Below are 55,889 nucleotides of genomic sequence, written 5' to 3'. Positions count from 1 at the left end.
TAGGAAATTATAAAATTTTGCAGCTGTGGATAAACTAACTAAGTTATTTAGCCACGTCCGGCTCCAGCGCCCAGCAACTAGGCGACTTCACGAAATCGCCTTACGATAAGTCATCATCGGTTCGTTCTAAATAGGAAGGCCGACTAAAGACGGGCTTGCCGCCCAACGCCGGCATACTCCTGTTGCAGGAGCATGATTCCTAAAACTTTAGTTGATTCGTTCCACTCGCTACGTTGCTAACCGGGCGCTTGCGCCTTTGTTCTGACCAATCTCGTTCCATCCTACATTTTTTTAATTTCTCTCCAAAAGCATTTGCTTGTTCTTCCATGTCCATTCACCTCTCTTACTTTTAGTGTAAGGGATGAAGTGATAATAAGGAAGGAACTTATGGTTGAAAACTGTTAACTTATAGTTTACAGATGGAAAGAGCACTACTTTAAGCTACAGAGGTAAGTGAAAAGTGATTTTTATATCATGGTCGTTTTCACTTGCGTTCATGTTCGTATGCATGTTTGATATGAAGTTCTATAATGAAATAGCATGTTAGGCTGCCTATCATCACATTTTTTACTAATAATTCATTTCCTTCGTAGTGACTAATCCGTTATAATTTAGGAGAACAAGTTTTGCAGGAGGTTAACATGTTGGAATGTTGTTGTAAATCTGGAAAGACAAGAAAGTTATTATTAGAGGTGGATATGGCAGACCCTATTTGGTGTAAGGGTTGTCGCTGTAATTTAGATATGGAGGATTTACCTCTCTCTAAGGAGTTAAAAAACGAATTAGAAACATGGGCTTCCAATTATGGAACGTGGATAAATTGGGAAAAAGATACATTACTACCGCATGCTGAAAAACAAGTAATGATGTATAATAAAACAGGATATCGCTTATTGCGTAAACTACAATCTGAGCTACCTTCTCATTATTCCATTCAATTTATCCCTTCGACGGTAGAAGAATATGAAACCCTATAAAAGTTTGCAAAGGGGATTGTTTTCATGGAAACATTATTCATGATTTTCGTATTATTAGCGCTTGTCTATTATATTTTTCGGATTATCCAAGTGACTGTGAAATTAAAACAAGAGCATGTTTTTCCATTAACGAAAGAAGAAAGAAGAACGATTCGGAAGCATCCGCGAAAAATAACTGCTCCACCAACTGTTGAAGGACAGAAATTAGGTTTATTAGCTAATCTGGCGTTCATGTTTTTTATCGCTTCCATGTTTAGCATTGTTTATATTACAGATGTATTCTCCTGGCATCAATATTTGTTTATGTTATTTTTTTTAATGTATGCTTATTTCATGTTGCCATTAAATTTGGTTGCGGTGAAACAGGATGGCATATTAATTGGTACACGTTTTCTTTCATGGAAGCATATTCATTCTATAAAAGCCGTAGCAATAGATAAAAATCACAAGTTTTATGGCCATTCTTCAGATGCTAATATAGGTTTCGTGGTGAAAATAAAATATACATTTGGTTTTACTTCCTTTGTCGTTACATCGGAAAAAACGTTGAAACAATTATTAAAACTTTGCCAAGAGCACGTTACAGTAGAAGATGAGATGCACACATCTGTAAGTGAATCTAAAATAAAGTGACCCGCTGCTTATACCTTTACTTTTCAGCACGATATGTAAGGGTATATCTACTATGTATTGTGCTATACTACTGGATTTATCTATGATGCATCATTCAAGACTTGGAGGAATTGTATGAACATAGCTATCTCCATAGTTGGAGCTATATTTATACTGTCTTTTCTGCTTTTTTCTGTTTGGATATTTATTGCTGAGAGAAAAGATGTAAGTTCCGAAAAAAAGAATGTTTTTATCATTTCTTTCGTTTCATTTTGTTTAGCGCTCATTGTAACGCTCGTCTTTGGAGCTGGTATATTTATATTACTTGGCTCGATTAAAATGACAAATACATTTTTTAATTTGGATTTAACTATAAAGCAAGTTGGGTTTATATTTATCGGGTATCTTCTCTTTCTATTTACGATTGACAATGTAATAGAATTAGTAGTTAAAGCGATCGTTGGGAAAAATTTAGCTAATCCCTTACTTCTTCTACTTATTCGTATTTTCACTTTGCATATAATTGGTCTTTTTATTGGCATTCATCAAACGAGTAGCTTCCTGATTGCTACTGTAGTCGCTCTGTTTATTTTCTTGATAGAAATTTATGTTATTTTATGTGAACAGAATAAGAACGAAGCTATCTAATACTCTATGCAAATAGCCATGTAGGAAAGTGTTTTTCCTTACATGGCCTATAAGTGAAAAGTTAGCTCCCGACGGAAACAGTTTCTGGTAATGTGCTACCGCCATCAATAACAATTTGTGTACCTGTGATGTAGCTGGATTCATCAGAAGCTAAGAACGCTGCAAGTTCACCGACTTCTTCAATTTTACCAAGACGTCCTAAAGGAACCCCGCTTGCTATTCCGTCAATGACTTCTTGCGGATTATCTGGATTCGTTTCTTTTGCCATTTGTTCTGCCATAGGAGTTAACACATAGCCTGGTAAGATAGCATTCACAGTAATATTATCAGGAGCTACTTCTCTAGCTAATGATTTTGTGAAACCAAGAATGGCTGCCTTCGTTGTTGCGTATGCGGTTTCGCCAGGATCAGCTACCATCGTTCCTGTTACAGAGGAAAGATTGACAATTCTACCTTGCTTAGCTTTTTTCATATGCGGCAAAACAGCTTTTGTTACATTCCAAACGCCGTTAATATTAATGTTGAAATGAAAATCTCTTGTTTCATCGTCCATATCTTCAAAATTTGCTAATCGAACAACGCCTGCATTGTTAATGAGAGCATCTATACGCTCATATTTTTCTATAACTTTATCAATTCCGGCTTTTACATCTTCGTTATTTGTAACATCCACTTCTAAAGCCATCGTTTCAAAGCCACGTTCTGTTAATTCTTTCGCAGTATCATGCACTTGCTTGGAGACATCTAACAAAATAGTAGTAGCGCCATGTTTGGCTAGAACTTCAGCAATACCCTTTCCATTCCCCATTGCTGCACCTGTAACAATTGCTATTTTACCTTCCATTTTCTTCAAAATAATTACCTCCTCATTAGGATGATGCGTTAATACCTTTAGTATAGCAAATATTAGGATGGGCATATGGGCTTAATTCTTAAATATTTGTTAACGTTTCCTTATTATTCATATGGAATGAGAAGATGTTATGATGAACAATTAGAATCAATGAAGGGGTTCACATATCTTTCACATGCTTAATAGTAATTGTTATCGTATAATAGTATTGGGGCATTAGATTTAATTTATGCGTTTGAACTTTGGAGGAGACCTTAATTTGGGTGCGTGAACGTGCATTTCAATCTGTAAGGATGCATGAAAACCCTATACAAAGACTTGTAAGCCTACAATGATCAATATATAGGGAAATGCGTCGTTTTTTCCTATGAAACGTCATGTTCTATGTTTAAGAGAGCCAACATGGTTTGAAATTAGTAAACAGGTAACATATATTATTTGTACTATAGGAGAATTTTTTTTAGGCTTTATAATGAAGCAAAACGACAGCCATTGTCATAATGGCTTGGCGATAGCCAAGTTTTTCTAAAGGGGAAGAGAGTTATCATGATTTTGGAAAATAAGCAGGAAAGACCAAGGCGAAATTGGGCAAACATTTTGTCAAAAACGATTAAAACGGGGATTATTCGCTCAAATCTGATCCCGATGTTTGCTGGTTTTACTTTGGCTTTATATACGTATCAAATTAGTTTTATGGAAAAGTTGCCGGATGTTATTTTTGCTTTGCTTGGTGCAGCCTTAGTTATTGGAGCTGCGGGTGCTTTTAACAATTTATATGATCGAGATATTGATGCAATTATGGAAAGAACCAAGCGAAGACCTACTGTAACAGGGGAAATAAAACCAGCTATTGTACTGTTGCTGAGCGTAATTATGGCGATCAGCGGGATTGCATTATTAGCGTTAACAACGTGGTTAGCTGCACTATTAGCTTTCTTGGGGCTGTTTTTTTATGTCTTTCCATATACGATGTGGAGCAAACGAAAAACGGTATATAATACAGAAATAGGCAGTATTTCCGGTGGGATGCCTCCACTCATTGGATGGGCAGCTGTCTATCCAGATATTACCCATCCCGCCATCATCGGTTTATTTATTGTAATGATTATTTGGCAAATGCCGCATTTTTATGCAATAGCCATTCGAAATCATAAACAATATAAAGCTGCAAAAATTCCTATGCTTCCTGTTGTAAAGGGTGTGCAACGCACCTACATTCAAACGAACGTTTATTTAATTATTATGATTGTAATTAGTTTCTTATTTGGTACATTAAGTATCGGGCTAATGTTAGTAGCACTTTTGTTAAGTGTAGGTTGGTTGACACTTAGTGTGTATCGCTATAACAAAGTGGATTCAGAGAAGTGGGCAACTTCCATGTTTCTGTACTCCTTAATCCATATGACAGTGCTTTTTTCTACCATTATTATTTATTCATTAATGGGAATTGTGTTTGAGCTCTATTAAATGTTTGAGATTCGATGAAGGAAAAAGGGCGGTTCATATCTATTATAAATGATGTGGTTTCTAGTATAAAAGCAATGATGCATAAAGACATGATTAAAAATCGACTGATTTTAAAAGGTTAGTTGTTTATACCTCTGTTGTACAGTTACGTGTTAGTAAGCAGATGACAAGTCACTGTATCACTATTTCCAAGCGAGTATGATCTTCAGCTTGGATTTTTTGTACGATCGGAAACAATTGAATGATAAAGTCCACGATGTCATATGAAATTTTATCGAAGGATTGGAAATAAAAGCTTAATTACAGGTAATAATGGGAATATGTACTATACTATGGCAAAATATAAATAAAGACATTGCACGACACTTTTAGTATAGATAGCTGCTTTCCCCAAAGAAGGCAGATGAAAAAGGAAAGGTGTAGAAATGGATAATTTGGCTGTATCGATCATTATTCTTCTGGTTTTAATTATTGCAAATGGTATCTTTGCAATGACAGAAATTGGAATTGTTACATCAAGGAAAATAAGATTAGAACAAAAAGTAAAGGAGGGAAATAGCAAAGCTAAAACAGCCCTTTATTTGGCCGAAAACTCTAGTGAGCTTCTATCTACCATTCAGATAGGGATTACATTGATTGGAATTATATCTGGTGCCTTTGGTGGTGCTGCCATTGCGGATGATGTGAGTGTTTATTTGAGCGAAATTCCTTTTTTAGCACCTTGGAGCAGGGAGATTAGTATGGTACTTGTCGTTACATTGACAACTTTTTTAACGCTCGTTATCGGTGAACTAACACCAAAGCAAATTGGCTTAACAAATCCGGAGAAAGTAGCACTTGCTGTGGCAAAACCGATGTATTTCTTTTCAAAAGTTGCCAAACCGTTAATCTGGATACTAGATCAGTCCACAAAACTCGCCCTCAAGACACTCGGAATTAAAACAACCAATGAACCAGACGTAACAGAAGAAGAAATTCAACAAATGATTGAGCAAGGTGTTCATAGTGGTAGTATTGAGGAAATTGAGCACGAGATGGTCGATCAAATTTTTTATATGGGCGATCAGCGTCTGAGTGATATATTAACACCGCGAACGCAATTAACTTGGATAGATATAGAAAGTAGTTTTGAAGAAAATATGGAAATCATTAGTCAAAGTGAGTTTTCACGCTTTCCTGTTGGAAAAGGGAGCTTAGACCACTTTTTAGGTATTATACATACGAAAAAAGTGTTTTCAAAATTACAATCAGCAGAAGCATTCTCGATTGATGACTGTATTGAAAAAGCGTTGATTCTACCGGAACATGTAAAAGTCTTTAAGGCTTTGGAAACGTTAAAAGAATCAGGATATCATCAGGCTGTTGTTGTAGATGAGTATGGAGGTGTCGAAGGTTTTGTAACGTTAAATGATATTATGCAAGTTATTGTTGGTGAAATACAGACAGAAGGAGGTAGGGAAAGGGCTACAATCATGCAGCGTGATAATGATTCATGGCTTGCAGACGGTCAAGTTCCATTTGATACATTTTTGCGTTATTTCGATTTAGAAGATGAAATTGATGATGATGTTATGAAAGATACATCCTTCCAAACACTAGGTGGTTTTATCACGAGCGAAATAGGTAATACTCCAATAGAAGGGAATAGTGTTTTTATAGCTAATTTGAAATTAGAAGTAGTCGATATGGATAGCGTACTTGTCGATAAACTCTTAATTACTCGACTAGAAGAAACAGAAGTAAAAGAAGAAGATAACGTATAATACATTTTTGACAATATAACTGCAAAACTGAACAAGCAAGGAGAATTTGGAGATGGAATATTACCAAAGGCAAACAGAAGATGTTCTAAAAGCAGTAGCGTCCACGGAACAAGGTTTATCTCAACAAGAAGCGAATGCACGCCTGAAACGGGACGGATATAATGAAATAGAAGATAAAGAGAAAGTTCCTACGTGGAAATTATTTTTAGAAACCTTTAAAGATCCAATGGTTATTGTATTATTAGCAGCAGCTGGTGTGCAAATGTTACTGGGAGAATGGGTGGAGTCACTCATTATTTTCCTTGTATTATTAATTAATTCTGTCATTAGTGTTGTGCAAACACGTAAGGCGGAAAGTTCCTTAGAAGCGCTCCGAGATATGTCTGCGCCTGAAGCAAAAGTCATACGAGATGGTACGAAGCAGACGATTGCTGCTAAAGAACTCGTCCAGGGAGATATTGTTTATTTAGAAGCGGGGGATTACGTTCCTGCTGATGGCCGGGTGTTGGAAAGTGGCTCTTTGAAAGTAAATGAAGGAATGCTCACAGGTGAGTCAGAGGCTGTTGATAAATCGACCGAAGCAATTGAAGAAGAAGCTGCACTTGGTGATCGTAGTAACATGGTGTTTAGCAGTTCTTTAGTTGTATATGGTCGGGGTTCTTTTGTCGTAACTGGTACGGGGACGAAAACCGAGGTTGGTAAAATTGCCGATATGCTTTCTACGGCAGAGCAAAAAGAAACGCCACTACAACAGAAATTAAATGGCTTTAGCAAGAAGTTAGGTATTGGTATATTAATTCTTTGTATTGTTATTTTTGCTGTCCAAGCTGCGCGTATTTGGTTTGGTGATAGTGATGTAGATACAACAACTGCATTATTAAATGCTTTAATGTTTTCCGTAGCGATTGCTGTGGCTGCGATTCCAGAAGCACTCCAATCGATTGTTACCATTGTCTTGTCAGTTGGAACAAATAAAATGGCAAAACAGCATGCGATCATTCGTAAACTTCCTGCTGTTGAAACATTAGGCTCCACCAGTATTATTTGCACGGACAAAACAGGGACATTGACGCAAAATAAAATGACGGTTACCGATCATTATTTACCTTTTAATAAGCATGAACGTTTGCCTGAAGATCCAAATGATTGGTACGAAGCAGAACGTTTACTAGTTTATATTGCTGCGCTATGTAATGATTCGTATATTAATCAGGACAAGCAGGAGGTTGGTGATCCAACTGAAATAGCTTTAATTAACTTTGCAAATCAACATGCACACAATTACGAAGCGCTACGAGAAAGGTTTCCACGAACAGCAGAGTTACCATTTGATTCAGATCGAAAATTGATGTCAACTGTAAACACAATTGATGGGGCAAATCTGCTCTTGGCAAAGGGCGGCCCTGATGTCATGTTTCAGCGGGCTGGCTATGTGTTCGTAAATGGCGAAGAACAGCCAATGACAGATGATTTACGCGCACGATTTGAAGGGGCAAATGAAGAGTTTTCTAATCAGGCGTTACGTGTGCTAGCCTATGGGTATAAACGTTTACCTGATACAAAAACCGAAGTCACTCATGATGATGAGTATGATTTTGTGCTTGTCGGTTTAACGGCAATGATGGACCCACCTCGAGAAGCTGTATATAGTTCCATTGAAGAATCCAAAGCTGCAGGTATTCGAACAATAATGATTACTGGTGACCATAAAACTACAGCACAAGCAATTGGACGAGATATCGGTTTAATGGGTGACGATGATATAGCCATTACGGGTAAAGAGCTCGATAACATGTCGGATGACGAGCTAGAAGAAAAAATTGAGCATATTTCTGTATATGCTCGCGTGTCGCCAGAGAATAAGATTAGAATTGTACGTGCATGGCAGCGGAAAGGTGCTGTTACTGCAATGACAGGTGACGGTGTCAATGATGCGCCAGCTTTAAAACAAGCCGATATTGGCGTAGCTATGGGAAGTGGTACGGATGTTTCAAAAGATGCTGCGGCAATGATTTTAACGGATGATAATTTCGTATCCATTGTTAATGCTGTGCAGGTGGGAAGAACGGTGTTTGATAACATTAAAAAGGCAATTGGTTATTTATTTGCTGGTAATTTAGGAGCGATTATTGCCATTTTGTATGCCGTCATTTTTAACTTACCAAACCCATTTACAGCTTTACAATTGTTATTTATCAATTTAGTAAACGACTCCTTGCCAGCAATCGCTTTAGGTGTGGAAAAGTCAGAACCAAATGTAATGAAACGTAAGCCACGACCGACAGATGAAGGTATATTTGCTGGAGGAACATTGCAAACTGTAATAACGAGAGGAATATTGATTGCTGTCGCAGTTGTTATTTCCTTCTATATAGGATTAGATCATTCGAATGAAATGGGCGTTGCTATGGCGTTTACTACATTAATCATTTCTCGTACGTTGCAAACTTTTCCAGCTCGTTCCAATACGGAGACGTCAATAAAAATGGGCTTTTTCTCCAATAAATATGTAATTGGCGCTGTATTGTTAGGTTTTGTTTTGTATGGAATAACAGTGCTTCCTTTTGCAAGAGATGTATTTAACATCCCTGATGCATTTGGCTTTAGTGATTGGGCCATCGCTACAGGGTTAGCAGCCGCTACAGTAATTGGTATGGAAATAGCGAAAAAAGTGTTTAGAAGAGCTTAGGATTTCGGTGGAAACAGCTATGTTGCTAGCCTGATCACTGTAAAGATAGATAAAAAACAGCTGATGTATGAAAAAATATGTCGGCTGTTTTTTATATGATGCTCATAGTATAATGAATCCATAGTTTTCATAAACAAGCTAAGTAAAAGCTTGCGTGCAATAATAAGAATTTAGCGTTTGGGTTTATAAACTATATTATTGGATAGACAAGAAAAAGGGGGATACCATTGATACAGGATGATTGGTTTACCGTACAAAAAATAGCTGACAATACATTTGCCATTAGTGAATACGGCCATTGGGAAAAAGTTCACTCTTTTTTAGTCATAGGTGAGCATAAGGCTGCTTTAATCGACACGGGTTTAGGAATTGATAATATAAAAAGAATGACGGATCAATTGACAAGGAAACCAATTGAAGTAGTTACAACGCATGTTCATACAGATCATATTGGGAGCCATGGAGAATATGATACAATTCATGTTCATGAAGCAGATCAAGACTGGCTCATACATGGAATTGAGGGGTTGACATTAGCGCAAATAAGAAAAGATATAGCAAGGGATATAACCCTTCCAACCCCGGCAACGTTTCACCCGGATACCTATAAACCATTTCAAGGCTATCCTACCAATGTCCTGAAGGATGGAGACATGATAGAATTGGGGAATAGACAATTAATTATCTATCATACGCCTGGCCATTCGCCTGGTCATATCGCCTTGTATGATATAAAACAAGGATTTTTATTTACGGGAGATTTACTTTACGATCAAACACCTATCTATGCTTTTTATCCGTCCACTAACCCAGTTGATTTAGTTATGTCTTTAGAAAAAATATCGAATATAAATGGAGTAAAGAAAGTATTTGGCTCACATAATACACTCGGGCTAGACGCATCAATATTACAAGAAGTGAAGCAAGCAGTTACGTATTTGCGAGAGAACAGCCTTGTAAAGTTTGGAACTGGTATACATGAGTTTAACGGTTTCCGCATACAATTTTAATAAGATCGCTCATCAACGCAAAAAAATCGCTCGCTCACGCTGAAAGCTCGCTCGCACTCGTTGAAAAGTCGCTCATCATTGCAACAAATTCGACCGCTCTTAAAAACCTCGCCGCAAAATTGTAAAACATCTGCCTACTGCATAACAAGAGTTGCGCATAGTTTTGGAACGAATATGCGGTTTTCATTTGATGTATTATCAGGTATACTGTATATAGATAGTCAAACGAATAAAACCGCTTGGTGCTGGAACACCAAACGGTTTGTGCATAGCCCTTAAAGGGGGCGACTCACATTTTGAGAAAAGTAACCATGAAATGCTCGTCAGGCTAGGGTGGTTACTTTTTTTGTGACAGAATTGCTACTATGAGCGTTCCGAACGAGATCATTAAGACCAATCCTTCGAAAACTGTCATATAGGCCTCACCCCCTTTCATAAAGGGATGAGCCACCACCCATGAAAGCCTTATGCACTTAGTCGCATTATATCATACAATGGTTTTATAACTAAAGGGTCAGAAGGCTTAGTTAGTTGAGTGTTGGCACCGTTGATCGATCGTTTCAAGTGCTCTATAGATAAATGTTTAGAATGGGGAGAGGAAAAGGTGGATATTGGGGAGCAAAATCGTCTTGCGTGGGACAAGAAAGTGGAAGACAGGGCAGTTTATACGCAGGAAGCATCTAGCGATGTAATTAAAAAAAGTAAAGCGGGAAATTGGGAAATAACCGTCACGACGAATAGACCTGTTCCGAGAAGCTGGTTTCCTGCATCTCTTACAGGGAAGAAAATCTTGTGCTTAGCTTCTGGTGGGGGACAGCAAGGGCCTATTTTAGCTACAACTGGAGCTGACGTTACAGTATTTGATATATCTAATCGGCAACTGGAAAAAGATTCGCTCGTCGCTGAACGTGAAGGATTAAATCTAAAAACTGTACAAGGTGACATGACGGATTTATCTTGTTTTCAGGATGAAACGTTTGATATCATTGTTCATCCTGTTGCAAATTTGTTTGTGAAAGATATTTCCCATGTTTGGCATGAAGCGGCTCGGGTGTTAAAAACGAACGGTACACTTATTTCTGGTTTTACGAATCCTGTGTTATTTATTTTTGATGATGAAGAAGATCGAAAAGGAAATTTAATTGTAAAGCATACAATTCCTTTTCATTCTTTACAAGACCTTTGTGAAGAAGAAGTAGAGGCGTATTTAAAAGCAAATCACACGATTGAATTTGGTCATACTTTAGAAGATCAAATTCAAGGGCAGGTGGATGCAGGCTTTGTGATTGCAGGTTTTTTTGAAGACGATTTTGGGGGCAATAGACCGTTGGATCAACATTTAAAATGCTTTATCGCAACAAAAGCAATAAAGGCATCTATTTAGGAAGGTTTGCGCTGGGCAAGCACTACAGCATTTAAAGCCTTTTTATACTATAAAAAAGTATAAGGTTTTTTGGTTTATCGTAATAAACAAAACTAGAGCTATAGACTTGCCAACAAGCCAAGTTTTTCTAATGAAAAAGTAAACAATATCCTTTTAGAAAATGTCAAGTTGATTTTAAGGTAAAACCCGAACGTTGCTTTTTTTACATCAAAAAGTCATAAAATATCCATTTGAAATTTAATACGAGGTGATCTATTATATAACTATATATAGTGTTTGTTTTATTTTCCCGACACTATATATAGTTATTTGTGTATGTAAATGATGTTTTTCATTCAATTAAAACTCTAAACATGATCTTATTACATAAATAGAAAAAAACATATTTCGTTCGCAAGGTGTCCTTTTTATTTTCGAGAAGGTTTTACCAACCGCAAAATAATTTCACGGGAAAATAACACCTACACTCTTATTTAGAGGGTTCAGGTCGTGCCTTATAGGTAGTAGGAAAGAGTAATTCCTACAATGGAAAGAATGGAGGAAGAGAAAAATGATTGAAACAAAAAACACTCCCAAAAACATAGGTGAAGACTTGATGCTGGCTTTTCAAGACATTGTGTCAAGCTCTAATCAAGATTTAATTCAAGAAAATGCCAATGTTGATGGCAGATCGCCATGTGGACAGATGAATAAATTTGCCAATGAAAGTGCGAAGTTCTATGCAAAGCAACAAATGTTAAGCGAAGAAGCTAACCAAGCTGTAGCAGAAAACTATATTCATATTCATGATTTAGACTATATGCCGACAGGAACGGCTACTTGTTGCCAAGTTCCTTTAGGAAAATTATTGGAAAAAGGATTCAACACGGGACATGGTCATATGCGCTCCCCACAAACGATTTTAAGTGCGATGGCGTTAGCGGCGATTATTTTTCAAAGCAATCAAAACCAACAACACGGAGGCCAAAGTTTTCCAGCATTTGATTATGATTTAGCACCGTTTGTTAAACGTTCCTATGAAAAACGTTTACGGAAATTAAAACAGTACCCGCTTGCGCTTTCTAAACAGGAATTGGAGGAATTAGCGTGGTCGGAGACAGATCATGAATGCTACCAAGCATGCGAGGCGTTTATTCATAATTTAAACAGCCTTCATTCTCGAAGTGGTGGTCAAGTTCCGTTTACGTCCATTAATTATGGTACAGATACAAGCAGAGAAGGTAGAATGATTGTAAAAAATTTATTGTTAGCTACGCAAGCAGGTTTAGGTAAGGGAGAAACGCCAATCTTTCCTATTCAAATTTTTAAAATGAAAAAAGGCGTTAATTTCTATAAGGAAGATCCAAACCATGATTTGTATCAACTAGCGCTTAAAACGACAGCAAAACGACTGTTCCCTAATTTTAGCTTTATTGATGCACCTTTTAATTTACACTATTATGAACCTGATAACCCATACTCAGAAGTAGCTTATATGGGATGTCGCACACGAATAATGGCTAATCGTCACGGAAAAGAAAATAGTCTTGGCAGAGGCAACTTGTCATTTACAAGTATCAACTTAGTGAAATTAGCACTTACTACACAATCTTTTGAAGCTTTTATACAAAAATTAGATGAATACGCAGATATTGTTATACGTCAATTGTATGATCGTTATTTATTTCAGGCGCGTAAACTTGTGAAAGATTTCACCTTTTTGCATGGGCAAGGAGTATGGGAAGGAAGTTCACAATTAGGCCCTGAGGATAGATTAGAAAAAGTGTTAAAACAAGGAAGCTTAAGCGTTGGTTTTATCGGCTTAGCAGAATGCTTAGTAGCCTTAACAGGCAAGCACCACGGCGAATCTGATGAAGCACAGAGTACTGGGGAAGAAATTGTTGCGTTTTTACGTAGCAAATGTGATCAGGCTTGTGAACAATATGATTTAAATTATTCCTTAATAGCAACTCCTGCTGAAGGTTTAAGCGGTCGGTTTACCAAGCAAGATCAAAAGGAATTTGGCAGAATACCAGGCGTTACTGACAGAGATTATTATACAAATTCGTTTCATATCCCAGTATACTATCCAATTTGTGCTATGGAAAAAATAAAACGAGAAGCAATATATCATCCATATACGAATGCTGGCCATATTACGTACATTGAAGTAGACGGGGATGTAAGTAAAAATTTAAAGGCGATGGATACACTTGTAAAAACAATGGCAGAAAGCGGTATTGGTTATGGAAGTGTGAATCATCCAGTAGATCGTTGTAAAAACTGTGGTTATACAGGGATGATAGATAATGAATGCCCTAAATGCCAAATAACAGATGAAAAACAAATCGATCGAATTCGCCGGATCACAGGTTATCTTGTAGGAACGATGGATAAATGGAATACGGCAAAAGCCTCCGAAGAACATGATCGGGTGCGGCATGTGTAATGGATACAGCAAGCGTGTTATCCATTTATCATGATTCGGTTGTGGATGGGGAAGGACTACGTGCTGTTATCTTTTTTGCGGGTTGCCCTCATTTCTGCAAGGGATGCCATAACCCGAAGTCATGGAATTTGCGAAATGGCAAAGAAATGCATGTAAATCAAATTGTGGAAGAAGCGCTGAACCCATTAAATGATATTACATTAAGTGGTGGCGATCCGTTTTACCAAGCAGAGGCTGTAGCTAAAGTAGCTAAACAACTTAAAGAGCATGGTAAAAACATATGGGCTTATACGGGATGGACATTAGAACAGTTATTAGAGAATAAAGATCCGCACCAATTAGAGTTACTGCAATATGTGGACGTACTTGTAGATGGTCCATTTATTCTAGCAGAACGTGATTTAACGTTAACGTTTCGTGGAAGTCGAAATCAACGGATCATTGATATGAAAACAATGCAGGATTATACGATGGATAACTAATATATAGTGCGCTTTTTACACTATAGAAACATATAATGCTTCAAGATGTATTCTAAGAAAACTACGCTTGCGCCATAAAGATTTGACGGTAAGCCGAGTTGCTCTAAATTGTATGAAAAAACCAGGCTAGTGCGAATCAGCACTAGCCTGGTTTCGTGATTTAATTTATCCAGATTAAAAGTTAAGTTTTTAGTCCCAGTGCTTTGAATATATTTATATAAAATGTTGAGGTTTGTAGGTGTTGGTAAGGATCTCATTTCTATAATTGGAAGATGCTAGCTGGAAAACGTCTAAGTTGGAGATAACAGCACCTGCACCTAACAATCAGTGGGGGTAAGAGAGAATGATTGAAGATGAACTTCAAATTAAAAGCAAATCGACAGCATTCATTCATACTATGTATATCCTTTCTAAAAATGCATAAAATATGCTTGAACTTTTCTGAAAGGAGTTTGTGCCATGAATCAGTTAACGCAAACCGAATTAGAGAACTTGCGTAAGATTATTGGAGGTCATGGGATGATTGCTAATAAATTGGAAACTTACGCACAATCCGCAACAGATCAAGAATTGAAATCTATTTTGCTTCAAGATGCACAAGCTGCTAGACAAGCGCAGCAACAGTTATTACCATTTTTACAATAGGAGGGTCCTCATGTTACAAGATAAAGACATTGTGAATGATTATCTAAATGGATTAAATGCCAGTTTAAAGAGCTATGCCGATTATATAGCTCAAGCCAATAATGCACAGCTAAGACAAACGCTCATTAATTTGCGTAATGGGGATGAATCTCGCCAACGATCGCTTTATAGTTATGCCTCGCAAAAGGGATTTTATAAGCCAGCCATGCCCGCATCGCAACAAGAAGTACAACAAGTGAAAACGGAATTGTCTTCCGGTCAATAAAAGCACTCACTTCAATAACATGTATACGTTTGGATGTAAGTACTTTTCTTATTCATGGAGCCCCGCCCATTGTAAGCCATGGCGGTAGCATTCTTGCATGCTTTACTGATTCTCTCAAGCTATGCAGATGCAATTAAAAATGATTCAAAGTCTTAAGTACAATATTCTTCAATAGAAGTTAGTCATATTTTCTTTATGTAAAAACCTTCCTATGCTATGATATTTTTAAATAGGAGGGTTTTTCTTGATCTATATTGGATTGACAGGGTGGGGAGATCATTACTCCTTATATGCTGAGCAAATTAAAGCAAAAGATAAATTAGCAGAATATAGTAGCCATTTTCTTGTTGTTGAAGTGGATGCATCATTTTACGCAATTCAGCCAGTGAAGAATGCAGAAAAATGGGTAAGAGAAACACCTGCTAATTTCCAATTTGTCGTAAAAGCGTACCAAGGGATGACGGGACATAAACGGAAAGGAGAGGATTCGCCTTTTGAGACGAAAAAAGAGATGTTTAACTCATTTATAGCATCGTTACAGCCGTATCAAGAGGCGAATAAGTTAGCAATGGTTTTATTTCAATTTCCACCTTGGTTTGATTGTACGAAACAAAATGTGACCTACTTGCGCTACTGCAAGCGAATGATGGGAGATATCCCCGTTGCTTTAGAATTTAGAAATCAAACTTGGTTCAGTGATCGTTTTCGCCAAAGCACATTGTCATTCATGAAACAAGAAGGTTGGATTCATTCGATTGTAGATGAACCACAGGCAGGAGAAGGTTCTATCCCAACGGTTCCAGTAGTAACCAATGAAGCGCAGACGCTTATCCGTTTTCATGGTAGAAATGCTGTTGGTTGGAATAAACCGACGAGTATTGATACAAATTGGCGTGATGTGCGTTATTTATATAAGTATAATCAAGAAGAGCTTATAGAATGGAAAAAAGTGATACGGAGATTAGAAAAAGAAACGAAGGACATTGTTGTGTTATTTAACAACAACTCAGGTGGTGATGCTGCCGAAAACGCCAAGCAATTTCAAGAACTTTTAGGCATTGAATATGAAGGACTCGCTCCGAAGCAATTGGGATTGTTTTGAGCCTAAATAAGCGCCTTCACTAAAAGATACTATTTTTGCACTATAAGAAAGTAAAAGTTTTTTAGTTTATAGTATTTGATTTGTCAAATTAAGCGAGGGTTTTATATGAAAAAGGAGTTCCTAAATAGAATACATATTATTGGTTCTGTAGGAAGTGGCAAAACAACGTTAGCGAAGGCGCTTTCCGCAAGTTTACATATCCCCTATTATGAATTGGATAATGTAGTTCGAAAAAGGTCAGATTCTGGTGATATAAAACGGACTGTATCTGAAAGGGATACGTACTTAAAACGAGTTATTCATTTAGATAGGTGGATTATTGAAGGGGTTCACCATACATGGGTCTCTCCGTGTTTTCAGCATGCGGATTTGATTCTATTTTTAGATACGAATTATTCGGTAAGGAGATTTCGAATAATAAAGCGATTTATTTTGCAAAAACTTGGTAGAGAAAAAGCGAACTATAAACCATCGATAAACATTTTAAAAGCTTTGTTGAAATACAATAAGGTTTTTGAAGAAAAAAGCAAGGATGAAATATTTGCTATGTTAGCTCCTTATAAAAGGAAGTTAATCATCCTCCATGATACAAAGAATATACAACGTTCATTTAACGAATTTTTTCATCTTCCTAATAGCAATGAACACGAAGCAAACAACAAGCACAAGGCAACATAGAAGTAAAGTAAACTGTAATAGTTGTTGTTGATCTTTTACGTAAATGGCGATAAATGTCCATATATAAACAAGTGGTAAGATAAGGTCTTGATTACGAAGGGTAATTCGAGCCGCTATTCCTGTCACAACCAAAATGACAATGACCGTCCAAATGAACTCACTTAACCCTAAAAATGAAGTTATTCCTTCACTTTTTGCATAAGTGAATAGGTTAACTACACTAGCTAAGGATACCCATCCAAAATAAATCAAAAATGGAATGCGGTCAAGTAAGCCACTGAAAGAAATTGTCCATACGACACGGTACATCCAAATAAGCGTACCTAATAATAAGAGGATAACAATCGTTGATAGTAGTATGTTGTCACGAGTGAATGTTAAAATCCACAAACTATTTAAAACAAAATTAATGGGAAGAACAAATTGAAACTCTTTGTATAAAGCAGCTTTGTCCCCTTGAATAAAGAATCCTCGAATGATCCAAATAAACAAAAATAAGTAGATAACACCCCAAATAGCAAAGGCATATCCAGCTGGCTGAATAAGCGTTTCATACTTATTGGCTATTTGTCCTACATTGCTCCCAGTGAAATAATTAATCCCAACCATCATAGCAAAGAAAATAAGATCCATCATTATAATATATTTCGAAGCTTTCATGGTATAACTTCCTCCTTAAGGTCATCATATACCAATGTATTTCCTTTTATGCTTTCACTGTAAACAAATTTAAAATATAGTGCGTTGTCTTGTCTTGTCTCGAATCATGTTAAGTATAATTAAAGCTCCTGACATTTTTTATAAAGGATTAGAAAAACTTGGCCTACCGTCAAATCTTTATGGCAGAAAAACGCTGTCGTTTTTCTTATACGAAAAACCATAGAAATTTTATGCTTTTCTATAGTATAAAAAACAGTGGGGAAAAACCCCACTGTTTCAACTTATTTCACCGCACCACGTGTTACATTACCAATGATCCATTTTTGAGCAATGAGATAAACAATGATCATTGGCAATAAGGCAAGTAAATAAGAAGCAAATGCTAAGTTATAGTTTGTGCTAAATTCGCTACAGCCGACGAGTAAGAGGACTGCAGCGAGTGAGATGGCTAGAGAAGCAGATTATTCTCATTAAAAATCCCCTTCTTTCTATGCAAGCCTGTATATAAAGGCTTCATATGGATGAAGAGTAAATTGACGAACGGAATGCATCGTTTTCGTAGGCTCGTTCGTGATTAAGATTTCTTTGCTTTCTGGTACGTTTGATAGTTCACATGTCTGTTGCTGATCTGTAAAGTTACATACGACGAGCAGGGTGTCTTCTTGATGTGTTCTCGTGTAAGCAAATATTTCTTCGTTATCTTCAAGTAATAAATCAAATTTTCCGTAGATGATCGTCGGTTCTTGTTTCCGCAAGGCAATTAATTGCTGATAATAATAGAATATAGAGTTAGGATCAGCAAGGGCTGCTTCTGTATTTATTGTCGTGTAATTTGGATTTACGTTTAACCAAGGTTGTCCTGTTGTAAACCCTGCATGCGGCTTGTCATTCCATTGCATTGGTGTTCTAGCGTTATCACGACCGATAGCATAAATAGCTTGCATTAAGTCTTCTTTATGATGCCCTTGTGCCAAGCGTTCATGATACCAATTAATCAGTTCAATATCTTCATAATCATCAATGGAAGGGAATTGGACGTTCGTCATACCAATTTCTTCTCCCTGATAGATATAAGGTGTTCCTTTCATGCCATGAAGGAGAGTGGCGAGCATTTTAGCTGATTTCTCACGGTATTCTTTATCATTGCCAAAGCGGGAAACTACCCTTGGTTGGTCATGGTTATTCCAATACAAGCTATTCCAGCCTTCATGTTCTAGACCGTACTGCCATTTACTTAAAATTTCTTTTAGATCGGTAAGCTTCCAAGGCATGTTGGACCATTTTCCATCTGGTCCATTCCAAAGCCCCATATGTTCAAAATGGAATACCATATTCAATTCTTCACGTTCTTCCCCAGTGTAAAGCTTCGCATCCTCGACGGTTACACCTGGCATTTCTCCAACTGTTAAAATATCATAATCAGCGAGCACTTTTTGATACATTTCCTGTAAAAATTCATGAATACGCGGTCCATTCATATGAAATTCAAATGCGGAAACAAGTTCTTTACCTGGATCTGGTTCGCGTTCAGGCATGGTTTGATCTTTCGATATTAAGTTGATCACATCCATACGAAAACCATCTATTCCTTTATCTAACCACCAGCGCATCATTTGGTACACGTCGTTACGGACATCTGGGTTTTCCCAATTTAAATCAGGTTGCTTTTCGCTGAACATATGCAGAAAATATTCATCCGTTGCCTCATCATATTTCCATGCAGAGCCGCTGAATGCGGATTCCCAATTCGTCGGTGGTTGCCCATTTTCTTTTCCTTTTTTCCAAATATAATAATCTCTTTTTGGATGATTTTTACTTGATCTTGACTCGACAAACCAAGCATGTTCATCGGATGTGTGATTCACTACAAGATCCATTACGATTTTAAGTCCGCGTTTATGTGCTTCTTCAAGCAATGTATCAAAGTCTTCCATCGTTCCGAATTCATCCATGATTTTTTGGTAATCACGAATATCATAACCATTATCATCATTTGGGGAATCGTACACAGGGGATAGCCAAATGACATCGATTCCAAGTTTTCTCAAGTAGTCTAGTTTTTGAATAATTCCTTGTATATCTCCAATTCCATCACCGTTGCTATCATGAAAGCTACGTGGATAGATTTGATAAACGACGCTTTCTTTCCACCAATTATTTTGTGTCATGAAAACCTTCCTTTTCTGTTAAGGTTAAACGTTTACTCTACTGCTAGAAAACTTGGCTTGTCGCCAAACCTTATGCGAAAGCCTTCGTTAAAAAGAAAAGATGAGCTTGTTATATTTAAAGATAGAGTAGCTTGTGTAGGTATAATAATTGAATAGCCACGTCCGGCGCATTCGCCCAGCAACTAGGCGACTTCACTCCATTACACATAAGTCATCATCGGTTCATTGCTAAGGGGGAGGCTGACTAAAAACGGGTATGCCGAACGACGTCGGCATACCACTTGTTTCGTGGCATGAACCGACATCTTTGGTTCGTTACAGTCGCTACGTTGCTAAACTACGCCTCGAGCCTTTGTCTTTTTCACCGATTCTCTTTCAATTATTTTGTGTTTCATGATGATCGAATCTGTTTTTTCTCCTATAATACACTGGCATAACAACTCTCCAGCACGATACCCCATCACGTCAAACTCCTGAGAGACAGTAGTTAATGAAGGAACAGTCATCGCAGCTAACTTGGTATTATCATAGCCAATAACGGATACATCTTCAGGGACACGTATTCCTTGTGCATTTGCTTCAGAAATAACACCAGCCGCCATTTCATCACTTGCTGCAACAATTGCAGTTATCTCTGGGTGGTTTTTCATGATGGAACGAAATGCATGTTTGCCATCTTCAAAATAGAAGGCGTTACTCCAACTAATCTGTGATGATTTACAAGGGAGATTTGCGTCGGTTAATGCTTGCTTAAAGCCCTCCATCCGAGGCGTACCTGCAATTGAATCATGAGGCGGACCACTAACCATAGCGAGTTTTGTATGCCCATGCTTAATTAAGTAATTCGTAGCATCGTAGGTAGCTTTTAGATCATCGACTTTTATTTCCGGTATGTTCTCTAGATCAGATATTCCCGATAAAGTGACAAAAGGAACACTCATTTGCTTAACAATCTTTTGGAAATTTTTCGTCAGCCTTTCACTTGCAAATATAACGCCCTCCACCTGTTTTTCATAGAGCAATTGTAAATAGTGCTTTGTTTTATCAGGATCGGACAATGTATTACAGACAAATACACTCTTCCCGTAAACTTGCGCAGCCGCCTCTATTCCATGTAGCATTTCTGCACTGACCATTCCAGACACCGCAGGAAACAGCACTCCTATTGTTCCGCTTTCATTGTTAATCAAGCTACGGGCAATGGCATTTGGGAAGTATCCCATCTGTTCAATCGTTTGCATTACATGCTGCTTTGTTTTATCAGAGTAGCCCTTTCCCGTATTATTTAAAATCCGAGATACTGTCGCAATAGACACATTGGCTTCTCTAGCAACATCTTTTATCGTTGATTTTTTCATGCTTATCTTCCTTATAGAGTAAACGTTTACTTCATTTTAGCGGATGCTAGCGTGGCTGTCAATAAGAATTAGATGCAACGGAGAAAATTGCTAGTTCCAGCTTGGAAGTCGCTCATGATTGCTGTAAAAACCCTCGCTCACGCCCGGAAATCGCTCATGATCGAAGAAAAACCGCTCGCTCCCGTCCGATAATCGCTCATCCCCGTACAGAAAGTCTCAACTTCACAGACTTAGTCTTACCCTATACATGTCTTACATCGTATCCTTGAAAAAGTTTTGCAAAATGTTCGTTGTAAAGCTTCTTTATAACCCAATCTGTATTAGATGATTAACATAATGTCCAATCACTCCATATGTATTGTTAATAATTTAATCTTGTAAAGAATAATATATTTTCCTTAAGAAAGGAGGAGGGATGTAATGTCCTCTAAAAAACGTTTGGGTAGTGTTGAAATGACTGGTAACCAATGCAAAAAACAAAAACCTAATAAGTATGATTGCTATAAAGATGATTGTTGCAAACAAGCAACTTGTAATTGTGACTTTAAAAAGCAAGAACTTAAGGCAACTGAGCTAGATAGTGATTGTTTTTTAGTCAATTCTTTGGTAGGTACGAAAACCGTTCAAAAGGTAGCGGAAATATCTCTACCACTCACCTTGTTTGAAGGAGTAAGTACGACAAATATTCTCTCTATTAATGTTGTACCTAATTTAAGTGCAATTACACAAAATGTTACAGTAATCAAAGATAAAGTCGTTAATATTGGAATAGTACCTGCAGATATTAGTATTACAACTATAGGTGGGGATGTAGTCGGTATTGTTGGTGGCGTAGCAAATATTCCATTTCAAGCGCATACCGATTTTCCAGGCGCTTGTCCGGAAGATATGGTAGAGGAATCTCCATTAGAAATCGAAGGAATTTTCAGTCAAGAAGGTATATCATTGGTTGCCACAACTGGAGAAGCACTCATTACTGGCATTTTAGTAAAGATTATATTACGCACAACTATTACAGTTACTCGTCCAGTGATTAAGGATGCTGAAGGTAAGTTTTGTGATGTAAATCCGAATCGTTGTAAAGCAGAAGATGGACCTCCATCATTTACTTTCTTGTCTAATAATGAATAGTTATAATTTATTCCTACCGTTGAATCGGCACACTGTTTAAAAGTGCTGCCGATTTTATTTTAATATGTTTTTTTAAAGTACATTCCGAGGTATAACTGCATTTAAATCATGAGGTTACCCACTCACCATTACTAGCTTATATGCCTATGTTTTATTAAGTAATTTGTATCTTTGAAAAAGCTTTGCAAGATGTCGTCGTAAAGTTTCCCTATATCCTAATTTATAATTAGAGTATTAACATAATGTTTCAAAAGTCCAATCACTCGGTAAATTTTTTTAATAGTATAATCTTGTAAAGAATATTATATATATTTTCCTTAAGAAAGGAGGGAGGATGTAATGTCCTCTAAAAAACGTTTCAATAGTGTTGTAATGGTTGGAAACCAATGTAAAAAACACAAACCTAATAATAAAAAGCATGATTGCTATAAAGATGATTTTAAATATGATTGTTGCAAACAAGCAAGTTGTAATTGTAATTTTAAAAAGCCACAACTTAAAGCAACGAAGCTAGACAGCGATTGCTTTCTAATCAATTCTTTGGTAGGTACGAAAACCGTTCAAAAGGTAGCGGAAATATCTCTGCCACTTACCTTATTTCCTGGAGTAGATTTGAGCAATTTGCTCTCTATTAATGTTGTGCCAAATCTAGACGCAGTTACACAAAACGCTACCGTCATAAAAGATAAAGTCGTTAACATCGGATTATTACCTACAAACATTAGTGTAACAGCTGTAGGTGGGGATGTAGTTGATATTGGCGTAGTAGATATTCCATTTCAAGCGCATACCGATTTCCCAGGCGCTTGTCCAGAAGATATGGTTCAGGAAACGCCATTAGAAGTTGAAGGGATTTTCAATCAAGAAGGTATATCATTGGTGGATGCAACTGGCACTGAGATTATTGATGGTATTTTAGTTAAGGTTGTTTTGCGCACTACTATTACAGTTACCCGCCAAGTGATTAAGGATACGGAAGGCAATTTTTGTGATCTAAATCAGAATCGTTGTAAAACAACTGGTAATCTACCATCATTTACTTTCCCACCATCGGGCAATGGGTAACTAAGGTGGTCGATAACCGTTGAATCGGCACACTTCCTAAAAGTGCTGCCGATTTGTTTTAAGATGTGTTTAAAGAGTACATAATTAGCCGCCTCACCCCAGCTAGAAAGTCTCCTATGTTGTCATCTTTACTCTATTATTTCGAGCTTTATTAATGTGATTTTTCCAACATTGCCTATTGCATTATTTTACATTTTGGTGTAGCATTATTAAAAATTAAGTGGTTATAAAAGCAATGAAGAGGATATGCATTATTTTTACAGCTAGCAGAGAGGGAAGAGAAGGTGAGAGCTTCCTAGTCATGGAGAATAGTGTACCGCCTCATAAGCTGTGTTGGGGAAATACGAGTAACCAACGCCGTATTGCTACGTTACAGCATATGGAGTCAAGCAGAAGAGATCGTTGCTTGGAAAATTAGGTGGAACCACGGATAACACATTCGTCCTTATATAGAGGATGCGTGTGTTTTTTATTTGCACTATAGGAAGTATGAAATTTTGTGGTTTACTGCACAAGACAAACACATAAGCTTTCGCCATAAAAACTGAGCAAAAAACAAGTTTCAATTTATGTGGAAACAAATTAGACTTCATTACATTGCTAATCTTGAAGCTAAAAGAGATGGTAGCTACGTTTTTTAGGTGGAAAAGCACTTATATAGATACCCGCACAGGGTTAATGTAAAATGTTCATTCATTCAAGGAGGTTGCTGATCTTGAAATCGCATATTCAAGTACAATTAAAAGATGGAAAAGTAAAAGAATGCACACAAGGTATTACTGTAAAGGAGGTTGCTACATCGATTGGTTCCAGTTTAGGTAAAAGAACAGTTGGAGCTAAAGTAAATGGAATGATGGTAGATGTTAGCTATGAATTGATGAACGATGCTACCGTTGAATTTTATACGTTGGAAACAAAAGAAGGTGTTGAGGTATTACGACACACTACGGCACATGTGCTAGCACAAGCGGTGAAAAGATTGTATCCAAACGTAAAGCTCGGCATTGGACCAGCGATCGAGCACGGTTTTTATTATGATTTTAGGTTAGAAGAGACGTGGAACGAAAATAATTTACAACGAATTGAAGCGGAAATGCGCTCGATTATACATGAAAATTTACCAATAGAAAAAGAAATAATAACTTATGAGGAGGCAATGGATCTATTTACAAAGCGAAATGAACCATTAAAGTTGGAGCTTTTAGAAGATATGAAAGAGCTTGAAGCGCTCACCATTTACCGTCAAGGAGAGTTTGTTGATCTTTGCCGTGGTCCTCATCTGCCAAGTACAGGGTATATAAAGGCATTTCAACTATCACATGTTTCTGGAGCATACTGGCGTGGTGATAGTAATCAAATGATGCTTCAGCGAATATATGGTTATGCGTTTCCGAAGCAAATTCAATTGAAAGCACATCTTGACTTTTTAGAGGAGGCTAGGAAACGGGATCATCGTAAATTAGGCAAACAATTACAGTTGTTTATGTTTTCCGATGAAGCGCCTGGGATGCCATTTTATTTACCTAAGGGACAAATCATTCGCAATGAATTAGAAAATTTTTCTCGAGAGGTGCAGTCACAAGCGAATTATGATGAGGTACGGACACCATTAATGATGAACCAGCGTTTGTGGGAACAGTCTGGACACTGGGATCATTATCATGAAAATATGTATTTTACGGAAGTGGATAAGACAAAGTTTGCGATGAAGCCAATGAATTGTCCTGGCCATATGTTACTGTACAAGAATAATCTATATTCTTATCGAGACTTACCAATACGGATTTCCGAATTTGGTCAAGTACATCGTCATGAATACAGTGGAGCTTTAAATGGGATACTTCGGGTTCGTACTTTCTGTCAAGATGATGCGCATATTTTTGTTAGAAAAGACCAAATAGAAGCGGAAATTGCGCAAGTGTTTCAGTTGATTGATCAGGTTTATCAAACATTTGGTTTCACATATGATGTCGAGCTTTCTACCCGTCCAGAAAAGTCAATGGGAGAGGAGCATCTATGGCAGTCTTCTGAACAAGCATTGCAAAATGTATTACAAGAATTAGAGGCTCCTTATCAGTTAAATGAGGGGGATGGCGCATTTTACGGACCTAAAATTGATTTTCATATTAAAGATGCACTTGGTCGCAGTCATCAATGTGCGACAATCCAACTCGATTTTCAAATGCCAGAGAACTTTGATCTATCCTATATTGATGAACGTAACGAAAAAGTACGTCCTGTTGTGATCCATCGTGCTATTTATGGTTCCCTCGATCGCTTTTTTGGCATTTTAGTGGAACATTTTGCCGGGGCGTTTCCAGTCTGGTTAGCGCCAGTTCAAGTGCAAATTATTCCTGTTTCCAAAGTGCATGAAGCCTATTGCAAGTCAGTAGCCATCAAATTGAAGCAACAGGGTATTAGAGTAGAGATAGATAATCGGGATGAAAAATTAGGATATAAAATAAGAGAAGCACAAATGCAAAAGGTGCCATATACGCTTGTGTTGTAATAACATCCACAAAATGATCTGTAATCGGATAAATGGCAAAATCACAGCCAGCTATTCTACTGTTGTGGCAAGTATGAAATGGATTATTCAATTTTCTTCCTCCTTCTATGAATCATAGTTTTATAAATGTACCGCGATGAAATTGTGCTACAAGAGCAAAGGAACCCGTTTTGAACTTTTATAAACAAGTTTTCACATAGAACAAAGGCTCGGGGCGCCCGATTAGCAACGTAGCGAGTGGAACGAATCAACGAAAGTTTTAGGAATCATGCTCCTGTAACAGGAGTATGTCGGCGCCCTCCGGCAAGCCCGTCTTTAGTCGGCCTTCCTATTTAGAACGAACCGATGATGACTTAGCTTAAGGCGATTTCGTGAAGTCGCCTAGTTGCTGGGCGCTGGAGCCGGACGTGGCTAAATAACTTAGTTAGTTTATCCACAGCTGCAAAATTTTATAATTTCCTAGACCACAAAAAAGACTGCTTTCGTGAAGAAGGCAGTCTTTACCAAATAGACTATGTATGTTGTACTCTCTGGTTTTGACTGCACTTCCCCACGCTAGTATTATCCAGATCGGGTAATAAGGGTCAGAAATTATCCTCTCAGCCATCTAAAATAGCTCCCCTAGTGCAAATAGTTATGCAGTTTTATAGTTTGTTATAGTGAATTATAGTATAGAACGTCAAAGTTCACAACCAATTCGTTTGAAGCTTATAACTAAATTGCACAGTAAATACCATTTCCCTATCGAAAATAGCAGTCTATATGCTTTTGTTTAAAATTGTTTTCGAAAAGGTTATTCGGTCCATTTCATACTAAATAGTATATGGAGATTCGAAAAATATATGTTGATTGTGAAATTGCACAGTTGTTTGTGCTTTAGCTTTATTTCAAGTTGTTAAGTTCAGTTTAAAAACTCGTTTAATTCGAAATAATTATTTAATTAAGATAATATGTTGAATATACAGATTGGAGAGACCTAACTGAAGGAAGGAAAGGGGAATTCGTGCATGTATGATTACATTATTATTGGTGGAGGTATTGTAGGTTTAGCAACTGCATGGCAGCTGAAAACAAAGCATCCGCATTCATCCATTGCCGTATTGGAGAAAGAAGCAGCATGGGCAGCTCATCAAACAGGGAGAAACAGTGGGGTCATTCATAGTGGTATTTATTATAAACCTGGTAGCTTAAAGGCCCAATTAGCGGTGAGGGGTAGAAATTCTATGATTGCATTTTGTCAAAAATATGAGGTGGAGCATGAAGTTTGTGGCAAAATCATTGTAGCTACAAGAAAGCGAGAACTACCGTTTATGGATCAACTGTATCACCGAGGTTGTAAAAATGGTTTACAAATAACAAAATTACAAAGAGAGGAAGTTATTGATCATGAGCCATATGTTCAAGCAGAAGGAGGATTGTATATACCGACAACAGGTATTGTGGATTATCAACAGGTGGCTTATAAATTAGTAGAGTTACTCGCAAACCAAGGAGTTGAGTTGTTTTTAAATACACAAGCACATCAAATGAATGAGAAAGGATTTGAAGTAACGATAGATACGAATCATCAATCTTTGATCGCTAGAAAGGTTATCAATTGTGCGGGATTGCATAGCGACCAATTGGTTAAACAGTCGGGTATTTTAGCGGATGTAAAGATTATCCCTTTTCGTGGGGAGTATTTTACATTAAAAGCAACGAAACATTATGTAGTAAAAAATTTGGTCTATCCAGTACCAGACCCAAAGTATCCATTTTTAGGCGTACATTTGACGAGAGGAATTCATGGTGAAGTGCATGCAGGTCCTAATGCAGTATGGAGTCTTAAAAAAGAAGGATACAATAAGTGGGACATAGATAGGAAAGAAGCACTAGCTACTTTGTTATTTCCAGGATTTTGGCGATTAGCAAAGGCAAATATAAAGGTGGGCGCAATGGAAATGTCGCGTTCTTTGTATAAAGCATTATTTGTAAAAAGTTTGCAGCGTTTTATTCCAGAAATCCAAACAGAAGATATGATAAAAGCTCCATCTGGTGTACGCGCACAAGCTATGCTTCGAGATGGAACACTACTTGATGACTTTTTTATTATACCCGGAAAAAATGTGCTCCACGTTTGCAATGCACCTTCGCCCGCTGCAACAGCTTCGCTAGAGATTGGTAGGATGATAGCTGAACGGGCATCATTATCATAAGTTTTTTTCGCTATAGGAAAGCTTCATTTTACAATTTTATCACAAGGGGCCGAATTCGGGATCAAGTCCGAAGAGAGGGGGATACGAATGTGTAAAAATACAGAGGTAAAAGTTGTTATCATTGAAGATGATCCCATGGTGCAGGAAGTAAACAAAAAGATGGTAGAAAAAGTAAACGGTTTCATCGTTGTCGCTACTGCAAGAGATGGAAAAACAGGTGTCGAGCATTGTCAAATCTATCAGCCCAATCTCGTATTACTCGATATTTATATGCCTGAACAAGATGGAATTCAAACGATAAAGGCGCTTCGACATCACAATATAAATGTGGAAGTAATTGTCATCTCTGCTGCAGAAGATAGGGAAATGGTTCGCAATATGATGCAGCATGGGGCGTTTGATTATCTTATAAAGCCATTTAAGTATAGTCGTTTAGTAGAGGCATTAAACAAGTATCGAGATTATCATTTTCATTTCTATGGCAACGATAGAGTTGACCAAGAAATGATTGACTTGTGGATCAATAAGCGGTCAGAAGCAAACCATAAAGAAAATGCGCTTCCAAAAGGATTGAATAAGCAAACATTACAGCAAATTACCAACTTATTAGAACGCAAAAATAGTTCTATTTCAGCTGATGAAGCAGCTTCCTGTATAGGAATTTCCCGAGTTACCGCAAGAAGGTATTTAGATTATTTAGAAAAAGGGGGTGCAGTTGAAATTGTCTTACAGTATGGAACTGTAGGCAGACCTGTAAATCGTTATCAGCTCATGCGTAAAGTGAATAAAAACAGCTCTTAATCCATCATATAATTATAGGTTTCACCCTCTTTTTTTAAAAGAATAAGAAAGTATAAAATTTATTGTTGGGTACCGATTTAGCGGAATAGCGACGTCCGGCTCCAGCACCCAGCAACTAGGCGACTTCACAAAATCGCCCTACGATCAGTCACCAGCGGTTCGTGCTAAATAGGAAGGCCGACTAAAAACGGCTTGCCTTAGGGCGTCGGCATATCCCTGTTTTAGTGCCAGGCTTCCTAAAACTTTAGTTGATTTGTTCCAGTCGCTACGTTTCTAAACGGGTTCTTGCGCCTTTGTTCAGTGTAATTAGGAGTAAATATTTTGAACAAAATGTCCAAAACGTACATTATGTTCAAAATATTTATCATTTTACTTGGAAGCGTTATCATTTGAACCATAACAATGGAGGGGGAGAGGAGTTATGCAGAAATATATATTCCTTATTATGGTCATTATAGGGCTGTTTTATTTAGCAGCTTGTAGTGGAGGTGATAAAGCAAATAATCATTCAGCGGCTAGCAATGGAGAGGCACAAGCAATTGTTTTTGGAACAGGTGGCACATCCGGAACCTATTATCCGATAGGAGGTGCTTTGAAGCCAGTTTTTGAAGAAAGTGAATTTGTAAATAATGTAACTGTTGAATCTACAGGTGCATCTGTTGCTAACGTTCAAAATATGCAGAATGGATTGAATCAAATGAGCATTATCATGAGCGATGTTGGGTTTGATGCAATAGAGGGAACAGGTCAATTTGATGGAAACTCTGTAGATGTGCAAGCACTGGCGGGTATGTATCAAAATGTTGTTCAAATTGTTGCTACTACTGATAGCGGGATTGAGAATGTGGAAGATTTGGAAGGGAAACGTGTTGGTGTTGGTAAAGTAGGATCTGGTGTGGAACAAAGCGCACAGAAGGTACTAGAAGTACTGGGGTTATCCTATGATAATCTTTCTAAAGTTACACATACAGGTTACGCTGATAGTGTACAGGAAATGAAAAATGGAAATCTAGATGCAGCGTTTTTCACTTCTGGTATCCCGAATAGTAATATTACAGATTTAATGCAACAAAATGATGTGGTGTTTGTAGAAATAAAAGCAGATATAGCAAATACTTTGATGGAAAAGTATCCGTTTTATAAATCGTTTACGATCCCAGCGAATGATGAGACGATGTACAATCTAGCGGAGGAAGTGACAACGGTTGGTATTCAGAACTTAATCGCAGTATCTCCTGACTTAAATGAAGATATTGTATATGATTTAACGAAACGCTATTATGATTATTTAGGGAGTGAAGAGATCTCTATTCATGCTTTGAAATATTTAGAGAGAGATCAAATAGCAACGGATTTAGTAGTACCATTGCACCCCGGAGCGAAAAAGTTTTATCAAGAGCAGGGATTGGTAGACTAATGTGAGGATACGTTATGTCCGCCGTGTTTTGCTTATTTTATGTTTCTTGGTTGTCAGTTTTATTGGGATGCTCTTTTTTCCAACGCGAGCCATTGTTGTTTTACAAAATGATGCTATTATTTATGCATTTCCTGAAAGTGAGGGTACGTTTGCGTTGAAATGGGTGCACTCCGTTGAAAAAGAAAAATGGATAGAAAAATTTCGAGTGAATAATTGTCAAATTTTTTTACAATCCACAAAGTTTAAAACGTTTGGAGCAGGGGTGCCTGCAATAACAGAACAAGTAATCAAACAGAAAAACGGCTGGTTAGTTGTAGATTTACATCGAGAAATTGGGAGTGAGCTAGTGGTTCGCGCTACAGAAATAAACCATTATAAGTTTATCTTTAAAGGGAAGTATTATCCAATGGCAGCTAGTGATGCTCCTTATGTTATTAAAACGGAACGTGTTCCTTTTTTTGCACTATAGGAAAGTATTTTTGGTGTTTATATTATAAGATAATTGACGGCGTTTTTCGCGATAGATTTAGCGACAAGCCAAGTTCTTCTAATATTTAGTAGTCTGTCCCCAATAAAGAATGGTGAGGTGAAAAAATGAGCGGTGGAGATAAGCTACGGGATTACGAGAGAGAAAGTAACGTACGTACGCATTTACCTAGAGGTGTTCGGATACTATTTGTTGGAATAGCTGTAGCCTTAGGGATTTTTCATCTTTACACATCCTATGCAGGTGCGCTTGTTGATATAAAACAACGTAGTATTCATCTATACACACTAATGATGCTAGCATTTTTATTGTATCCTATAACAAAGAAGAAAAAAAGAAACAAAATACCAATATATGATTATATGTTAGCAGGTGCATCGCTCGTTTTAGGAATCTATATGTTGGTGTCAGCAACTACGATTATTGAGTCAGGCGGGCAAATTAATCATATAGACGTGTATGTAGGAATGGTCGTTATTATCGTATTATTTGAAATAACGAGGAGAGTAACCGGATGGGGGCTAACATTATTAGCTTTCGGTTTTCTTGTTTATGGATTCTATGTCAAACTCTCTATCTACCCTCAATTGACGTGGGACATTATTATAAATGCTTCAAGTGGGATTATAGCCCATCTTGTTTACATTACAGAAGGAGTGTTAGGTACTGCGATAGGTGTATCAGCTAGCTATATTATATTATTTATTCTGTTTGGCGCATTTTTAAGCAAATCAGGTATGGGGCAATTATTTAACGATATGGCCATGGCTGTAGCGGGTCATACCAAAGGTGGACCAGCTAAAGTTGCTGTTTTAGCTAGTGGTTTTCTAGGCTCGATTAACGGATCAGCTATTGCAAATGTTGTAACAACAGGCGCCTTTACCATCCCACTTATGAAAAAAGTTGGCTATCATAAAAATTTTGCTGGAGCTGTAGAGTCTGCTTCTAGTGTAGGTGGACAAATTTTGCCGCCAATTATGGGGGCGGCCGCCTTTATTATGGCAGAAAATCTAGGGATTCCGTACACTACTGTCATTCTAGCGGGAATTATTCCAGCATTGCTATTTTATTTTGGAGTTTTATTACAAGTTCATATTAGAGCTTCAAAACTTAAGCTAAAAGGGTTAGACAAAAATGAGTTACCCACTGTGAAGACAGTTTTAATGAAGCGCGGACATCTTTTGATTCCAATGATCATTCTTTTGTATTTATTATTTAGTGGGAAGACACCTTTTTATGCAGCTTTTTGGTCAATTATAGCTACAGTTCTCATTACCGGGACTGGGAGAATGTTATTTATTAGCGGTGCTGTTTCACTTTTTCTCTTGTTTGAACCGCAAATTGTTGCAGTTTTGGTAGGTGCGAGTATACCAGAATTACGTGACAATTGGTTCGAGTTGGGAAGCATTATTATCATTCCATTGGTGATCAATTTGATACGTAAGCAGGCACAAGTAAAAGCGGAAGAAATTCATGTGAGGGATTTTGTAGATGCATTAGAAAATGGTGTTAGAACAACAATTCCAGTAGCCGTAGCATGTGGAGCTGTTGGCATAATTGTAGGTATAAGCTCTTTAACAGGTGTGGCCTTGGAAATTGCAAGTTCTATTGTTAGTATTGGGGATTTGATCCAAAGTCCACTTTTTCAACTGCTTATTACATTATTTTTAACTATGATAGCTTCTATTATATTGGGAATGGGTCTTCCAAGTATACCAACGTATATTATTACGAGTACCATGGCCGCTCCTATTCTGTTACAATTACCATATTTCCGTGAATTGACTGGTGCAGGTGAATCAGCCGTTTTTGTTGCCCACATGTTTGTTTTTTATTTTGGAATATTTGCAAATATTACCCCTCCAGTGGCATTGGCTGCATTTGCAGGTGCAGGAATAAGTGGTGGAGAGCCGATGAGAACAGGGTTTCAAGCAATGAAACTAGCCATAGCAGGTTTTATTGTACCGTTTATGTTTGTTTTTTCTAATCAAATGTTAATGATGGATGCAACTATTCGGAATATATTCGTTATAATGGCGACCTCATTAACAGGGGTATTCTTACTATCTGTAGCTGTAGAAGGTTATTTTAAGCGCCCGCTTGCTTGGTATATTCGAATTATTGCTACGATAGGAGCTTTATTATTAATATATCCAGGATTGTGGACAGATATGGCTGGGCTCGTTGCTTTGCTTTTTGTACTAGTAATAAGTTTAAAGAGGAATAATGGACTCCCGGCGTCAGAAAATGTGAGTTAGAAAGTTTCGATTTATTGGTTTCTCTCAAAATCCACATGTTGAATTCATACTTTAATTATTCATCTAAAGCGACATGTAATGTTCTCCCACTATAGGAGAGGATAAAATTTTTGGTTTAGACTTGGCGACAAGCCAAATTTTTCTAATAATCAAAGGTGCTTGCATCTTATGTTATAATAGGAGAAGTTAAAGGCAGATAGGGAGGTGAATATAAAATGATTGATTTGCTAAATGAACTGATGAATGATGCTTCTCCCGTTTATTTTTATTTAAGCATCCTTTTTACGTTGTCATCAGCCTATTCGTTTACAGCTATTCAGCCTAGACATATAATGGAATCTCGCTATCTACAAATAAGAGAATACCATAATGAACGCTATCGTTTATTACCAATCCAAGAGTTATTTGGCATGTGTGATGAAATTTTCCAATGGGTTGTAAAAAAAGCGAACCGAATTACTTCTCCAGATGATGATGCAGATCACTCTTTCTTCTCGTTAAAAAGCCAAAATGTATTACAACGAGGAGGAAAAAAATGCACAATCATTTTATATTCACATTTTTCAAGAAATACGGAGTTATTAGTTTAGGTTTGCTATTTTTGCTGACGGGGTGTCAGGCAGACGGTGGGATGATGGGTTTTCAAAATCCATTTCCGCACATGATAAAATATGTTGCTAGTTTGTTTGGGAATGATTATGGCTTATCCATTGTGTTAATAACCATACTCATTCGCTTGTTGCTCATGCCACTTGCATTTAGTCAAATGAAAAAAGGGGCAAAAATGAAAACAAAGATGAAAGAAATGAAACCAGAAATGGACGCTCTTTCACAAAAATATAAAAATAAAAAGGATGCTAGCGCAAAAGCAGCTATGCAAAAAGAAATGATGCAGTTGTACCAAAAGCACGAATTTAACCCAATTAGTTCGATGGGATGTTTGCCAATAATGCTCCAATTCCCTGTCGTCATTGCGTTTTATCATGCTATTCGAAACTCGCAAGAAATAGCGACACACTCCTTTTTATGGTTTAATTTGGGAGAAGTGGATATTATTTTGCCATTTATTGCAGCAGCTGTATATTTCTTGCAATCCCGTTTTTCATTAATTGGTATGGATGAGAAACAAAAGAAACAAATGGCGATCATGGGGTTGATTTCCCCGATTATGATTGGCTTTATTTCCTTTAGTACAGCAGCAGCATTGCCTTTGTATTGGACAGTTAGTGGTACAGTTCTTGTTATACAAACTTTAGTTGCTAAAAAGCTATATTATCGTGAGCATTTAAGCAATAAAGGCAATGCAATGGAGAAGTTAGAAACGACATCATCGTAGTTTTTTACAGTAAGCTATTTGTATTATTAATGGTTGCTGAAGTAGCTAATTGCTTTGAGCGATAAGCCATGCTTTGTTAATATAATAAAAAAAGACCAAATCGCTTCGGTGGTTACCCCTAAAAGTTAGAGTTTTTATTATGCAGCTGATTGGCTGGATTGAGTTCGGTATTCTACTGGACTTAATCCAGCCAATTTTCCTTTTGAACGTTCATGGTTGTACCAGTAGATATATTCTTCAATCCGTCTTTTTAATTCTTCATATTTTACTAATTCTTCTCCATAATACATTTCTTGCTTTAAAATGCCAAAAAAATTCTCCATCGAAGCGTTGTTGGCAGAGCGCTTCGGTTGGACCTACCAATTTCTTATACCGTTCTATTGGTTAAGAGGCCTACATTGTATTTCATATGAAACTTATATAGATTTTCAATAAATTAAATGTATGCTATTATTATGAAAAATTATTTTTTATTTAGGAAGGAGCACGTCTATTGGGATTATCAGTAAGAAAGGCGAATACAACAGATATAGACGATATAAAACAAATCTTAATGGAAGCTGCACGTTGGATTGAAAGACAAGGAATTAATCAGTGGGAATTCCTGTTAGCAGACGATCAAGATGAAGAAATAAAAGCAAATATAGAGGAAGGGACAATGTATGTAGCAGAAATGAATCATAAAATTGTTGCTACATTTTACCTTGGTTTTACTCAAACCGAATTTGATATAAAGGTATGGGGAGAAAGAAAGGATAACGCCTGTTATTTACATCGGTTGGCTGTTCATCAAGATTATCGCGGAAAACAAATCGGAAAACAAGTTATAGATTGGATAGTGTCCCATTTAGATAAAGAGACTGTGCTTAGATTGGATTGCGTTGCGGAGAATCCGGGGTTAAATCGGTTCTATCAACAATACGGCTTCAACTTTGTAGGAAAAGAAAAAGAAGGGGAAAAGGAGTTCTCTTTATATGAAAAATTGATATAATATTGGTGTGTAATTTTTAATTCTTCTATTAACAGTTTAATAGGTAGCGTTGTGCCAATTTCTACAAAAACATGGAGGTGTGACATGAACATAAATGCTGTAAATAGGTCATTAATGTTTTGGGATAATGGAATAAAAAATAAAGAAGAGACATTGTATTCGAAAGATGGAAATAATGAAAAAGAGAAAAGGGATGGAAAGGTAGAAGTTGTAACAGTTAACGGACGCACAAAAACGTATTTGGTGTTAGCTGACGGTAAGAGGATTTTAATTGCAGATGAAGTAAGTAAAGATCAGTTGCAACAAAATGTTAGTTCGCAAGAGCAAAAGGAAAGTAACGCTTCTGAAACAATGGAATTTTTAAACCATCTATTGGGGGTAGGGTCTTCAAGTTTCGTAGGCTTCCAGGTCAGTAATCTTCAAGAAGAAAAAAGTTATGGACGAGAAGAGAATTGAAGCCATTGGTTGGTATAGAAAGCTATTTATGGATGTTTGTTTTAAACGTAATAAACTCTTATCAGCACTTGGGTAGTTATGTTTTTGATCAAAGACATCTCTAAAAGACGATATGGGAGTGTACACATGCGATGTGTACGTTTGATTTCTGTGAAAGGCGTGGTCAGTTATTGACGACGCCGACTAGTTTGGGTGCTTATAAATTATCAACAAACTGCCAAGTGACTTACGAGAAATAAAAAATTATCATTGCATCTTGATTGAATTTTCGGTAAAATTAAATTATTAAAATTGAATACTATGTATAAAAGGCTAAATGAAAATTAAGTCAAAAAAGTTGACGAAGCAAAGTAAGACTCTAGACCTTTTGACATGGATAAGCTGCTAAATCTAATCGACTTTACTGTTGAAGTAAAGCGGATCATTAGGTAGAAACCAGTTATAGGGACAAAGTACAATTTCGTACCATTTGTCTTTATGGCTGGTTTTTTTGCACGATAGGGAAGTGAAAATTTGGGCTTTATCGTATAAGTAAAACGACGGCCACTGCCATACAGACTTGGCAATAGCCGAGTTTTTCTAATTTTTATTCTCTGTGCATTAGTAAGAAAAGGTATGGAGAAATAGGGCATTCCATATAAATGGAATATACTAAAATATTTTAGAGGGGGAATGAACAATGCGTAGTTTGACCGAGTTGGATAAGAAGCATTTCATCCATCCAACATCATCGATACAAGAGCAACAACAGAAGGGTGCGAAGGTAATAATGAAAGAAGGGGACGGTATTTATTTAACAGATGTTACTGGTAAAACATATATCGATGGTGTTTCTTCTCTATGGAATGTAAATGTCGGACATGGAAGAGTAGAATTGGCAGAAGCTGCTGCTCAACAAATGAAAAAAATGGCATTTAGTTCTGCTTTCTCCACGTTTAGTCATGAACCAGCAATCAGGCTCGCTGAGAAAATTGCTTCTATAACTCCAGAAGGATTGAATGCGGTGTTTTTCACATCAGGAGGCTCTGAATCAAATGACTCAGCGGTGAAGCTTGTGCGTCATTATTGGAAAATACAAGGAAAACCAAACAAGCGAAAAATTATTTCTCTGAAACGCAGTTATCATGGTGTGGCTGCTGCTTCTACAAGTGTAACGGGAATTCCAGAATTTTGGGGAATGGCTGGTCATATGATGACAGACTTTCTTCATGTCGACACCCATTATAATAATACGACAGAACAAGCCGTTCAGTCACTTTGTCAAGCGATTGAGGAAGCAGGTCCAGAAACAATTGCAGCTTTTTTTGCGGAACCTGTTCAAGGAGCAGGAGGAGTTATTATACCGCCTGAGGACTACTTCCTTAGAATAAGAGAAGTTTGCAATGCTTATGGCATTCTATTTGTAGCAGATGAAGTGATTACGGGTTTTGGAAGAACAGGGAAGATGTTTGGGATCGAGAATTGGGATGTTATTCCGGATGTCATGACTTTTGCTAAAGGAGTGACAAGCGGTTACTTCCCTCTTGGAGGGGTTGTTGTCTCCGATCCCATACATGAAGTGTTAAAGGAAAAATCTGTTGGTACGCTATTTCACGGTTTTACTTATAGTGGACACCCAACTGCTGCCGCGGTCGCATTAAAAAATATAGCAATAATAAAAGAAGAACGTTTGGTAGAGAATTCAAAACGAATGGGAGACGCGCTTTTACATGGATTAAAAAAGGTGAAAAATCGTCTGGAAATTGTAGGGGACGTCCGATTTGTTGGATTACTAGGTGCAGTTGAGCTGATGCAAAATCCGGCTACGAATAAGCCCTTTTCCTCCAATCTACAGGTGGCTCCTAAAGTAATAGAAGCGCTACATGAACTTGGGGTTATTTGTCGCAGTGTTACGTATGACCATACGAATATCATTTGCCTTGCCCCTCCGCTAATTATAAATCAGAAGCAGGTGGATAAATTAGTAGAAGCTATCTATGAAGCCATTTTGAAAGTACAGCAACAGCTTGGAATAAAAGCGGAGTAATTTTCCTCTAAATTTTTAATGACAAGGATGGAATACTGAATACTTTTATCCCTTATATAAGGTGCTGTAAGACTCCTGCTTTAAGCTTGGAAGGTATAAGTTGAACCATGGGAGATAACAGCACCTAAATCCTATTTTTCATACGAGGTCATCAGGTCAACCCCTTGGGGTACGAAACAATAAGAGGTGAGATAAAAGAAAATCCCCTTTAATTGGAGATTCCCTTTTTTGCCTTCATCCTTGTCATTCTATGTCGGTTCATCTGTTTCATACAATAAATAACTTTTTGTGACAAGACATTAGAATATCCAAAAATTCGTAGATAATATTCGGAAATTTCCCTATTTACAAAACTACATGTAATTTTTTCGAACACGATAGGTTAAAGCTTATGTAGAAGTAAAATGGTGGCTTATGTTATAAAGTTTCGGTGGCGATAAGTCAGCTTTTTCTAATGCTATAGACCTTGAATGAAAGAGGAGGAAGTGTATTGAATGATTCGGATAAGCTTTTAAAGATACTTAGTAATAAAGATGTGCTGGCACTTGCTTTTGGAGCAATGATTGGCTGGGGATGGGTTGTTACCTCAGGACTATGGATTACAGAAGCGGGCTCTTTTGGGGCTATTCTGGCATTTGCAATTGGTGGTTTACTGGTTGTGTTTGTAGGTTTAACATACGCTGAATTAGCTTCTGCTCTTCCACTTGTTGGTGGGGAGCATGTATACACATTTAAAGCAATGGGGAGAGGGGCTTCCTTTGTAGCGACATGGTCAATTATTCTTGGCTATGTATCCGTGGTAGCTTTTGAAGCTGTTGCGTTGCCAACTGTATTTGAATATATGGTGCCTGATTATAGTCAGGGATATTTATATACCATAGCAGGATGGGATGTTACAGTAACCTGGGTAGGGGTCGGCATGATTGGTTCTCTATCAATAGCTTGGATTAACTATCGTGGTATTAAGTTAACAACTGTTATTTCTGTAATTTTAACCGCTTTCATTCTTGCGGCAGGAATCATGTTAATTACCGGAAGTACATTTGGTGGAAATATGGACAATATGCAGCCACTCATTAAAGCAGGTACAACGGGTGTATTTACTGTAATTATTATGACGCCTTTTATGTTTGTAGGCTTCGATGTAATACCTCAAGCAGCGGAAGAGATTAATTTGCCACAGCGGAAAATTGGTCAACTTCTCATCGTATCGGTTATTTTAGCAGTTATCTGGTATATTGCCATTATTTTTGGAGTATCACGTATTTTAAACCCTGAAGAACTCGCTGCGTCAAATTTAGTAACAGCTGACGCCATGGCAAAAGCGTTTGGAGATAGTAATTTAATGGGGAATGTTCTCGTACTCGGTGGCATTGGAGGTATTTTGACAAGCTGGCTTGGCTTTTATGTGGGAGGGAGTCGAGCCATTTATGCGTTAGCAAATGCTGGAATGCTACCAAAGGCTTTGGGAAAATTACATCCGAAATACAAAACACCTTATCGAGCAATTATATTAATTGCAATACTTTCAACAGCAGCACCATTACTTGGCAGACCCTCCCTTGTCTGGTTAGTTAATTCAGGTGGGTTAGGGCTTGTGGTTGCATGGCTAATGGTGTCCATTTCATTTATTTTGCTAAGAAAAAGAGAGCCACATATGAATCGGCCTTTTAAACTACCTGGTGGAACTTTCATTGGCTGGATTGCTGTACTTATGTCTATTGGTGTGGTTATACTTTATATGCCTGGCATGCCATCTTCTTTAGCATGGCCGTATGAGTGGTTTATTATTGGGGCATGGACCATTTTAGGATGTATTTTGTATACTTATTCAATAAAGAAGTATGGGAAGTCATATGCTAACGAATATATGAAGAAAGAGTTAGATCGGATAGCTTAGTTTACTTTTTACATGATAAGAAGGGCTTACGAGCTAACATGAATAATGAAAGTGCGTTTACAACCTACGAGAATTTCGTAGATAAGTGATTTTGTATATTATAATAAAGTATAGACTTTAGCTGAAAACGAAGGCTGGCGCCAAGTCTCCATGGTGAAAGCCTTCGTTTTGCTCATGTTGTTCATTTTGTAGAAAAATGGAGGTAACAAAATAGCGTAGTTTTGGTACAATGGTTATATTCAGAAATTATAGAAAAAACAAACTAGATAAACGAACAAGGGGGGACTTACATGCGTATTGTCAAACCAGAATCACTTCATCTACAAACGTATGCTATCTTGAAAGAAGAAATATTAGAAGGAGCGTATCGACCAGGGGAGCGTGTTGTGGAAGCCAAAATTGCTAATCAATTAGGAATAAGCAGAGGGCCGGTAAGAGAGGCTTTTCGTATGCTGATTCAAGATGGGTTATTAATCTACAATGATGGTTTTGTAAGGGTTTACCATCCGGCAGTACAGGATGTCATTGATGTATTTCAATGTAGAGAAAGTCTGGAGGCGCTAGCGATTAATCTTGCTATAGAACATATTACATATGAAGATAAACAGAAGTTACAAAACAACCTGGAATTGACGTATGAGGCTTATGAGCAAAAACAAACAATGGAATTGAGCAAATTAGATCAAGCATTTCATGATATTATCATTCAAGCTTCAAAAAATAAACAGCTCATGGAGTTACTTGAAAACATAAGGACAAAAATTCATTATATGCGGATTACAATGATAAAGGGAGAATTCTACCCTTCTTTTGTAAAAGAGCATGAAAAGCTAGTTGGCTTTTTATTAGATGGTAAGGTGGAAGAAGCGACAAATTCCATGAAGGTGCATATCCAAAAAGGCTTAAGAGGAGTATTAATGTATATTGGTAAAGTTCAGTCCAGATGAGAGAAACAACATCTGGATTTTTATTTTTTAAAAGATAAGAAATCATAAAATGAGGTGCTAATGGACAGTCGCGTCCGGCTCCAGCGCCCAGCAACTAGCCGACTTCACGAAGCAATAAAATATAGTGGGAAGAGTACCTATAGTTTACAGTCCTCTGTTGACTAAGATAATAAATTATATTAAAATATAACAAAATACTTAATATGCTGAAAATTTGGAATCAAAACACTGTCACTTCTAATGAGGTATATAAAATGAATCTGCCATCAGTAGGGGTTACCTTTCTTCCCCCTACTAATTGTTTGTACTTTAGGAAAAGGCCTAAAGACTGCAAAAGATTTGGAAATGAAGTGCTGTTACCTTAACTTATCCAGCTCACTTGTTCCAAATCTTGTAGCGGGAGCCTTGCAGTACTTTATATCTGGGAAAAAAGTGAGGTGTAGTGAAGTGAAAGAAGGTTTGTATATTGGCCAATCGAAGCAGATGACGGTAGAAGTCAAAGAGGAAATGGTAGCCCAATTCAATGGAGAAGTAATTCATCCTGTGTATTCAACAGCCTCTATGGTTTATCACATGGAATGGGTGTCAAGGCAATTACTAATTCCTTATTTAGAACAGGATGAAGAAGGAATGGGCGCTGCAGTAAGCGTTGAGCATATTGCTCCTTCGGGTGTAGGTACTACTATTCATTTAGAGGCTACTGTTATAGAGGTGAGTAAAAGAGAGCTACTGACAAAGGTTTACGTAACAAATGAGCATGGAAGGATTGGCAAAGGAAAGGTAAAACAAGTAGTCTTACCGAAAGAAGTTATTCAAGAAAAAGTGCGTATCGCAACGAAGTGAGAGGGGGATTTAGAATTGAAGCAAGTAGAACAATTGCAAGAGGTAGACCTGTTTCAAAAGATAGCGAATCACGAGCAAGTTGTTTTTTGTAATGATCGTCAGTCTGGGTTGAAAGCAATTATAGCTATACATAATACGACGCTAGGACCTGCTCTAGGCGGAACACGTATGTATCCTTATTCAAGTGTTCAAGAAGCTTTGGAAGATGCCCTTCGTTTATCGGAAGGGATGACAGCGAAATGTGCAATAAGTGACGTAGATTTTGGAGGAGGTAAGGCGGTCATCATTGGTGATCCGAATAAAGATAAATCGCCTGCTATGTTTCGAGCACTCGGTCAGTTTGTAGATTCATTAAATGGCAGATTTATCACCGGAACAGATATGGGAACAAGTATGAACGATTTTATTCATGCAGCCAAGGAAACGAAATTCATTAATGGTATTCCAGAATCATTTGGAGGAAGTGGTGATTCATCCATACCAACTGCCAAAGGCATCCTATATGCTTTAAAAGCGACAAACCAGTTTTTGTTTCATAACGATTCTCTTGATAGGGTGTATGCCATACAAGGTTTGGGAAAGGTTGGAAGAAAAGTTGCTGTACATTTGTTAGAAGCTGGTGCATTTGTATATGTTACGGATGCTAATGAAAGCGTTATCAAAAGTTTTTTAAATGAAGTAAGAGATAAGCAACATTGTATTCAAGTTGTTAGTGCAGAAGAAATTTATCGAGTAAATGCTGATATCTTTATGCCGTGTGCGATAGGGGGGATTATTAATGAAGAAACAATTAAATTGCTCAACGTAAAGGCTGTGGTTGGATCAGCTAACAATCAGTTAGCATGTGACAAATATGCAGCGTCTTTGACTGAAAAAGAGATTCTATATGCGCCTGATTATATTGTTAATGCAGGAGGACTTATTCAAATTGCTGATGAGCTATATGGGGTGAATAAAGAACGTGTACTGAAAAAGGTAGCTTCTATATATGATACAATACTTCAATTATTTAAGGATGCCCAAGATGCTAATATTACTACGGTAGAAGCGGCGCGTAGGGAATGCGAGAGAAAGTTAGATGAGCAGCAGCACCGAAATAATTTTTATAGTCGTAGCCGAAGACCCAAATGGGATATAAAGTAACATTTCAATTCGTGGATAGTTAACACTTATCTCTTCATACTATATGGAAATAACTTACATTTTTCACAGGAAAGGGAACTTAGTCGCAGTTGTTCCCACCTAAATTTGTTTAGCGCACATCTCCAAACTTTAAAGGGAGTTACGCACAAGCTTATATGTAAAAAGCAATGGGAGTAAAAATAACACCTAAATCCCAATTTGTTCAAAGGCCTTTAGGTCATACACTTGGGCTACTAAAAATCAACAAAATTCTTCACTGATTGAGATTCACTTTATTATTTCATAAAGCATGGAGTAAGTTAACGAGGTAAAACGCTGATGGAATATTGGATGCTTTACTTCTTGTTTTTTACTTTCATCAAATTATTATAAGGGAAGGGAACGAAGATATGTACCGTATAAAAGCTGTCCAATCGCCTTCGCTTCGAGAATCTCTATTTGTAACAGTGCTTATTATATGTATCATTAGTTTGAGTATCATTTTTGTAGAGGCAGCACCACATGTTCCGCTAATTATTTCTTTGCTAGTTCTTTGTGTTTATGGGATATTCAAGCGGGTTCCATACAGGCTTTTGGAGCGGGGAATTGCAGAAGGAGCCAAATCTGGAATGGGAGCAGTTTTTATTTTTTTCTTTATTGGGATATTAATTGCTGCCTGGATGGCAGGTGGAACGATTCCGACTATGATGTACGCAGGATTCCAGTTGGTGACACCAAATTTTTACTTTGTCATTGTCTTTATTGTCACTGCTCTTATTGGGCTTGTCGTCGGTAGTTCTTTAACAACGATTGCTACAGTAGGTGTTGCCTTTATTGGTATTTCTGGTGCAGTTGATGCTTCTTTAGCTATTACTGCAGGGGCAATTGTTTCTGGAGCATTTTTTGGAGATAAAATGTCACCATTATCAGATACAACGAATATGGCATCATCCACATTGCAGGTAGATTTATTTGAACATATAAAGAATATGATGGGAACAACGATTCCCGCATTTATCATTACGTTACTTATTTTTTTCTTTATATCGCCTAATCTAATAGATGCCAACTTCGAAAGAATGGCTAATTTCCAAACAGGGTTATTAAAGACTGGTTTAATTCATTGGGAAAACGCTGTTATTCCATTTCTCGTGTTACTCATTTTTTCGATTAAAAAGGTGCCAGCTATTATAACATTGGCAGCGGGGTCCATAACCGCTATAGGTATTATGTATCTTCATCAATCCCTATCTATAGGTCAGCTTTTTGGTACACTTATGGATGGATTTCATTCCGATACAGGGGTTGAGGCTATTGACGCTTTGTTAACGCGCGGTGGAATCAATGGCATGTTATTTACTATTAGTCTTGTGTTACTTGCCTTGAGTATGGGTGGGTTACTGTTTACACTCGGAATAATTCCTCGCTTACTTGTATCCATTGATCATCTTTTAAATAGAGTGTTTTCCGTTGTCTTGGCTTCTGCTACAACGGCAATTGGAATTAATGTTTTAATTGGTGAACAGTATTTATCCATTTTGTTAACGGGTGAGACATACCAACCTCGCTATGCTAAGGTAGGCTTGGAAAACAAAAATTTATCTAGAGTTTCTGAAGATGCTGGAACAGTGATTAACCCCCTCGTACCATGGAGCGTGTGTGGCGTTTTTATTACGTCCGTGTTGGGCGTATCTACTTTGGCTTACTTACCATTTGCATTTTTCTGTTTACTTTCTCCGTTATTAACGATTTTATATGGATTTACCGGTTGGACATTAACCTATACGAAGCAAAATAAAAATTTCACCAATGAAGCCATAGTAGAAGAGTAGAGGGGAATTTCTATTTTTTACACTAGGTTTTATAGTAGATGGAAAACGAAGGCTTTTTCCATAAAGAAGTGGCGATAAGTCTTCATTTTTCTAAAAAATAATGTCGTATTTCCTGGGAAATATTTTGTAGAATAATAAGTTTTCTTACACTGTAAGAAATTATAAAAGTTTAAAGGTTTATAGTAGAAGAAAAACAAAGGCTTCTCGCCATAAGACTTGGCGAGAAGCCAAGTTTTTCTAAAATAATAAGAAAGTATAAAATTTGTTGCTTTTGGATACCGATTTAACGTAATAGCCACGTCCAGCTCCATTGCTCAGCAACTAGGCGACTTCACTCCAATGCCCTAAGCTAAGTCATCATCGGTTCGTGCCTCACCGTGATTCCTTTATCTCAGTTGTTCGTTCCACTCGTTACGTTGCTAAACGGGCGCTTGCGCCTTTGTTCAATATAAGGTGCTACAAGGCGCCCACTTCCAGTATTGGAAATTAAATTCGTCAACTAACTGCGCGTCTACAGCACCTAGATACTATTTTGTTGAAGAGCTATAGGTTATACACTTGAGCTAAGGAAAGGTAAAAATTGAAAGTATTCCCATCGTAAAAACTGCAGCGTGTGCAAAACGAGGTAATTAGTCAAGTTTTTATGGATGGTGTAGCAAGCACCCCATGGACGCTCGTTACACCAATTGTCATGTAAAGATATTATTTCCAATCTTCCATGTTCCAAATGTTAGTGATCCAATTTTCATAAAATTCCCGTTCATGGGAAACAAGTATTAATGTTCCGGTATATTGTTGTAAAGCTTCCATAAGAGCGTCTTTTGTCGCAACATCTAAGTGGTTGGTCGGTTCATCTAGAATTAGCACATTGCTTTTAGCAAGCATTAGCTTGCATAACCTTACTTTTGATTGTTCTCCACCGCTAAGAGAGTGCAGCTTTTGAAAAATATGTTCTGAGCGAAGTCCGCAACGCGCTAACGTTTTTCTTATTTCTTTTTGGGTCAAATCAGGATACGCGTTCCAGACTTCTTCTAAGGCCGTATGTTTTCCGACCGCTGGCATCTCTTGTTCAAAATAAGCTGGTCGTACGCGATCGCCAATGCTTACATTTCCATTTAGGGGTTGTAGCTTTCCTAGTAATGTCTTTAAAGTGGTCGTTTTTCCTATTCCATTATGACCTGTTAAGGCGATTTTTTCACCACGTTGTAATTTTACATTTACATCAGAAAACAAGGCTGTTTCATAACCGATAGTTAAGTCTTTTGTTTCCAGTACGATGTTTGCCGGTTGTGCTGAAACGGAAAAGTTGAAAATAGGTTTTGGGTTATGGCTTGGCTTTTCCACACGTTCCATTTTGTTTAACTTCTTTTCTCTACTTTTCGCTTGTTTGGCGGTAGAGGCACGTGCTTTGTTTTTTTGAATATAGGTTTCTAATTTGCTAATTTTTTCTTGTTGTTTTTGATATTCAAGATAAATTTGTCTTCTCCGTAGTTCATATGCTTGAAGAAATTGCTCATAATTTCCCGGATACCTTGTTAATTGGTTGTGCTCAAGGTGGTAAATACATTGCACGACTTTGTTCATAAAACCTGTGTCATGTGTAATGAGAATAAAAGCATGCGGATACGTTTGTAAATAGGATGTGAGCCATGCAATATGAGCAGTATCTAAGTAGTTTGTCGGCTCATCTAATAATAATATATCAGGCTCCTCTAGCAGTAACTTGCCCAACAATAGTTTTGTTCGTTGTCCGCCACTTAATTGACTTACGTCTGTTTCTAGCCCAAGTTGTGAAATTCCAAGTCCTGCCGCTACTTCTTCTATTTTAGCGGGAATTTGATAGAAGTCATATTGATCTAATTTTGCTTGAAGTTTGCTATAGTGATGCAATAATTCATCTAGGTTTTCTGGTTTGGCAGAAGACATCTTCCCTGTAATAGCCAGCATTTCTTCTTCGGCTAAAAATAAATCTTGAAAAGCTGTTTGTAAAAACTGTCTGATTGATTGACCGCTATTTAGATGGATATGCTGTTCTAAGCTTCCAACATGGGCTTTAGGGTGCCATTGTACAGTTCCTTCATCTGGGATTATATATGCAGTAAGAATATGAAACAGGGTTGATTTCCCAGCTCCGTTAGGTCCAACAAGCCCAATATGCTCTCCTTTTAGTAATCGAAAAGATATATCTTTTAATACGGTTTTGTCACCATAACTATGGGTTAGGTTTTGCACGTCTAATAAACTCATGATCATTTCTCCTTTTTGCTAATAGTTATCAAATAAATTGCTTGCAAGTACAAGGAGATAATACGCGAACGAAATGGATGATAAGAAGCTCCATTAGAGCACGTGCTTATGCTATTTATAGCATATAAAAAAGCAGAGCATACGGCCCTGCTCAAAACTGATGAAATGAGTATATACGTATCTTTCATCATATTATATAATGAGTTCAGGTAATTATCCGCTGCTTGTAACTTGCAAGGCTTGTTTTGAAAAAAGGGCATACTTCTCCCGTCGTTAAGCACAAGCAATTTGAAGCACAGCAGATAATAACATAGATAACCTTCACTCCTTTGATTTGAAATTTAAAAATTGTACTATTAATATAGCACACTGTTATTAAATAATGCAACGATTCTTAAAATCCTTATGTGTCATTTTTGATGGTGAACCAAACTGTACTAATGGAGGAGCGCATGCAAATTTTTTACTATTAGGTACTTATAAGAGTATAAAGGTTTATAGTAGAAGAAAAATAAAGGCTTTCGCCATAAGACTTGGCGACGAGTAAGTTTTTCTAACATATTTAGTGCTAAGTGAAACTATTATAAGAAATGCGGAAAGGAGGGAGAAGTGATGAAAAAAATCTTCCAAGCGACCACAAATGAAGATTCCTAAGACAAGGGGAGAGCGAATTTGGAATGCTATTGGTTATACGATTTTTTTAGGAACAATCATTTTTGTTATGTGGGTATGGAAATATATACCAAATGAAGTACCGGCTCATTTTAATAGCGCCGGTGAAATCACGCGTTGGGGTTCAAAATGGGAATTGCTTATTATACTTATACTTGGTATTTTTACTGCGACATTTATGGGGGTGATGGAGAGGTACCCTGAATCACATAATTATCCAAAGCGTTTTAATGAAACAAATGCCAAAGCTTTTTATTTGCATAGTAGAAAAATGATGAATCAATTAAAGAACATTTGTCTGATTATTTTTTCAATCATTACATTGGAAAGTATATTTATTGCAATGAGCTGGTGGGAAGGTTTAGGTGTTTGGATGTTACCACTTCTTATTACATTCGCATTTTTTCCGTTAATTTTAAGCTTCATGAAACGAAGGAAAATTAAATAGTAGTGAAGGATAGCATTCATGTAAACTGTTTAAGTCTAGGACCATTGCTAGGCTTATTTTTAATGGTTATTATCTAATCTTGTGACTAGATAACCTTTTTATGTTTAAAATTTGCTTTCAGCAATAACGCGTACATTTGTGAATTTATGATCAAAATAATCCATTTTGTTGCTTTGAATGACACAATTAATAATAAACGCTATTAATATACGAAAATTATACATTAAATTTTCGTTAATTTGTAACACAATTCGTGAACATTTTTTGACAGTTTAAGTATGGGGTTGTGCTCAAAAATATGTGGGATTATGATAATTAAACGGTAATTTGTTTAAAAGCAAAATACTAATTCTAAAATATATCACAACAACATGAATCTAGGGGGAGGGGTATCTTTATGAAATTGAAATGGGCCATATTAGGAGCTCTATTCACATTAACAGCAGTACTAACTGGCTGTGAACCGTTAACGGTGCTTGATCCAAAAGGTCCACAAGCACAAACGCAAGCAGATGTGATTTGGATCTCTATTGCTATTATGGCATTTATCGTTATTACTGTATTTGTAATGCTAGTATATATACTTATCAAATATCGAGGTTCGAAACAAGCCGATTCCTATGAGCCTCCACATATTGAAGGAAATAAAATAGTAGAAAGTATTGTAGTAGGAATACCAATTATTATTGTGGCTGTGCTTTCTATTATTTCTGTACAAAGCACGTATGAGGTAGAGGCTAAGCCAGAAGGGTATGGAGATAAAGAACCATTAGTTGTTTATGCATCCTCTTCTGACTGGAAATGGCATTTCAGCTACCCAGAACAAGATATTGAAACAGTCAACTATCTTTATGTGCCAACAGATAGACCGCTAGAATTTAAGTTATATTCTTATGGACCAATAACAAGTTTTTGGATTCCGCAACTAGGCGGGCAAAAATATGCGATGTCAGATATGATTACGACATTACATTTAGCAGCTGATGTTCCTGGTGAATTTATGGGACGTAACTCCAATTTTAGTGGGGAAGGATTTGCTGAGAACACGTTTAATGTAACGGCAATGCCGCAACAAGAGTTTGATGATTGGGTAAAAGAAGTAAAGCAAACGGCTAAACCACTAACAGAAGAAAAATTCGATGAGTTATTGGAACCTGGCCATTTAGGACAATTAACATTTACTGGAACTCATCTTGGCTTTATGCCACCACCTAAAGGGCATCATGAGGGTCATGGAGCAGGTGGAGAGGATCATAGCGAGCATTCATCACATGAGAGCGAAAACGCAGAGCATTCCGAACATGATAATAATAACAATGAGCATGATCATGAATCAGATGAAGCGGCAAGTCACAACGAGTAAGCATTCCGTCGTTTTACAACAGGATTTTCCAGGAGGGAGAAGAGAGAATGGAGTTTTTTGAACGATTTGCCATACCGCATCCCAGTCCTGCCATATATGCATCTATGGTTGCTATCGCTTTAACGACCATTGCGGTCGTTGTAGGGTTAACCTATTTTAAAAAATGGGGTTATTTATGGCGCGAGTGGTTGACAACGGTGGACCATAAGAAAATAGGTATTATGTATATGATTTCTGCATTATTAATGCTATTTCGGGGTGGAGCAGATGCGTTAATGATGCGCGCACAAACGGCTGTACCTGAGAATACATTACTTGATGCACAGCACTATAATGAAATTTTTACAACACATGGTGTCGTGATGATTATTTTCATGGCGATGGCGTTTATTATTGCATTAATGAACTTTGTCATTCCGTTGCAAATTGGTGCACGTGATGTAGCATTTCCACGCTTAAATGCACTTAGTTTTTGGCTTTATTTTATGGGGGCAATGCTCCTTAATATATCATTCGTTATTGGTGGGTCACCAAGTTCTGGTTGGACATCGTATTTTCCGCTTGCAGGAAATGAACTCAGTCCATCTGTAGGAACGAATTATTACATGCTTGCACTACAAATTTCGGGATTAGGTACGCTGATAACGGGGATTAATTTTATCGTAACGATTTTAAAAATGCGTGCTCCAGGTATGACATTAATGAAAATGCCAATGTTTACATGGGCTGGTTTAATTACAAACGTTATTATCGTATTTGCGTTCCCAGTATTAACGGTTGCTTTAGCAATGGGTACGATGGACCGTTTATTTGCAACTAATTTCTTTACTACGACAGACGGTGGTATGGATATGCTTTGGGCCAACCTGTTTTGGGTTTGGGGCCATCCAGAAGTATACATTTTAATACTACCTGCATTTGGTATATACAGTGAAATTATTCCAACGTTCGCTCGCAGGAATTTATATGGCTACACAACGATGGTTGTTTCAATGGTCGTTATATCTTTATTGTCCTTTGTCGTTTGGGTACACCACTTCTTTACGATGGGGCAAGGTGCGCTTGTAAATAGTATCTTCTCTATTACAACGATGGCGATTGCCGTACCGACAGGAATAAAAATATTTAACTGGCTGTTTACGATGTGGAAAGGGAAGATCCAGTTTACTGTTCCGATGCTGTATTCGTTAGGTTTTATTCCAATCTTTACGATTGGTGGCGTGACAGGAGTTATGCTAGGTATGGCTTCTGCGGATTATCAATATCATAATACGATGTTCTTAGTAGCCCACTTCCACTTAGTTATTATTCCAGGTGTCGTATTTGCTATGATCGCTGGTTTAACGTACTGGTGGCCGAAAATGTTTGGCTTTATGCTAAACGAACGAATTGGTAAATGGGGCTTCTGGTTTGTTGCTGGAGGTACAGTTCTAGCATTCTTCCCAATGTTTATCTCTGGTTTAGATGGGCAAGCACGTCGTATGTATACCTACTCGGAGGGAACAGGCTTTGGAATTTGGAATATGCTTTCCTTTGTGGGCGCCATCGGTTTAGCGATCGGTTTTGCGCTGCTTGTATACAATATCTACTATAGTACGAGATATGCGTCTAGGGACATTGGAGACGATCCATGGAATGCGCGTTCTTTAGAATGGGCAACACATAATCCAGTACCTGAATATAACTTTGCCATTACACCGCAAGTGAATTCTAGTGAGGCGTTCTGGGATGCGAAAAAACGTGGACATAAACTATTTAAAGCTGGCTACAAAGATATTCATATGCCAAACAATAGTGGTATTCCATTTATTATGAGTGTGTTTTTCTTCATCTTCGGTTTTGCGTTTATCTTTAGTATGTGGATTACGGTTATCGTTTCATTAATTGCTATTTTAGCTTGTATGACATACCGTTCCTTTGAAAAGGACGATGGTTATCATATTACTGCTGAAGAACTAAAGAAAGCAGAATCGGAATTGCGAGGTGCTAAATAATGCAAATAGATAAAACAAAACCACTGGAGTATAGCACAGAGCAAGGACGTTTAAATATTTTAGGCTTTTGGATATTTATTGGCGCTGAAGTGATGTTATTTGCTACCCTGTTTGCTTCTTACTTTACATTAGTAGATCGAACAGGAAGCGGTCCTTCAGGATCGGAAATTTTTGAATTAACGCCTGTTTTAATTGAAACGTTACTTTTATTAACAAGTAGTTTTACAATTGGTCTTGGCGTGCATGCAATGAGATTAGGTCGTACAAAGGCAATGCTGACCTTTTTCATCATCACGTTGGTATTAGGTCTTGCTTTTCTAGGTGTCGAGATTTATGAATTTGTGCATTACGTACATGTTGGTGCAGGTTTACAAACGAGTGCGTTTACTTCTATTTTATTAACGACACTAGGGACACATGGACTACACGTAACCTTTGGCCTGTTCTGGGGTGTTATGATCGTTATGCAAGTGATGAAACGTGGGTTAACACCAGCAACAGCGAATAAATCATTCATTTTCTCCCTTTATTGGCACTTTTTAGATGTCGTTTGGATTTTCATCTTCAGCTTCATCTACTTGAAAGGAATGATGTAAAATGAAGGAATTATTTCCAGCTAAACACGTATCGGGTTTTGTGTTCTCGCTCATTCTTACAGGTGTCGCCTTACTTGTTTATTTCATGGATATGTCATTTGCTGTAGGGATGACCATCCTTGTCATTACCGCATTTGCCCAAGCAACGTTGCAGTTAGTTGTTTTTATGCACGCTGGGGAATCATCTGATAAAAGATCGATTTATATTAGTGTCATATACGGAATTATTATAGCGATAGCTACAGTTTTAGGTACGCTATTAGCAATGATTTGGGGTTATGTATAAAATAGAAGAAGAGCTATCCAGATGTTGTTGGGTAGCTCTTTTTGCTCAACATGTATAAAGTGACTACAGGCTGAATTTTCTAGATCTCACTTGTGTTGTCGATGGATGTAGGTTCAGGTACTTCTATCTGTATTGCTAGTTTGTTCTCGTTTCCGCCATTGCTATTAAACAAAATGCAACCAATTAGAAGTGCTCCACAAGTAAATGAGAAATTAATTTTTTCATATTATTCCTCCTTACTTTATAGTAAATACTACAGGCTATGGTAGTGGCTAAAAATCACTTGTATTATCGATGGATGTAGGTTTAGGTACGTCTGCAGATACTGCTAGTTTGTCCTCATTTTGCACATTACTAGTAAACAAAATGCCCCCAATTAGAAGTGCTCCACAAGTAAATGAAACAATCGTTTTTTTCATATTACTCCTCCTTACCATTTTATTAATTGGTCATAATTACTATTGGCTAACTTATAATACTGTGTAGACTTTTTATATTTTCCCACTTTTTCAAATTGGGATGCTATCAATACTGCATAAAATACTAAATGTCGATAGTCTTTTTTATGCTTTAAATACGGTAAAAATGCATCTTCTAATACTACGATAAGTTTGTTCAACTCTTCATTTAGCAGGTGTGTATACACTTGAAGTGTGTAATGATAAAATTTATAATACTCTTTGCCTTGAGCTAGACTCAGCACTTCTTTCCCAAGTTGCAAATATTCTTTCGCTTGTGTGTATTCCTTATTTTGATAAAAGTTCTGTATTAAGCTGGCAAACACATCTAGTTTAATTTCAAAATTTAAGTCTGCAGTATTTAAGGCGAGTAAATAATTTTTAGTAGAATGTTTTAAATCCCCAATAGTTGAATAAAACCGGCCTAAATTAAGGTAGACCAACTGAATAACATCTTTATTGTTGCTTAACTTACCTAGATACATTGCTTGGTTATAATTTTCTAGCGCAAGCTCATTCATTCTAATTCGTCGGTATGAAATACCTAGCAAGATATGACATTGCGCACAACGTACAAAATTGTACTCTTGTTGAAACACGACCATAGCTTTGTTAGCATAATTAATCGTTTCTAATCCATTTAATAGTTTGCTATATTCAATAGATATCGCATAATGCAAATCAGCAACTTCACTTTCGTTAATATCAGCTAATCGAATTGTTTTCTCCGCTTGTTGATAGCATTGCAAAGATTGTTGAGGTTTTTCTTTAAAGGAGTAGTAATTCCCTTTAAATTTATTCCAGTAATATTTATGTGTAGAATTAAATGAATCAGCCATTTCGTGGAGTTCATTCATCTTATGTAAAGCACGTTTTAAGTCGCGTAAGACTACATAATAACGAATTTGATGAATTTCAAACATGATAGTTTGGTCGTTAATACTTCGATTCATTACTTCTTGCAATTCTTCAAATTTAGCTATCATTTCTTCTTTATCAAAACGGTCATAGAGGATGTCATACCATTGCTTACATTTTTCTTCTAATTGTATATCTGGCGTTTCTACAAGCTCAATGTCTAGGCGATTACAGAGCGATTGAATGATTTCCGGATTGGCTTTTGCTTTTTGATTTTCTATTTTTGATAAATAGGATAAAGAAACAATACCTGCTGATAATTCTTCTTGTGTCATATTACGTTTCGTTCGCTGCAATTTAATAATAGAACCTATGTCTAACAAATAGATAGTCACCTCCTAGATACGACTTATATTAACTCCTATTATACTAGTAATTTGTAATAATTTGTATTGGGAAAAAAGTGTGATTTTTCTAGTATATGTACTTTAAATAAGGTCTTTTTACACTACATTTTCTTTTATGGGGAAAATGTGGTTTGTTGTTGTGCGCCCTGCATGTGCGGAAACTTGGTGGTGAAAGTCCACTACAGGCTTGGCAGTAGGAACTGTTAGCGAAAGGCAAGGTGGCTATCGTGAGGTAGTGGCTGAAGGAAGCCGGACGCAAACTCCTGAACAGACGAACAGAAACTAGATAGAAGGCTGAATGAGGTCGGATAAGTCTGCAACACAAGATAAAGTCCAATACTGCCCGAAACCTATACAGTAAATCTAGCAGTTACATGGGAGGAAAGCTTTCGCTCTTACCGGGGGAGATCTTATGAGGGTGCGGTGCAAGTTGAATGATAACGAACCAGCACAACCAAAGTGGTGACGTTTTGGTGAATCGCAAGAAGTCAGCAGAGGTCATAGTAATGTTTACGGAAGAAACATGAAGGACCGAACAATAGTAATTTTGAAAAACTCTAGGAGGTGTGGAAGGTGCGACAACTGCAGAAAACAGGAGAATCTGGCTATCGGCAGAGAGATAGTGTGGAACACGAAGGGTATGTCGAAGCGCATAGTACCTTTCATGGCGAAAAGAATAATCAAAATGGTGTATCCAATCTGTTTGAAAGAATCCTATCAAGGGATAATCTAAATCAAGCTTACCTGCAAGTAGTCAGAAATAAGGGTGCAGCTGGAGTGGATGGTATGACATACGACCAGTTGCTTCCATATTTGAAGGATCATAAAGAGGAATTGTTACTTCAGTTACGTCAAGGGAGGTACAAACCACAACCCGTTCTACGGGTTGAAATTCCGAAACCAGATGGTGGGAAGAGAAAACTGGGATTCATACAGTTATTGACCGAATACTTCAAGAAGCTATCAACCAAGTATTACAACCAATATTTGAACAGACGTTCTCCGATAATAGTTTTGGGTATCGTCCAAAACGTAGTGCACATCAAACCATCATACGGGCAAAGTCGTACTACGCTTGATAAGAAAATATTTATTACGTGGAACCATGATTGACAGCATCTATGAAAAATCAGAGGAAGGAACGCCTCAAGGGGGATTATGCGAAGTATTCCGTTATGCAAAGTAAACTTCAAAAAGCTTATGGATAAAGGGCTGTTCTTCCATTTACTCTGCATAATATCTATTTTATTTTAACTCAGAAAGCCAAGAAAGAAGCGATTGGTCCTTATTCGAATCCGGTAGATCGCTATTAATCAAATCCGGATAAATATTTTCAAGTGCCTTTCTTTTTGTCTCTGTATCCGTTCTGGCATAGATCTCCGTTGTTTTTAAATCCACATGACCAAGGAAATCACGAATATATATTAAGTTGACGCCGGCTTGCAGTAAACGTATAGCTTTTGAGTGCGAAACATATGTGGTTTTACTTTTGCAGGTATCATCGTAGAAGTCATTTGTGCTTCTGCCACATATTTTGAAATAATATAAGCTATTGCTTGCTTGGTAAGCTTGTTATGTTGGCTGTTAGAGAATAAAGGATATTCATTTTTCCATGGTTTATCAAGCTGATGTTAAACAATATAGCGCTCCAACAACGATACCGTATTTTTCATAAGAGGCACACGTCTTATTTTATTGCCTTTTCCGTTTAATACAATGACTGCCGGCGCCTTAAGAATGACATCTCTGACAGTAATATCAATAAGTTCCTGTACCTTGGCTCCTGTATCATACAACACACTCATGAGTGTCAGGTTACGTCGTCCCTTCAGGCAATTTTTATGGATCTATACTAAATGTTGAGGTTTCCACAACAATTTGAGCATAAAAATATACACGCAAACATCCAAATCTTTTATACTTGAATTGACTAGAAACAAGAAAAGATTGGAGTTGCGTGCAAATGAATTTTACCATAAAAATGCCTGGTCTTGAAGATGTATGGATTACAAAAGTGGAGGGAATGGAAGGTGGTATTGCGCTTCATGTAGAAAT

At 37.3% G+C, this 55,889-nt stretch carries 47 protein-coding genes, 3 pseudogenes, 1 riboswitch and 1 other annotated feature; of the genes and pseudogenes, 38 read left to right on the top strand and 12 right to left on the bottom strand.

Annotated elements, in window-relative coordinates; translation table 11 throughout:
• Positions 1-199: 199 nt before the first annotated feature.
• Positions 200-328, bottom strand: coding sequence for a hypothetical protein (locus HLX49_RS03840; protein WP_257790355.1), 129 nt, complete (start codon positions 326-328; stop codon positions 200-202).
• Positions 329-626: 298 nt separating this feature from the next.
• On the opposite strand from HLX49_RS03840, the gene HLX49_RS03835 reads away from it, so the two are divergent.
• The 3 genes from HLX49_RS03835 (at position 627) to HLX49_RS03825 (ending at position 2,237) form a co-directional block, all read left to right on the top strand.
• Positions 627-977 (top strand): hypothetical protein, encoded by a 351-nt coding sequence (locus HLX49_RS03835; protein WP_296360869.1) that lies wholly within the window; start codon positions 627-629, stop codon positions 975-977.
• Positions 978-1,001: 24 nt separating this feature from the next.
• Positions 1,002-1,610, top strand: coding sequence for a hypothetical protein (locus tag HLX49_RS03830; RefSeq protein ID WP_296360868.1), 609 nt, complete (start codon positions 1,002-1,004; stop codon positions 1,608-1,610).
• Between the two features lie 114 nt (positions 1,611-1,724).
• The gene (locus HLX49_RS03825) at positions 1,725-2,237 is read left to right on the top strand and encodes a hypothetical protein (protein WP_296360867.1); all 513 of its coding nucleotides are present in this window, start codon (positions 1,725-1,727) and stop codon (positions 2,235-2,237) included.
• Positions 2,238-2,298: 61 nt separating this feature from the next.
• Here the strand turns inward: HLX49_RS03825 and ucpA are convergent, their stop codons facing one another.
• Positions 2,299-3,081: an SDR family oxidoreductase UcpA gene (gene ucpA / locus HLX49_RS03820; RefSeq protein ID WP_237342855.1), complete on the bottom strand. Its 783-nt coding sequence runs from the start codon at positions 3,079-3,081 to the stop codon at positions 2,299-2,301.
• Between the two features lie 555 nt (positions 3,082-3,636).
• Between ucpA and cyoE the strand changes: the two genes are divergently transcribed.
• The 4 genes from cyoE to HLX49_RS03800 all read left to right on the top strand — a co-directional run bounded on the left by cyoE (position 3,637) and on the right by HLX49_RS03800 (position 10,019).
• Positions 3,637-4,557: a heme o synthase gene (gene cyoE / locus HLX49_RS03815; RefSeq protein WP_296360866.1), complete on the top strand. Its 921-nt coding sequence runs from the start codon at positions 3,637-3,639 to the stop codon at positions 4,555-4,557.
• A 425-nt stretch (positions 4,558-4,982) separates the two neighbouring features.
• Positions 4,983-6,320, top strand: coding sequence for a hemolysin family protein (locus tag HLX49_RS03810; protein ID WP_296360865.1), 1,338 nt, complete (start codon positions 4,983-4,985; stop codon positions 6,318-6,320).
• Positions 6,321-6,372: 52 nt separating this feature from the next.
• Positions 6,373-9,009 carry a cation-translocating P-type ATPase gene (locus HLX49_RS03805; RefSeq protein WP_296360864.1) on the top strand — a complete coding sequence of 879 codons (2,637 nt, stop codon included), beginning with the start codon at positions 6,373-6,375 and terminating at the stop codon, positions 9,007-9,009.
• 227 nt (positions 9,010-9,236) lie between these two features.
• The gene (locus HLX49_RS03800) at positions 9,237-10,019 is read left to right on the top strand and encodes an MBL fold metallo-hydrolase (RefSeq protein WP_296360863.1); all 783 of its coding nucleotides are present in this window, start codon (positions 9,237-9,239) and stop codon (positions 10,017-10,019) included.
• A gap of 337 nt (positions 10,020-10,356) precedes the next feature.
• Here the strand turns inward: HLX49_RS03800 and HLX49_RS17065 are convergent, their stop codons facing one another.
• Positions 10,357-10,434 (bottom strand): putative holin-like toxin, encoded by a 78-nt coding sequence (locus HLX49_RS17065; protein ID WP_367112721.1) that lies wholly within the window; start codon positions 10,432-10,434, stop codon positions 10,357-10,359.
• Between the two features lie 189 nt (positions 10,435-10,623).
• On the opposite strand from HLX49_RS17065, the gene HLX49_RS03795 reads away from it, so the two are divergent.
• The 7 genes from HLX49_RS03795 (at position 10,624) to HLX49_RS03765 (ending at position 17,003) form a co-directional block, all read left to right on the top strand.
• Positions 10,624-11,403 carry a class I SAM-dependent methyltransferase gene (locus tag HLX49_RS03795; protein WP_101933332.1) on the top strand — a complete coding sequence of 260 codons (780 nt, stop codon included), beginning with the start codon at positions 10,624-10,626 and terminating at the stop codon, positions 11,401-11,403.
• A 550-nt stretch (positions 11,404-11,953) separates the two neighbouring features.
• Positions 11,954-13,831: an anaerobic ribonucleoside triphosphate reductase gene (locus HLX49_RS03790; protein ID WP_073007052.1), complete on the top strand. Its 1,878-nt coding sequence runs from the start codon at positions 11,954-11,956 to the stop codon at positions 13,829-13,831.
• Positions 13,831-14,313: an anaerobic ribonucleoside-triphosphate reductase activating protein gene (gene nrdG, locus HLX49_RS03785; protein ID WP_296360862.1), complete on the top strand. Its 483-nt coding sequence runs from the start codon at positions 13,831-13,833 to the stop codon at positions 14,311-14,313. Before HLX49_RS03790 ends, nrdG begins: the two co-directional genes overlap by 1 nt.
• 459 nt (positions 14,314-14,772) lie before the next feature.
• Positions 14,773-14,958 (top strand): hypothetical protein, encoded by a 186-nt coding sequence (locus HLX49_RS03780; RefSeq protein WP_073007055.1) that lies wholly within the window; start codon positions 14,773-14,775, stop codon positions 14,956-14,958.
• A 10-nt stretch (positions 14,959-14,968) separates the two neighbouring features.
• Positions 14,969-15,223, top strand: coding sequence for a spore coat protein (locus HLX49_RS03775; protein WP_296360861.1), 255 nt, complete (start codon positions 14,969-14,971; stop codon positions 15,221-15,223).
• Between the two features lie 244 nt (positions 15,224-15,467).
• A complete protein-coding gene (locus HLX49_RS03770; RefSeq protein ID WP_296360860.1) occupies positions 15,468-16,325 on the top strand; it encodes a DUF72 domain-containing protein in 858 nt (285 codons plus the stop codon).
• Between the two features lie 105 nt (positions 16,326-16,430).
• A complete protein-coding gene (locus HLX49_RS03765) occupies positions 16,431-17,003 on the top strand; it encodes a P-loop NTPase family protein (RefSeq protein WP_077702417.1) in 573 nt (190 codons plus the stop codon).
• On the opposite strand, the gene HLX49_RS03760 is transcribed toward HLX49_RS03765, so the two are convergent.
• The 4 genes and pseudogenes from HLX49_RS03760 to HLX49_RS03745 form a co-directional block, all read right to left on the bottom strand.
• On the bottom strand, positions 16,932-17,663 hold the full coding sequence (locus tag HLX49_RS03760) for a TspO/MBR family protein (RefSeq protein ID WP_296360859.1): 732 nt from the start codon (positions 17,661-17,663) through the stop codon (positions 16,932-16,934). The genes HLX49_RS03765 and HLX49_RS03760 overlap by 72 nt on opposite strands.
• Before the next feature lie 281 nt (positions 17,664-17,944).
• A pseudogene (locus tag HLX49_RS03755) lies at positions 17,945-18,070 on the bottom strand (carbohydrate ABC transporter permease); the annotation flags it as partial.
• Between the two features lie 81 nt (positions 18,071-18,151).
• Positions 18,152-19,831, bottom strand: a complete 1,680-nt coding sequence (locus HLX49_RS03750; protein WP_296360858.1) for a glycoside hydrolase family 13 protein — start codon at positions 19,829-19,831, stop codon at positions 18,152-18,154.
• 332 nt (positions 19,832-20,163) lie between these two features.
• The gene (locus HLX49_RS03745) at positions 20,164-21,189 is read right to left on the bottom strand and encodes a substrate-binding domain-containing protein (RefSeq protein ID WP_101933338.1); all 1,026 of its coding nucleotides are present in this window, start codon (positions 21,187-21,189) and stop codon (positions 20,164-20,166) included.
• A gap of 420 nt (positions 21,190-21,609) precedes the next feature.
• On the opposite strand from HLX49_RS03745, the gene HLX49_RS03740 reads away from it, so the two are divergent.
• From HLX49_RS03740 to yidC, 10 genes and pseudogenes are all read left to right on the top strand, one after another.
• Positions 21,610-22,320 (top strand): hypothetical protein, encoded by a 711-nt coding sequence (locus HLX49_RS03740; protein ID WP_296360857.1) that lies wholly within the window; start codon positions 21,610-21,612, stop codon positions 22,318-22,320.
• Between the two features lie 339 nt (positions 22,321-22,659).
• Complete coding sequence (locus HLX49_RS03735) at positions 22,660-23,385, top strand: hypothetical protein (protein ID WP_101933340.1); 726 nt, start codon at positions 22,660-22,662, stop codon at positions 23,383-23,385.
• Between the two features lie 226 nt (positions 23,386-23,611).
• Positions 23,612-23,835, top strand: a binding site (T-box leader).
• 265 nt (positions 23,836-24,100) lie between these two features.
• Positions 24,101-25,891: pseudogene (thrS, locus tag HLX49_RS03730) on the top strand (threonine--tRNA ligase); the annotation flags it as partial.
• A 533-nt stretch (positions 25,892-26,424) separates the two neighbouring features.
• A riboswitch (TPP riboswitch) is annotated at positions 26,425-26,527 on the bottom strand.
• 374 nt (positions 26,528-26,901) lie between these two features.
• Positions 26,902-28,089, top strand: a complete 1,188-nt coding sequence (lhgO, locus tag HLX49_RS03725; RefSeq protein ID WP_296360855.1) for an L-2-hydroxyglutarate oxidase — start codon at positions 26,902-26,904, stop codon at positions 28,087-28,089.
• Between the two features lie 87 nt (positions 28,090-28,176).
• Positions 28,177-28,890 carry a response regulator gene (locus HLX49_RS03720; RefSeq protein ID WP_296360854.1) on the top strand — a complete coding sequence of 238 codons (714 nt, stop codon included), beginning with the start codon at positions 28,177-28,179 and terminating at the stop codon, positions 28,888-28,890.
• Positions 28,891-29,311: 421 nt separating this feature from the next.
• On the top strand, positions 29,312-30,307 hold the full coding sequence (locus tag HLX49_RS03715) for a TAXI family TRAP transporter solute-binding subunit (RefSeq protein WP_077702436.1): 996 nt from the start codon (positions 29,312-29,314) through the stop codon (positions 30,305-30,307).
• 1 nt (position 30,308) lies between these two features.
• Positions 30,309-30,776, top strand: coding sequence for a DUF1850 domain-containing protein (locus HLX49_RS03710; protein WP_296360853.1), 468 nt, complete (start codon positions 30,309-30,311; stop codon positions 30,774-30,776).
• 125 nt (positions 30,777-30,901) lie between these two features.
• Positions 30,902-33,052, top strand: coding sequence for a TRAP transporter permease (locus tag HLX49_RS03705; protein WP_296360852.1), 2,151 nt, complete (start codon positions 30,902-30,904; stop codon positions 33,050-33,052).
• A gap of 215 nt (positions 33,053-33,267) precedes the next feature.
• Entirely contained in the window at positions 33,268-33,642 is a 375-nt protein-coding gene (locus HLX49_RS03700; protein WP_077702439.1) for a hypothetical protein, read from the top strand.
• Positions 33,588-34,388: a membrane protein insertase YidC gene (gene yidC / locus HLX49_RS03695; protein ID WP_296360851.1), complete on the top strand. Its 801-nt coding sequence runs from the start codon at positions 33,588-33,590 to the stop codon at positions 34,386-34,388. The genes HLX49_RS03700 and yidC overlap by 55 nt, the downstream gene beginning before the upstream one ends.
• A gap of 137 nt (positions 34,389-34,525) precedes the next feature.
• Here the strand turns inward: yidC and HLX49_RS03690 are convergent.
• Positions 34,526-34,729: pseudogene (locus HLX49_RS03690) on the bottom strand (IS3 family transposase); the annotation flags it as partial.
• A gap of 152 nt (positions 34,730-34,881) precedes the next feature.
• On the opposite strand from HLX49_RS03690, the gene HLX49_RS03685 reads away from it, so the two are divergent.
• From HLX49_RS03685 to nhaC, 8 genes are all read left to right on the top strand, one after another.
• The gene (locus HLX49_RS03685; RefSeq protein ID WP_077702441.1) at positions 34,882-35,379 is read left to right on the top strand and encodes a GNAT family N-acetyltransferase; all 498 of its coding nucleotides are present in this window, start codon (positions 34,882-34,884) and stop codon (positions 35,377-35,379) included.
• A gap of 84 nt (positions 35,380-35,463) precedes the next feature.
• Positions 35,464-35,835 carry a hypothetical protein gene (locus tag HLX49_RS03680; RefSeq protein WP_296360850.1) on the top strand — a complete coding sequence of 124 codons (372 nt, stop codon included), beginning with the start codon at positions 35,464-35,466 and terminating at the stop codon, positions 35,833-35,835.
• Positions 35,836-36,514: 679 nt separating this feature from the next.
• The gene (locus HLX49_RS03675; RefSeq protein WP_296360849.1) at positions 36,515-37,861 is read left to right on the top strand and encodes an aminotransferase family protein; all 1,347 of its coding nucleotides are present in this window, start codon (positions 36,515-36,517) and stop codon (positions 37,859-37,861) included.
• A gap of 490 nt (positions 37,862-38,351) precedes the next feature.
• Complete coding sequence (locus HLX49_RS03670; RefSeq protein ID WP_296360848.1) at positions 38,352-39,761, top strand: APC family permease; 1,410 nt, start codon at positions 38,352-38,354, stop codon at positions 39,759-39,761.
• Positions 39,762-40,051: 290 nt separating this feature from the next.
• Positions 40,052-40,708, top strand: coding sequence for a GntR family transcriptional regulator (locus HLX49_RS03665; RefSeq protein ID WP_296360847.1), 657 nt, complete (start codon positions 40,052-40,054; stop codon positions 40,706-40,708).
• 447 nt (positions 40,709-41,155) lie between these two features.
• Complete coding sequence (locus tag HLX49_RS03660; protein WP_077702446.1) at positions 41,156-41,551, top strand: thioesterase family protein; 396 nt, start codon at positions 41,156-41,158, stop codon at positions 41,549-41,551.
• 15 nt (positions 41,552-41,566) lie between these two features.
• Positions 41,567-42,694, top strand: coding sequence for a Leu/Phe/Val dehydrogenase (locus tag HLX49_RS03655; protein WP_296360846.1), 1,128 nt, complete (start codon positions 41,567-41,569; stop codon positions 42,692-42,694).
• A 389-nt stretch (positions 42,695-43,083) separates the two neighbouring features.
• On the top strand, positions 43,084-44,505 hold the full coding sequence (gene nhaC / locus HLX49_RS03650) for a Na+/H+ antiporter NhaC (protein ID WP_296360845.1): 1,422 nt from the start codon (positions 43,084-43,086) through the stop codon (positions 44,503-44,505).
• Between the two features lie 702 nt (positions 44,506-45,207).
• On the opposite strand, the gene HLX49_RS03645 is transcribed toward nhaC, so the two are convergent.
• Positions 45,208-46,752: an ABC-F family ATP-binding cassette domain-containing protein gene (locus HLX49_RS03645; RefSeq protein ID WP_296360844.1), complete on the bottom strand. Its 1,545-nt coding sequence runs from the start codon at positions 46,750-46,752 to the stop codon at positions 45,208-45,210.
• A 640-nt stretch (positions 46,753-47,392) separates the two neighbouring features.
• Here HLX49_RS03645 and HLX49_RS03640 point away from each other — a divergent pair.
• From HLX49_RS03640 to qoxD, 5 genes are all read left to right on the top strand, one after another.
• Entirely contained in the window at positions 47,393-47,872 is a 480-nt protein-coding gene (locus HLX49_RS03640) for an SdpI family protein (protein ID WP_296360843.1), read from the top strand.
• Between the two features lie 397 nt (positions 47,873-48,269).
• Positions 48,270-49,235 carry a cytochrome aa3 quinol oxidase subunit II gene (gene qoxA, locus HLX49_RS03635; RefSeq protein ID WP_077702450.1) on the top strand — a complete coding sequence of 322 codons (966 nt, stop codon included), beginning with the start codon at positions 48,270-48,272 and terminating at the stop codon, positions 49,233-49,235.
• A gap of 47 nt (positions 49,236-49,282) precedes the next feature.
• A complete protein-coding gene (qoxB, locus tag HLX49_RS03630) occupies positions 49,283-51,229 on the top strand; it encodes a cytochrome aa3 quinol oxidase subunit I (protein ID WP_077702451.1) in 1,947 nt (648 codons plus the stop codon).
• Positions 51,229-51,825, top strand: coding sequence for a cytochrome aa3 quinol oxidase subunit III (gene qoxC, locus HLX49_RS03625; RefSeq protein ID WP_077702452.1), 597 nt, complete (start codon positions 51,229-51,231; stop codon positions 51,823-51,825). Before qoxB ends, qoxC begins: the two co-directional genes overlap by 1 nt.
• Position 51,826: 1 nt before the next feature.
• Positions 51,827-52,111: a cytochrome aa3 quinol oxidase subunit IV gene (gene qoxD / locus HLX49_RS03620; protein ID WP_077702453.1), complete on the top strand. Its 285-nt coding sequence runs from the start codon at positions 51,827-51,829 to the stop codon at positions 52,109-52,111.
• A gap of 272 nt (positions 52,112-52,383) precedes the next feature.
• Here the strand turns inward: qoxD and HLX49_RS03615 are convergent, their stop codons facing one another.
• Positions 52,384-52,530: a hypothetical protein gene (locus HLX49_RS03615; RefSeq protein ID WP_164085439.1), complete on the bottom strand. Its 147-nt coding sequence runs from the start codon at positions 52,528-52,530 to the stop codon at positions 52,384-52,386.
• Between the two features lie 11 nt (positions 52,531-52,541).
• Positions 52,542-53,810, bottom strand: coding sequence for a helix-turn-helix domain-containing protein (locus tag HLX49_RS03610; RefSeq protein WP_296360842.1), 1,269 nt, complete (start codon positions 53,808-53,810; stop codon positions 52,542-52,544).
• Between the two features lie 597 nt (positions 53,811-54,407).
• On the opposite strand from HLX49_RS03610, the gene HLX49_RS03605 reads away from it, so the two are divergent.
• Positions 54,408-54,947, top strand: a complete 540-nt coding sequence (locus tag HLX49_RS03605; protein ID WP_296360841.1) for a hypothetical protein — start codon at positions 54,408-54,410, stop codon at positions 54,945-54,947.
• Between the two features lie 518 nt (positions 54,948-55,465).
• Here the strand turns inward: HLX49_RS03605 and HLX49_RS03600 are convergent.
• The gene (locus HLX49_RS03600) at positions 55,466-55,639 is read right to left on the bottom strand and encodes a tyrosine-type recombinase/integrase (RefSeq protein ID WP_296360840.1); all 174 of its coding nucleotides are present in this window, start codon (positions 55,637-55,639) and stop codon (positions 55,466-55,468) included.
• Positions 55,640-55,889: the final 250 nt, after the last annotated feature.

This window comes from Virgibacillus sp. (assembly GCF_013393565.1).
Classification (GTDB): Bacteria; Bacillota; Bacilli; order Bacillales; family Amphibacillaceae; genus Virgibacillus; species Virgibacillus dokdonensis.
This window is presented reverse-complemented; position numbering and strand designations above follow the sequence as displayed.

Bases quoted from the DNA above. Each gene is read 5' to 3' on its own strand.
- HLX49_RS03840 (WP_257790355.1), bottom strand. From the start codon at position 328: ATGGAAGAACAAGCAAATGCTTTTGGAGAGAAATTAAAAAAATGTAGG.
- HLX49_RS03830 (WP_296360868.1), top strand. From the start codon at position 1,002: ATGGAAACATTATTCATGATTTTCGTATTATTAGCGCTTGTCTATTAT.
- HLX49_RS03825 (WP_296360867.1), top strand. From the start codon at position 1,725: ATGAACATAGCTATCTCCATAGTTGGAGCTATATTTATACTGTCTTTT.
- ucpA (WP_237342855.1), bottom strand. From the start codon at position 3,081: ATGGAAGGTAAAATAGCAATTGTTACAGGTGCAGCAATGGGGAATGGA.
- cyoE (WP_296360866.1), top strand. From the start codon at position 3,637: ATGATTTTGGAAAATAAGCAGGAAAGACCAAGGCGAAATTGGGCAAAC.
- HLX49_RS03810 (WP_296360865.1), top strand. From the start codon at position 4,983: ATGGATAATTTGGCTGTATCGATCATTATTCTTCTGGTTTTAATTATT.
- HLX49_RS03805 (WP_296360864.1), top strand. From the start codon at position 6,373: ATGGAATATTACCAAAGGCAAACAGAAGATGTTCTAAAAGCAGTAGCG.
- HLX49_RS17065 (WP_367112721.1), bottom strand. From the start codon at position 10,434: ATGACAGTTTTCGAAGGATTGGTCTTAATGATCTCGTTCGGAACGCTC.
- HLX49_RS03790 (WP_073007052.1), top strand. From the start codon at position 11,954: ATGATTGAAACAAAAAACACTCCCAAAAACATAGGTGAAGACTTGATG.
- nrdG (WP_296360862.1), top strand. From the start codon at position 13,831: ATGGATACAGCAAGCGTGTTATCCATTTATCATGATTCGGTTGTGGAT.
- HLX49_RS03780 (WP_073007055.1), top strand. From the start codon at position 14,773: ATGAATCAGTTAACGCAAACCGAATTAGAGAACTTGCGTAAGATTATT.
- HLX49_RS03775 (WP_296360861.1), top strand. From the start codon at position 14,969: ATGTTACAAGATAAAGACATTGTGAATGATTATCTAAATGGATTAAAT.
- HLX49_RS03765 (WP_077702417.1), top strand. From the start codon at position 16,431: ATGAAAAAGGAGTTCCTAAATAGAATACATATTATTGGTTCTGTAGGA.
- HLX49_RS03760 (WP_296360859.1), bottom strand. From the start codon at position 17,663: ATGAAAGCTTCGAAATATATTATAATGATGGATCTTATTTTCTTTGCT.
- HLX49_RS03750 (WP_296360858.1), bottom strand. From the start codon at position 19,831: ATGACACAAAATAATTGGTGGAAAGAAAGCGTCGTTTATCAAATCTAT.
- HLX49_RS03745 (WP_101933338.1), bottom strand. From the start codon at position 21,189: ATGAAAAAATCAACGATAAAAGATGTTGCTAGAGAAGCCAATGTGTCT.
- HLX49_RS03740 (WP_296360857.1), top strand. From the start codon at position 21,610: ATGTCCTCTAAAAAACGTTTGGGTAGTGTTGAAATGACTGGTAACCAA.
- HLX49_RS03735 (WP_101933340.1), top strand. From the start codon at position 22,660: ATGTCCTCTAAAAAACGTTTCAATAGTGTTGTAATGGTTGGAAACCAA.
- lhgO (WP_296360855.1), top strand. From the start codon at position 26,902: ATGTATGATTACATTATTATTGGTGGAGGTATTGTAGGTTTAGCAACT.
- HLX49_RS03720 (WP_296360854.1), top strand. From the start codon at position 28,177: ATGTGTAAAAATACAGAGGTAAAAGTTGTTATCATTGAAGATGATCCC.
- HLX49_RS03715 (WP_077702436.1), top strand. From the start codon at position 29,312: ATGCAGAAATATATATTCCTTATTATGGTCATTATAGGGCTGTTTTAT.
- HLX49_RS03705 (WP_296360852.1), top strand. From the start codon at position 30,902: ATGAGCGGTGGAGATAAGCTACGGGATTACGAGAGAGAAAGTAACGTA.
- HLX49_RS03700 (WP_077702439.1), top strand. From the start codon at position 33,268: ATGATTGATTTGCTAAATGAACTGATGAATGATGCTTCTCCCGTTTAT.
- yidC (WP_296360851.1), top strand. From the start codon at position 33,588: ATGCACAATCATTTTATATTCACATTTTTCAAGAAATACGGAGTTATT.
- HLX49_RS03680 (WP_296360850.1), top strand. From the start codon at position 35,464: ATGAACATAAATGCTGTAAATAGGTCATTAATGTTTTGGGATAATGGA.
- HLX49_RS03675 (WP_296360849.1), top strand. From the start codon at position 36,515: ATGCGTAGTTTGACCGAGTTGGATAAGAAGCATTTCATCCATCCAACA.
- HLX49_RS03665 (WP_296360847.1), top strand. From the start codon at position 40,052: ATGCGTATTGTCAAACCAGAATCACTTCATCTACAAACGTATGCTATC.
- nhaC (WP_296360845.1), top strand. From the start codon at position 43,084: ATGTACCGTATAAAAGCTGTCCAATCGCCTTCGCTTCGAGAATCTCTA.
- HLX49_RS03645 (WP_296360844.1), bottom strand. From the start codon at position 46,752: ATGAGTTTATTAGACGTGCAAAACCTAACCCATAGTTATGGTGACAAA.
- HLX49_RS03640 (WP_296360843.1), top strand. From the start codon at position 47,393: ATGAAGATTCCTAAGACAAGGGGAGAGCGAATTTGGAATGCTATTGGT.
- qoxA (WP_077702450.1), top strand. From the start codon at position 48,270: ATGAAATTGAAATGGGCCATATTAGGAGCTCTATTCACATTAACAGCA.
- qoxB (WP_077702451.1), top strand. From the start codon at position 49,283: ATGGAGTTTTTTGAACGATTTGCCATACCGCATCCCAGTCCTGCCATA.
- qoxC (WP_077702452.1), top strand. From the start codon at position 51,229: ATGCAAATAGATAAAACAAAACCACTGGAGTATAGCACAGAGCAAGGA.
- qoxD (WP_077702453.1), top strand. From the start codon at position 51,827: ATGAAGGAATTATTTCCAGCTAAACACGTATCGGGTTTTGTGTTCTCG.
- HLX49_RS03615 (WP_164085439.1), bottom strand. From the start codon at position 52,530: ATGAAAAAAACGATTGTTTCATTTACTTGTGGAGCACTTCTAATTGGG.
- HLX49_RS03600 (WP_296360840.1), bottom strand. From the start codon at position 55,639: ATGAGTGTGTTGTATGATACAGGAGCCAAGGTACAGGAACTTATTGAT.